This is a genomic window from Anaerolineae bacterium (assembly GCA_013178015.1).
Lineage (GTDB): Bacteria > Chloroflexota > Anaerolineae > DRVO01 > DRVO01 > Ch71.
In genome coordinates this window covers 1-57,016 of sequence record JABLXR010000022.1, presented here as the reverse complement: position 1 = coordinate 57,016, position 57,016 = coordinate 1, and the positions used below count along the sequence as shown (strand labels likewise).

Here is a 57,016-nt window from a genome sequence, read left to right as displayed (position 1 = left end):
CAGGGGATAGCTGGGCGGGCGCGGCGCCGGCTGCTGGCGCTCGGGGTGGCGGGATCCGCCACGCTGCTCTGCTCTCCTAGTGCTCATCCCCGCCTCCCGTGGGGAGCTCGGACTCGGCAAAGCGCTTGAGCCACTCCGCCAGGGCCATGGCCTCGGCCGTGGCTCGGCGGTAGTCCTCACTGCTGGCCGTGTTCACCACCCACTGGAGTAGGTTCTGATCTTCGGCTTCGAGCTGCTCCATCACCCAGGCCGAGATATCCTGCAGGAGTTGGACGTGCCCGGCGCTCTTCGGCTGGCCGTTCTCATATCCCTTGGCTCGCAGGAAAGCCAGAGTCTGACCCAGGCCGTTGGTCTGCAGCCTCGCAGGCAGGTCGCGCGCCAGATTGCCGTAGTCCTTGGCGACCCTGTCCTGCTGCTCCTTGGCTTTCTTGACGCAGTCCCAGGCCCGCTTGGCTCGCTCTTGTTCCAGGCTGCGCTGGCGGCTCTTCATCGTCCACCTCCGACAGTCAGGCGTAGGGCCACCCAGCCCTGACCGGTCGTCTCATCTCCCCCCAGCTGCGTGTGCGTCAACTCGCACTCCTCCAGCTTGCCCAGAACCTCCTCGGCGCTGAGCTTGCTCTCCGGCTGCCGGGAGGCCGTAGCCAGTATGGGAGCGTAGAGCAGGGTGTCTGGCGGCAGGCTCTCCACCGTCCACAAGGCGCCGGCTCCTCTCTCGCCTGCGACGGTCTTCGTTTCGGGACTGAGCCTGATGTGGGTCTGCACCTCGGTGGCGTGCTGGGCAAAGTCGCGGAAAGCATCGTCGGAGAGAATGGCGAGCTTCCTGGGCAGCTCTCTCTTCCAGTAATCGTAACCCTCGTCGGGCAGGGCAGTCTTCGCCAGCCAGCCGCCGAGGGCTGCGACCTCGGGGCGGTTGCGAGGGGTGAAGGAGTAGTCCTCCAGCACCACCCTCTTGCCGGCGAGCAGGGCGTTGCCGCCGACCCAGACCTCATCGGCTTGCGGGCCTTCCTCGGGCAGCGAGTCCGGCAGGCCGAGCCCGGCCAGTTCCGCCTGGCGGGCGAATCGCGCCAGGACGTCGGCGCAGGTAGTCCAGGCGAACACTCCACTCAGAGAGCGGACCGGGAAGAGCAGCAAGCGGGCGTCTCCTGGGGATAGGGCGCCGGCGTAGTTCTCCCCAGCGCTGCCGGCACGCCCGAACAGGGCGAGCACCACAGGGTGTTGATCGGGGTCTTCGCTTCCGTCTGCATAGTGCTCTCGCACCAGGGCCCGGAGGCGCCCCTTGAGGCTACTGGCCTGGACCATGGGGTACCCGGTGACTCGCTCGCGCTGGATGGGAAGGTCTACCCCGCCCAGCCCGCTGCCGGTGCCCGCGTGCAGGGGCGTCTCGACGTAGATGAACAGCATGCGCTTGCCTTCGTACATGGCTAGTCCCTCCATTCCACGACGATGACCTGACCGAACCCGATCTCGCCGCCCCACTCCGTGACGGCCTGGTTGATTAGCTCCGATCGGAGCTGTGCTGATCCCGCAGTGGTGAAGTAGTACACGCTGCCGGCCGGCACGAAGCGCCGACTGGCCTTCTGCCTGCCGGCGACCCAGTCGAAGCCGCCGATGGTCTGGTAGCCCTTTAGGGCTACTGCCTCCAGCGTCACGGGGCCATCGAAGAAGGTGGCCCAGTCCTTCGGTCGCCACCCCCGGCTGAAGTACGAGGGGGTGGCGAAGTAGAGCCGGAACCGCTGAGGCAAGGGGCGGGAGAGGTCCAGGCCCGGCCATTGGGGAGCGCTCACCTGCCAGAACTGGGCCGCCCTGCCCTCGCCTCCGATGCGCATGTGCCCCGCAGCGGGCCAGTCCCGATAGCCCTGCACTTCCACCCACAGCCCCACGTCTTTCCGCGGGCGGACGAACTCGGCCTGATAAAGCCTCTCGGGCACGGTACCCCCGGTGCCCTGGTCACGCTCGATGCCCAGGCGGGACTCACGCTGGAAGAGACATCCGTCCTCCAGCGCCACGGCGCTACCGCCGCGGAGGACGCTCATCAGGTCCTTCTCTGCCAGCCACCGGCCCCAGCCCTCCTTCTCTGCCTCCTCTCGGGGGAAGAGAAGGAGGGGCAGCTCGTCGCCGATGCTGGTTACCACGTCGTCGGGCGGTGGGGCTGGGTCCACCGGCTGGGTGGCATTGCCGTCCTTCTGCACTTGCACGTCGGCGGGTACGGGGTAGTAGCGCTCGACGCGGTCGCCATCTCGCCGGGCCACAATCGGCCCGCGCAGCCGGAGAGGACCGTAGTCCTCGGAGGTGCCTACGGCGGCGGCGATGGCGGCTGGGTCCTGCAGGTCTATTCTTTTGAGCACCAGCTCATGCGAGCGGATGGCGCCCTGGATGACGGTGGGGTGAGGCGGGAAGAGACTCTGAGCTCGATGGTCGGAGCCCGCATTGAAGGGCTTCCCATCTCGGAAGAGCCATATGTCGGTGGGTTCAAGAAACAAATGCATCTGAGCCCCCTTCTGCTCCGGCGAGGAAGCGCGCGATGATGAGCCACTGTGCCAACCCCTCGACCGTCTCGGTCAACGCCTCAGCCCACCGGCCGAGTGCTTCGGTCAGTGCGTTGGCCTGCTGGCCTGAGAGCGCCTCGGCGCGGCGCCCTACCAGGCGCCTGAGCTCGGCCCGCAGCATGTCGTTAGCGTCAGGTATGGCGTAGGCAAGTTGCCAGATGTCGTAGGGGAGCCGAGCGGAGAGCTTCCTAGCGGCGAGGTACTGGGTGACTTGGTCCAGGTTGGCGATCACCGAGCACCACGGACCGCGGGCGGTGATGGCTTCGCCCCCGCGGCGCATAAGGGTGACGCATACGGCGTCTTTCCCCGGAATGTCCTTAGCCAGGTTCTGGGCTTGGTGTGCCTGTTCCAGCGCGGCGTCCAGCGGCGATAGGTGGTGGGCGATGGCGATGCCGGCGGAGGCAGTGGCTGCGGTGACCCGATGGAACTCCTGCGCCAGTTCATGGGCGAATGGGAGGGCGGAGGAAGCCGGTGCTAGGGCGAGGACGTCGTCACCGCCGTTGTAGACCAGGCTAACGGAGTGCAACGCCGCGACCTTCTGCACCACGTCGGCGAAGTCCGAGAGCTTCTGGCCGAACTGACAATGGGCCTCCTGAGGATTGCCCTCTTCGAGCAGCTTGGATATGTGCTCTCCCACGGAATCGCCGTCGAGGGCGACAACGGCGTAGTAGGGCGAGGGGGGAAAGCCGACCGTCCGGTGTAGCTTCTTCAGTGCCTGGAGCGGCGGCCCCAGGGCGGCCGTCTCGATGCCGGAGCGATAGCTGGCCTGCAGGCGCTCGGGGGTGAGGGTCTCCTGGAAGAGGAGGTCGCCATCATAGGGCCAGTCTGGGTCGGTCCTGGGTTCGTGCAGCCAGCGGCCGAGAAAGGTGCCTAGATCCTGTCGGTATGCCTGCAGCTGGGCTGGTGCCTGCTCGCGGGCGGCGTCGAGGAAGGGTTGGGAGGCGATGCTGCTGGTAGAGAGGAAGGAATCCCGGTGGGGCCAGAAGCGCTTGACGGTGCCGATGGCGTCCAGCCGCTCGCGGCCGAACGGCCGCAGCAGGGCGCCGGTCACTCGGGGCAGGTTGCTTACCTGGCGCCAGTAGTCGCTGGCTCTCTCCCCCTGACGGTGTAGGGCCTCGCGCTGGCCGCTAAGGCTGTCTTTGGTGCCCCACTCCTCCGCGGGGAGGAAGAGCCGGCTTCGCTTGGCGGCGTCCAGGGCGCGGCTGGCCTGCTGGTAGGCCCCCTTGTAGCCATCCGGCCCTATCCTGGCGGCGGCCCAGAAGCACTGCCAAAGGTAGCGGGGCGCGGTTTGCCGCCGCCATATGGATTGCCAGCCTGGGTCGTCGTGGCCTGGGAGACCATGGGCCAGCGCGTTGCCGCCGGCAGCGGCGACGATCTGGCTCCAGCGCCGGTGGAGGGCGTCCTCGGCGGCCCGTCCAAGGTCTGCAGCCCGTTCTCTCGGGACGACGGCGACGAGCTTGTTGGGTGTGTCCGACTGCTCGCCGCCACCAGCGCGGGCCGGGTAGACGATGGTACTGCCGGCACAGGCGATGGCCTCAAGGGCAGCCCGCGCCAGTTCGGCCAGTATGCGGCTTCCGGCGTACAGGTCCGCGGTGCGCCGGGCCTGGGAGATGAAGCTCTGGATGGGGCTGAAGGTGAAGATGAGGACTGCATGGCTCATGTTGGTCACTCCTCTTGCCCTGCGTGGCGGATGGAGAAGTTGGCCTTGAGAAAGCCCTCCACGCGATCATAGTCCGCCCTGGAGAACCGGGACGGCAGTATGATGAAGAGGAGCCCATAGGTCCGGCCCGTCGCTATCGGCCGCACCCAGAGAGGTGAAGCCTGGCGCGGACTGATCCCCCCGAAGGCCGGGTTCCTGGGCACCTTAGACATGAACTGGCGCACGGCATCCATGGCCGAATGGGCGCGTACGTCGTAGACGCGCACGGTCGTCGCCCCGCCCAAGCAGGGAAACTGAGCCGGCCCGGCGGGAGAACGGACGACGGCCATGCTCTGGTCTCGGGCCAGGAATCGGGCGGCGGCCACCGCACCCTCGATGGCCTCCTTGACTCGCCGACGCCAGCCGGAGATGGAGTCCGGCGATGGTGGAACCAGCTCCGGGGCAGTGGAGCGCACAGCGCGCAGGGTGCCGTACCCTCGCCGGGAGCGAAGACCAACGCCACCGCACGTGAGCATTAGGTTGAGAGCGGCGCAGCCGGCTTTCCAGGTCGCACCTGAGCCTAGCTCGGGCGGCTGCTCCAGCACGAGGTCAAACGTCTGATCTGGGCCGAAGGCGCGGCGCTGCCCGCCCTCCCGGGAATGGCCGTTCTGCTTGTGGGGCAGGATGGGATACCGGTCGGCCTCAAGGTTGCCAGTCAAGCGGACGGAGATGGGGGAGGCAGCTACAGTGCTCCCGAACACGCGGCTTTCTAGCAGGCGCAGGGCATCTAGGTCGCCATCGCCCAGGACACCTCCGAGCGCCGCTCGCAGCCAGTACCGCATGGCGCCGCGGAAGGCGGGCGGACGCAACTCGGGCGGCTCCTGTGGATCAGCTCCGCCGAGGAATAGCGGGGTTACCGTCTCTAGGGTGAGCTTCAGTTCGGGCACGTTCACCTCCATTGCGCCAGAGGCGCTGGGGGGCGAGTCGGGCTCCGGGCCGCGGATGGCCAAAGGCGCCCGCTGAGGGCCTGCGGCCGGGGTGTGGGTTACAGGTGGCCGCTTCTAGAGCTTCTCGCCCGGCGCTCTGTCGCTTCCCTGTCATGTATCCTTCTCATCCTAGCTCGGCGCCGCGAACTGGCCCGGGCACCGAGCTACAGAGACCCGAAACTTGGACGCCCGAGGGAGCACTCCAGCTAACCACTCCCCACTCCCCACTCCCCACTCACCACGCCCTCCGCACCGCAAACCACCCATCCCCCTTGACCGCGTTCTTCCCCGCGTGCAGCAGCGTCCCCCACACTAGCCAGGGGGTGAAGGGCTCCCAGTCGTCGGCCTCGTAGGTTACCCGGCCCACCAGCCCGCCGATCTCCTGGCCCCGGCCCAGCCGACCGCTGTACCCCCGCAGGTCCACCCAACGGGTCCTGTCCTCGACCAGGCGCACTGCCCGGGCCCGATCGCGCAGGTCGCCGATGTCGTAGGGGACCGGGCCGCCGCCGAAGTTCTCGGCCAGGCTCTTGAACCGCTCCAGCAGCCGCTGGATGAGGGGCCGGAACTGGGGCTCTTTCACCAGCCGGCCCCGGTCCACCAGCCGGAGGGGGGTGAGGAGCTGGAGGGTGAGGGGCCCCATGGTGGGCAGATGCGCCGCCGCCTGCTCGACGTCCTCGTGGGTGACGGGGAGGGAGGGCACCTGCACCACCTTGTCCCCCTCGCGCAGGACGGGGGCGGTGTGGCCTCGGAGGGGGTGGACGGCGTCTATGCGGATCACCTGGGCGGTGCCGCGGCGCCAGTGTCCGTCGCTATCCTCGCGCCTTTGGCCCAGACCCTCGTGGGCGAGCCGGTCCAGGGCCAGGACGACGTAGGGGAAGAGCTGGCCCGCCTCGCCCACGAGGAGGAGGTCGAAGGCGAGTTCCTCGTCGGGGAGGTAGTCGGCCTTGGGCCCGAGGGGTGGGTTGATGACGTAGGGTCGGGGGGCGTCTCGGCCGAAGGTGCCGCGCTCGTCGAGGGTGGAGACGAGGCGCATGACGGGGCAGACGGTGCTGACGGGGCACTGGGAGCAGTGGGGGGCGGCCTTGTTGGCGCAGAAGCCGGACCACTGGGCGTGGGGGTGGTCGTAGCCGCGGATGGCGGCGAAGAGGGCCCCGCGGATGGCGGAGCCCTTGTGCTGGTTGAAGTGGATGGGGGTGAGGGCTCGGCAGGTGATGTGGAGTTGGTGGGTGGTGAGCATGGGGCATGCCTCACGTACAGCAAGTAGCCTACTCAGGTCAGCAATCGCCCGGATCGTCCTCACTCGAGCTACCCGATCCCTCGAATAGCAGGCCGAGCTCAGAGTTGTAGGGAACGTGCACCACAGGTGGAGTGTCGCCATCGCGAGGGGTTGCCAGGGATAACCCGCGCAAGGCGCAATAGCGCCGCCAGGAGATGGGCACCAGCAGCTCGTTGGCCCTGATAGGCTCCGAGTCCTGAAGGGAGAAGAAGTCGTCGTGCAGGTCGGCAGGAAGCACCTCGATGCTGTCGAAGGCCCGGTAGAAGAGATCCTCCAGAGCCGGGTCGGCATCGAAGGGGCGCATGGCGGTCACGCAGGTAGCGGAGAACTCGCCGGCCGAGTGCTCGTACTCCTCCTCCCAGGCGACTGCCGCCGCGCCAGCGTATGCTTCATCAAGCCAGTCGCCGACCGCACTTTCATCCACCTCCCGGCCGTTGACCTTCTCCAGAACCCGCAGGCCGCTGCCCACCAGCTCTTCGGAGTAGATGCCTTGACCGTCGGCAGGCTCGCGGAAGATGTGCACCGGCGCCAGGTCGCCGTGCCTTCCCCTGCGGTTCACCCGGCCGAGGCGCTGAACCAGAGCTTCCAGAGGCGCGGGGTCCGAGTAGACGGTATCGAAATCAACATCGAGGCTGACCTCGACTACCTGGGTGGCCACCAGCACTACTGGCCGCCTGCTGGTGCTAGCCAGGCCGGCGCTCTCCCGAACCAACGCCTCCTTGGCCAGTCGGTCCTTGAGGTGAAACCGCCCGTGCAGCAGCTCCACGTGCGACCCCTCGTGCGTGAGGAGCCTGCGCAAGAGGCCGTAGACCTCCTGGGCCCGGCGGACCACGTTGCAGACCACCAGTACCGACTTGCCGGCCCGGGCGTCGGCCGCGATCCGCTGCAGGTTGCCAGCTGTAAGCACCTCCCCATCCAGCAGGTGAAGGCGGTGACGCCGGAAGCGCTCGTATGCGGCCGCGTCGGCAACGATCTCGGTGGGGGCGTCCAGTGCCTTCTTCAGCCGCTCCCGGACGAGGGTGGGCAGAGTGGCGCTCATGACGAAGAAGCTGGCGCCGTAGTTCTCCCGCAGGTAGGCCACCGTCTCGAGAATCATGGCCAACCGGGCGGGCTCGTAGGCGTGTATCTCATCAAAGATGAACACAGCACCGTGGTAGTCGCTCAGCTGGGCCTCGTAGCCCTTTAGGCGGTACATGGCCTTGAGTATCTGGTACGGGCTGAGCACTCGCACCGGGGGGTAGTTGAGCCGGGCCAAGTCGCGGGCGCGTCGGGCGTTCCTTGCCGTCTCTCGGGGGTCATCGCCTTCCTCAAGGAGCATGCGATACAGGGAGAGCAGACTGCGCCCGTGCTGCAACCCGACGTCGGCTGGGCCGAACGTGCTATCCAGGCGCAGCTTCATGGCATTCATGCTCGCCTGATAGGGCAGAGTGTAGAACAGGCGGCTGGGGCTGCCGTCCGACTTACCCTGGGCGGCGGCCCACAGTAGGCCCGCCTCCGTCTTGCCGCTGCCGGTAGGCGCGATCAGCACGGCCGAGCCTGGGGTCTCGCTGCTGGCTACCTGGTGTGCATCGAGGTTGGCCCACGTCAGACCTCGACTTGCCAGCACTCGATCGGCGTCGAACCGGGGTCGAGGCAGGGGCCCGGCATGGGCGGAGGCGCTGTGGTCGGCGTTGATGATGTGTCCTCGGAGCGCCAGGGCCGCAGTGACCTCTCTCGCGGCGGCGCCCTGGCGCAGTTGCCTGACGAAGCGCTGATACACCCGGAGCCAGTGATGAACCCGCTGCACTCCGCTTTGTCGCACCAGTGCTAACGCCTGGCTGGCGTCGCCGTACATTGGGGGACAGGACACACCTAGACGATCGAAGCCCAGATCGTTGACCCAGCGTTGGCTGCAGGATTGCAGCCAACGCCATAGGCCGCGGACGTCCTCGTCCGGCAGGTCAGCCACCGCAGCCAGCAGCTGATCTTCTTCCGGGTCCTCGGGTGGGTCGTAGAGCTCAGCCAGTTCGCTGGCATCCTTGTGGTGGGAAGCGACCGCGGCCACTAGCCAGGGTTGCTCTGACTGGCTGAACCCCAGCACGACCCAATCGAGGAATGCCAGCGATAGCACTTCGTGACGGTGTTCCCACCGTCCCTGGTTGCGCAGCACCTCCTGGAACTTGGCGGCGACCTTGCCGAAGTCGTGCAGGAAGGCCCCCCAAAACAGGACACGCCAGAGGCATTCGAGGCCCAAGGATCCGGGCAGACCCGGCCTGAGCCGAGCAAAGTCGGCCAGCCGCTCCAGGGTCTCCCAGGTGTGCTGGGCCAGCGTCTCGCCCTGGGTGCCGCCTCTGGGCGGGCTCTTGGCCCAGACGTGGTCGAGCCAACTGGGCCACGCCTCAGGTGGCATGGGCTTCCTCCAGGAAGCCGTGGAAGGCCAGGCCCAGGTGGGCACCGTCGTCCTCTTCCGACGCGGGGTCTACCCAATACAGCCGTTGCTGTTCCTGAGCGAAGCGCCGTCCTTCCTCATTGGGAAGCCTCACCCTATCCGTGACTACCAGGTACTGCTGGAAGTGAGGACGTCGGTTGTGGGCGTAGTCGAGGAAGCGGGGCATCAGAACAGCCAGCCCGCGCTGGACCTCGATGGCCATTTCGTGGGGAAGGATGGTGTTCTCGAAGTAGGCGCACTCTGCCTGCTCGAGCTCGACCACCTCGATGCTGGTGTAAGTGAAGAGGTCTTGCGAACGCCCCAGGGCCACGGCATAGCGGGGGCTGCGGAAGGCGCTCTCCCACTCCGGTCGGTTCACGTACAGGGTGAGCCGGGGCCGGAAGAACATGTCCCGCTCGAAAGGATTGACGTTGCCTTCCAGCACCTTCGGGTAGTCGGTTCCTTTCAGCTTGCCGGTTGACGCACTGAGCACGATGACGTGCTCGATGTCCCTGACCGTGCCGTCGTGGTGGAAGTGGTAGGCGAAGCGTACCCCTTCTGGGTCGAACCACTCCCCCAGAGCGCTACTGATGTGGCCGTAGATTGTGGCCGGCGGCGGCATCAGGAACGTGGGATGGACCTGCAGCATAAAGAGGGGGTAGCGGAAGGAGGTGGTGAGCCCTTCCGCCACTACCTTGAGTACCCGCATGTTCCACCTCCCAGGAGGCACTGGGCGCCCGGCTCAGTCGAGCCAGTGAGGATTGCCCTTCAGGTCCGAGATGAGTGCCTGGTAGGCCTCCCGCGGGTGGCTTATCTGGATTCTGCTGCCCTCGGGGGTCTGGGCGAAGGCCTCCAGCTTGGCTCGCTCGTCATCCAGGTACCCCTTGACCCAGCCTACGTACACGTCCGACAGGATGTCGTCGGCGAACACGGTCAGGGCTTCCCTGAGAGCATCGAGCTTCAGTTCGGGCAGCCGGCGGGAGTTGGCGCCGATGACGTGTCCGAAGACGTGGTTGCCGCCCTTGGTGACGGCCATGACTACCAGAGCTGGGGCTACGTCCGTGTAGTGAAGAGTCTGCTTGGCCCCCCCTTCCAGATGCGCCAGACCCTCGAAGAGGGCCACGACCCGTCGCAGGCGTTCCTTGCGGGGGAGGCGGTAGCATTTCACAGAGTCGAGCCGCTCGAGCCCCGCTTCCTGTGCCTGGCGGAGTCGTTCCTCGTCGAGGTTCAGGTACCCGGTTCGGTCAGCATAGGAGAAGGTCCCACAGGCGCGCAGATCCAGGGAGTAGAGCCCCTTCAGAGTGGTGCGATAGAACTGGTGCTCGTGAGGTACCGGGTCACCCTCCTGCCGAGACATAGTGCCAAAGTCTTCTGTGATACTCACCGGCGCGATGGAGACGAGGGTGCTCACCCGGAAGGGCGACACGCGAGTCACGGTTTCGGTGGTGGGCGTTTCATCCGCCCGGGAAGTGTCGGCTTCCCGCTTCTCGCGGGCCGAAGCGCGCTTCGAAGGAGCCCGCATGTAGCCGAAGAGGTCATCATCCCACCACTTGATGGGGTTGGCGTCGGTGTAGGCGACTTTCTCCTCGCGGTAGACAGGTGCTGCCTGCCAGCCCAGGTGTGCGCTCTCCAGGGTCCGCCTCAGCCAGTAGCGGAACGCCTGGGCTGACACGTAGGGATAGGCGCCATCGCCAGCGCGGATCATCTTCACACCGACCGTGTTGTCGGTACGGGCTCCCGGAATGCTGCCCAAGTTGTTGAGGGCGGAAGCGGGAGCGTCTATCAGCATCAATCCGGTAACGAACGCCATCGTGAGCCTCCTCTCTGTTCTGTGTGCTGTCCTCTACCGCTCGGTGGCCTCAGCCTCAGTCGTGAGTTCGGTGAGTGTCTCGCGGTTCTGTCCCAGCCAGCCGGCCTCATATAGGCGCTCGACCATGCGGATCAGAACCAGGTCCCGAGCCAGTCGCCAGTCGGCCTGGGCGAGCTCGTCCCCCTCTTCGAAGACCTGGATGTACGGCTCTAGAGTGACCAAGGGCGGGTGACCCCGCCTAACACTCTGCAGGTTGGCTTTCACCAACAGGTTCCTGAAGTAAGGATATCTCTGCTCGGTGAAGAAGCCGCGGAAGAAACCTCTGTCGTTCTCGGAACTGATGTACTCCGCCAGTCTGTCGCCAAGAGCGCGAATCTGCTCGATCCTCTCCTTGTCCACGTTCATTATCCTCCTCAAGAAGCGCTCAGTGATGTCCCAGGAGACCATGCCGGCCTCTTCTGCCAGCGAATACTCCCCCCGCGGGTCCTGCGCGCGCCCTCGCGCATACTGCGCTGCCTCGCGCAGGAGGTAGGTGCGTACGAAGAACCGGGCGTTATCCGGAAGTCCGAAGAGGTCCTCGTACAGGTAGTTTCGGCCCGGCTCGAAGTCCTCACCGGCACCGCGCCCGGGCCTCTCCCACGCTCGGTTCACGATCGTCTGCCACTTGCCTCGGTACTTAGCGGTGAACATCTCCGCTAGAAAGCTGACGACCTGCGAGGGCAGATGGTACATACTCAGGTCCGCGCCCTGACCGGAGTTGGTCAGATGGTAGGCGGTGATGGAGAAAGGCTCCTCCGAGGCGACGGCCTCGCGCTGCATCCGCTGCGCGTTGAGCAGGGTGGCGATGAGCAGCGTGCGATAGGAGAGCCGCGGCTCCGGCATCTTGGTACTGCCCTCGGCCTGGGCCAGCTGAATGAGCCGACGGTTCTCCTCTAGGAAAGAGGCGGCGAAGTGGTAGATGATCTCCTCATTGTCCGAGTGCACGGCGAGCAGACGGCCGCCCACCTTGGCGGAACCGAGAGGAAGCGCTTGCAGCGCCAGCATGGCTGTTCCCGAGACCGGGACGCCGGCGTCGCCGTAGGGATGGAAGTTGATTACGCCTTCGCCGGTCAGCAGGGGGATGTGCTGGCGGAAGGCACGACCGGGCGGGACGTCGTCCCTGTCCTTGAAGATGACTGCTGCTGCCGGTTCCCCAGTGAAGATGCAGGTCTCGTCGTCCAGAGGAAGTGCGCCATAGGCCCCGAGAACGCTCTGGGCGTATGCGTGGCGACGCTCCGGCGTCTTCTCGAATGCCGGCTGGGTGAAGCCGGAGTTGGGGAAGGCCACGGTCAGGAACGACTTGAGCGGCTGACGCACATACTCGCGAGCCATGTAGGTCGCGATCGCCTCCAGGTCCGACTCTACCAGGTCGGCGGGATCCCTCTTGCCCGCGAACGCGGTGATCGTGGCGACCCCTACGTCATACAAAGGATGGCCAGTGTACCTCAGCACGGCTTGCCTCCAAGTAGCGATGCAGCATGTCCTCAGCGACCGAGCATCAGTTCAGCACCAATTGGTGGAATGGCGGTGCTGTGCTAGAATCGAGTTGCAGTTGGAAGCCATGGGGTCCGAAGAGGTCCTCACAGAAGCCCTGTACCCTGGGCAGGCATGAATGGGGCAGCAGCCAAGCTCTCCTCGTGGGGTCCCAGATGGCTTCCGGGAAGCCCTGTCGAAAGCGATCCAGAATGAAGTCGAATTTATGCCACTCGCCGATTCTCTCGAAGCGGATGGCGAGGGAGGTTGTACTGAGAAGGACACGACCGTAGCCCATCTTGACCTCCGGTAGGGAGTGCCCACGCCTAGTCTCGTGGTCGGGCCAATCATAGCACACTCTCCGCTGTCCGTCAAGAGAGCATTTCGATCCGCGCCAGGATACTGAAAAACGCCTAGTCTAGTGGTCGGATACAGGACCGGGAATCGATCCGCTTCGAGGATGCTGTCGCCGCCAATCTCGACCACTCCCGCTACTCCTAGCGCGTACGCGAGCCATCTGCTTCGACGCCCCCGGTTCCAGGGCAAGCGCATGCCTCTGGGGAGCGCCTGCGCAGACTGCATCGTGTACGAAGGATGGCCAGTGTACCTCAGCACCTCGATCCACCTCCTTGCCCGGCGCGTGCCTATTCAGATGAGCGTGAAAGGACGCCGCAACTATAGGCCACCTCCCGCGGATTTTCAATCCCCCTAAGGTATTACCCGGGTACTGATTGCACATGCTTACCGCATCTGCGACGCGGCCCGGTGTTCCTCTGCCACCCGCTCCCGCAGCCAGGCCGGCTCCAGCACCTGCACGTCCCGCCCGTACCACAGCAGCCAACGCACGAACTCCGGCGTCACCCCCACCTCGAACCGGACTTCGTACCGGCCGTCGTCCCGCACCTCCACCTGCTGAGAGGGGTGCCACTCGTCCTCGGCCACCCACCTCCCCGCCTCCGGTGAGAACTCCAGCCGCACCCTCTCCGGCTCCCCCGCCGCCCCCCACATTAGCCCCCAAGCGGCTCCCGCCATCCCCTGCACGCTGAAATCGTCCGGTACCCGATACCGGTCCGGCAGGAGCTCGGCCTCTACGATCCGGTCCGCCTTGAAGGTCCGTACCTCATTCCGGAGCTCGCAGTAGGCCAGCAGGTACCAGGACCGGTTCTTGGGGAAGAGGCAGTAGGGCCGAACCACCCGGTCCTGTACTTCGCCCTCCCGGCTGGCGCTGGCGTAGGCCAGGCGCACCTTGCGCCGAGCGGCCAGGGCCCGGTGCAGCGCCAGCAGCCAGGCCTCCAGGGCGTTGTCGGTGCACCCATCGGGCGGGGCCGATAGCTCCCGGAGCAGGGGGCGGAACTCGGGCGGGAACACCGACTCCAGCCGGCCGATGGCGGAACCCAGCTCGGCCGAGTCCACCCCGAACTCGCGCCCGGCTTGGGCGGCCAGCAGCAGCGATAGGGCCTCGGAAAGGCTGTAGTGGACTACGGGAAGCCGGGGCACTTCCTTCAGGTAATAGCCCTGCCGCCGGCGCCTCAGGTCCAGGTTCAGCCGGTAGCGGATCACGTCCAGGTCGCGCTGGATCTGCCGCTCCCCCACCTCGTACTTCTCCGCCAGGGCCCGGCGAGTCCAGTGCTCCGGTGCGGCGCTGATGTGTTGCAGCATGTCCAGCACTCGCGCCATGCGCCTGGTCTCCGGCACTCTTCCCTTGCCGGGCAAGCGTTCGCTCGACATGGCTTCACCCCCCTGCCATTAGCTTAGCACGGTAACGGGACCCATGTGGGTCGCGTTATTCCGGGCGTTCGATAGGCATCCGGGATTCTAAGTCGGGGCGGGGCCCGGCTGCCTAGGCCAGGGTTACGAGCGCCGAGGCCGGCCCGGCGCCCTCTTGGGTTCGGGAGTGGTGTGGGGTGGGGCATGGCGAGGCTGTTGGGGTCGGGCGGGTAGGGCCTACCAGGGCCGGCGGTCGGGCATAGGGACGGGCTGTTCCAGGCCGTCCACGGGGATGTGGCGGCCGTTGATCCAGTGGGCCCGGGGGGAGGCGAGGAAGGCGATCACATCGGCCACCTCCTCGGGCCTCCCCAGCCGGCCCATGGGGAACCCATCCCGGATGTAGGCGGCGAACTGGTCCGGCTTCTCCCGGCGCACCCGGTCCCAGCCGCCTCCCTCGAAGAGGATGGAGCCCGGGGAGACGGTGTTGACGCGGATGTTGTCGTGGACCAGCTCGAGCGCGAGGCGCTCGGTGAGGAAGATGGTGGCAGCCTTGGAGGCGCCGTACTGGCCCGTACCGGCCAGTTGTGGCTCCCAGCCCGAAATGGAGGCCACGTTGACGATGGCGCCGCCCCCTCGGGCCCGCAGGTGAGGCACCACCAGCCGGATCAGGCGCACGACCTGGAAGGTGTTGGCCTCGAAGACGAGACGCCACTCCTCGTCGGTGGAGTGCATCAGGTCGCCCCCCCGGTTGAAGCCGACGTTGTTCACCAGGATGTCCACGCCTCCCAGGCGGGAAGCGCACTCCTCCACGAATGCCTCCGCCTGTTCCCGGCGCAGCACGTCGGCCTGAACGGCGACGACCCGAGCGCCCCTTTCGAGCAGGTCCCGTTCCGCCTGGCGCAGGTCTTCCTGGCCGCGGGCACAGATGCCCAGGTGACAGCCCTCATCGGCCAGGGCGCGGGCGGTGCTCAGGCCGATGCCGCGGCTGGCGCCGGTGACGAGGGCGATCTTGCCGTGCAGATGCAGGTCCATCTCGATCCTCTTGAGGGTGGATGGGCGAGCCCTAGCGGGTCAGCGCAGGGGCCACCTCCGCGGGCTGCTTGCCGCCCGTCAGGCTAGCGGCCAGGGCCAGGACGACCACCACCAGAAGCAGAGAGACAGTGACGGTTATTGACCGGGTGGCTGCCTGCCTGACGGCGATGCCGGAGAAGGCCCACACGATGACCAGGTTGTAGGCGATGTCGCGACGGGTGACGCTGTTAGCGGCCGCCAGGGCGGCGGCCACGGCGAGCATGATGATGGTCCACGCCTGCTGGCTGATACCGAATCCACCCCAACCGAGGTCGTACAGGACCACGGCTACGTTAGCGACGGTGGCCACGGTGATCCAGCCGAGGTAGAGGCTGAAGGGCACGTGGACGGCCCAGAACTCACGGCGGTTGACGACGCGGCGGCCGACGTTCAGGCGCAGGTAGATGGCGATGAGCGAGCCCAGCAGCACCAGCATGACCAGGAGGCTGAGCGGGAGCACCTCGTAATGCCAGAGGAAGATCCAGATGGCGTTAGCCAGCCCCGAGACGACGTAGAACCAACCGATGCGGTCGAGGAGCGAGTCCTCTGCCTCCCGGCGGCCGGGCATGGCCTGGTAGACGCTGAAGGCGATCAGTCCCAGGTAGATGAGGCCCCAGATGGAGAAGATGTAGCCGGCGGGAGTGAACAGGACGGGATAGCGGTCGGAGATCTCGCCGGTGGTCTGGTTGTTGATAGGTAGAGCGTTGGCGAGGGCGTTGACGACGATGACGACGAGGGTAGTGACGACGTTGGCGACCTGACGGATCTGCTGACGGTCCATGGTTCCTCCAGAGCGGGCGCGAGCGCGATATCTCGTTAGTGGTGCGGCGAACGTGCCCCATGGCGGACGCGGGGGAAAACCACCGGTGCCCGCTGTATGATAGGGGCGACGACGGCAGGGCTCAAGCCGGTATGGGAATACGGGCCGATCACTCCGTCCGCACTCGGCAGACCGCGTCCGGCCTGGGCAGGCAGGGTCGCTTGCCCCCACGCCTGCGGTTGCAGGCTGGGGCCGATGGGGCATGATGGGGACGCGACTGGGTGGTGACGTGACGACAAAGGGGGACAGAGCATGAAGCTGAGCGACTGGCCGGCCTATCCGCATCAGGTGGACGCGTTGGTTCGGCGTTGGAGGGAAGCGCACCCGGGGCTCATCTCGGTGGAGGCCCTGCCTCAGTACACCCGGCACCGGGTCTACGCCCTCACGGTGAGCGACGGGCCGGATGACCAGCAGGACAAGCGGGGGCTGATCTGCGCCGTGCCCCACGCCCACGAGCCCGCCGCGACCGTGGGCATACTGGACTTTGTGAACGAGCTCCTGACCGGCCAACACCTGGACCGCCGCCCGAGCGAGCTGGACCGGGAGCGCATCCTGCGGCGCTGTCTGCTGACCTTCATACCGGACGCCAATCCGGGGGGCAGGGCCCGCTCGCCGCAGCCCTACTGGGATGGCCGCAGCCTATCCAACAACGACTTCCTGGATGTGGCCTTCGGGATAGACGCTCGCACCGAGGGGAGGTTCAAGCGAGTGGCCCGCTGGAGTATGCTGGAGGACGTGCCGGCCCGGCTGGGGATCGTGTACGAGCAGGTGAGCGAGCACGAATACGTGGAGCCCAACCGGGACGAGGGCTCGTCGCTGGTGCGCCTGAGCCGGGCCATGCAGGCCAGACACCGCTACCACTGCCAGGTGCACCTGCACCAGACCGAGTTCGACTGGCAGGGGAAGGACCCGACCAATTGCATGGCCATCCTCCCCGCGCTGCAGGACGAGTTGCCCGAAGGGCTGCAGCGGCAGAACCTGGCCCTGGCGGGGCGGATGATCGAGGCTTGGCGGGAGGTAGGAGGGCACCCGTTGCCGGAGCCGCGCCCGTTCGGGTACGGGGAGCCGGCCCGGGGCTGGTTCGTGCGCTGCTGGGGCGAGGTGCAGCGGAGGATGCCGGACGTGCTGGTGGAGGTGCAGAACAACAACCGCAACACGGCGCCCGTGCAGCAGATGGCTCTCTGCTCGGCGGGCATCCGGGCGGCGGTGGGGTGGTTGGTGGTGGGGGCGGAGGAGCGGTGACCACGACCTGGGGGGAAACGGTGAAGGCGGAAGTAGAGCTGCCCACGAGCCCGGGCGAGGTCCAGGAGCTGCTCAGGCCCGCGTTGGTCCGCGTCTCCGGCCTCTCCATAGCGGCATCGTACGGTTGGTTCTTGTGGGGTCTGGTGGCGGGCGACAAGGATGCCAACTGGTGGATGGCGGCGCCCAGTGTAATGGCGGGGCTGTCGTCGGCGTTGGCGCTGGTACTGGCCCGGCAGTACCGGATCGCCGTCGGCATCGTCGTCGGCGGGCTCAGCGCGGCGGCTCTGGTGGACGCCGTGGTGGGGGGCGGGCTGGTGGGACACTGGCTGGCGCTAACCACCATACTCGCGGCCGGCGTACTGGCGGGGCCGGTGATGACTCTGGTGCTAGGGACTGCCGTGGCGATCCTGGCCGCGGTGCTGGTGCCCTGGCCCGGGTCATGGCCTCTCCTCCGATCGGCGTTCACGGGGGTAGTCCTGGTCTGGGCGGTGGGAGGGAGCCTGTTCGAGGCTCTGCGCCGGGCCGAAAGAGGTGAAATGCGGGCCTGGCGGCATGCGGAAGAGGCGATGCGCCGTCGGGGCGACCTGCAGCGGACGTCCAAGGCCCTTCGTGACATGTACGCCCTCCTGGAGCGCACCAACCGGGAGCTGGAGATCGCCCGGCGGGAGGCGGAGGAGGCCAGGGAGATTAAGGCGCGTTTCGCCGCCAGCATCAGCCACGAACTGCGCACGCCTCTCAATGTGATACTGGGCTTCAGCCGGATCATGTACCGCTCGCCCCGCGTGTACGGGGACGTGAACTGGACTCCGGAACTGCGGGCGGACGTGCGCCAGATCTACAACGCCAGCCGGCACCTCCTGGACATGATTGACGACATCCTCGACCTGGCGCGGATCGAAGCCCAGCGGCTGCCCCTGAAGCTGGAGCGAGTGGACCTGGCCCAGCTGATCCACGAGGCCGCCGACACGGCCAGGGGCCTGCTGCGCGACTCAGAAGTCGCCCTGGTGGTGGACGTGCCTCCGGAAGTCCCGGAGATGATGCTAGACGGCACCAGGATCCGGCAGGTGCTCCTGAACCTACTGAGCAACGCCATTCGCTTCACCGATTCCGGGCAGATCGTGGTTTCGGTTCGGGTGGATGACAGCCAGGTGCACGTGGCTGTCGCCGATACTGGCGTGGGCATCGCCCCCGGGGACCTGGCGACCGTTTTCGACGAGTTCTCCCAGGCCGGCAGCGATGTCACCGCCGGGCGGGGCGGCGCTGGGCTGGGGCTGGCCGTGTGCAAGCAGTTCGTGCAGCTACACGGAGGGAGGATCAGGGCAGAGAGCCAGCCGGGCCGAGGCAGCAGGTTCGAGTTCAGCCTACCGCGGGCGCAGGCACGGGGCGGACGGGCCCGCCTGGCTTACTACGCCCCCGAGGGGTGGTCGCCGCCGCTGCCGGAGGACTCCGCGGGGGACTGTGTCGTCGTCCTCAGCTCCCACGAGTCCGCGGGCAGGGTGGTAGCCCGAGGAGTGGCGGATTGCCGGGTGTTGCCTCTCTCGGATCTGAGGGCGCTGCCGGCGCTGGTGGAGGCTGAGCACCCCCTGGGGGTGGTGATCCTGAGAGATCCGCTGGCGGGCGGGGAGGGTCCCTCAGCTGAGGACATCTGGGCGGTCACCGGCCGCCCCGATCTGGGTGTGGTCGAGTGTGAGGTGCCACTGGAGGAGGCCGCTCGACGCTCCCTGGGGGTAGATGTCTATCTGACCAAGCCAGTACAGCCGGAGGAGGTGGCAGAGGCCATCAGGCGGGTGAGACCGGGCGCCGCCAGGCTGCTGGTGGTAGACGACGATGCCAGCTTCCTGGCTCTGCTGGAGAGGATGCTCAAGCTGACCCTGCCTGAGGCTGACGTCCGGACATGCGAGGACGGGAGCGATGCGCTCCGGTTGGCCCGCGAGCAAGAGTTCGACCTGGTGATCCTGGATCTGGCCATGCCGCAGCTAGGGGGAGTGGCGTTCTTGCAGAAGGTTAGGGAGGAGAGGCTGCTCGCAGACGCGGGCTTCATCGTCACTACCGGGGCGCCCTACGTGGAAGAGCTGGCAGCGGCGTACCCCACCAGGATGTACTTTGCCCGCAAGGCGCCGCCGCGGAGCGACCGGTGGCTTGGGTGCATTACTGCCGTCCTGGCGGCCGTTCCCCCGGACTACTCCATCCCAGCGCCTGCGCCAGCGCTTCCAGCAACTGCTCGCCCGTGATGGGCTTCTTCAGGTAGGTCTGGGCCCCCAGGCCGGCGGCCAGCCCCGGCTCCCTCAACACCGAGCACACTATCACCGGCGTCTGCCTCAGAGTAGGCCGAGAGCGCAGCGCCTGCAGAAACTCCCAGCCATCGGTCCCCCGCATCATGACGTCCAGGACGATGACGTCGGGCACGAACTGCTGCAGGGCCGCCTCGGCTTCGTCCGCCGAGGCGGCCATGTGCAGGAGGAAGCGCCCGGGCGAGAGGTAGCGTTCGTAGAGCTGGCGCATGCCCTCGTTGTCGTCCACCACCAGGATGCGGGCGTCTCTCTCCGCGCCCAGCTCGATCCAGACGCCAGGACAGCCGGCCTGGTCACCTGGCAGAAGGGCGGCATTCCCTCCCTGCGCCGACAGCAGCGCTCGACACTCGGCGAGGCCGCTATCGAGCGAATCCACCTCCGACCGCGCGATTGGGGGTCGGCAGCGTATCTCAAGCCCGAGGATGCCGGCCCGTTCGGCGGGCTTGAGGCTCAGGGCCCGGGGAGCGCTCTCGGGGCAGCATTGGAGCAGCGCACCAAGGCAGGATATGACAGCTTCTCTGGTCAGGGTGCGATCGCAGAGGGCCGCGTAAGCGTGCTCGTCCGGATAGAGCCGCAGCTCCACCTGGTAGCGCTCGGCAAGGGCCATCGCAGGCGCCTGAAGGGCTCGCAGGAGCTCCGCCAGGGGCACGCGCTCGAGCTCGACCCCTAGGGCGGCCACCTCGGCCAGGACGGCGCTCTGCTGCCCGGCCTGGTCGCCGGGTGGTGGCTCCGTGGGACTGGCTTTGCCCCTGCGGTCCCAGAGGAGGATGGCCAGGGCCTGAACGGATCTGCGGATGTCGCGGCGGCACTGGCGGGGGCCGATGTGGAGGCGCCGGGCGACGTCCGGCATCGGGAAGCCGTCCACGTAGCGGTAGGTGAGGGCCAGGTAGGGACGCCGGTCCAGCCCGGTGTCGGTGGAGCCGCGGGGCGGCTCCATGCTGTCAATGGCGTCCAGGAGAATCTCCCGCAGTCCCTGGCCCGGCTCGGCTCCCTCGGGCATGAGGTCAGCCAAGACCAGGTTGAGCCGGTGCCCCAGGAGGTAGGCAGGATCGTTAAGGTGGTTGAGGGCATCGCGGATGAGCTCGGTGAACCACGCAGGCGGTTGGATCGGGCTGTAAGGATCGGAGATACTCATGACGGGGCCATTCTGGCGGCTTGTCCGAGTTCTGTCCATTCCATGTCCGCGCGGACCGTTGAAGCGGACGTCACTGCCACAGTAGCATAGGATATCGTGTGGACGCCAGGGACATCCATCCGTGACCGTCGTAGTGCGCCGTCGTCACCCTAAGGGGAGGAGGCAGACATGAGCCGCAGAAAGCTGAGCAGACGTCGGCTGCTCAAAGCGTTCGCTACTGGATCAGCAGGGCTGGTGACGGGTTCGTTCCTCTCATCATGCGCTGCCACGCCCGCTCCCGGGGCCACCCAGGCGCCGGCCGCGGAGGCCACGGCGCCGGCGAAGGTGGAGCAGAAGTTCACCCTTCAGGTAATGGAGAAGTTCTTCCCTGAGTATCTCGACTGGGCGGCAGACAATCTTGAGCCGCAATGGCGGGAGAGTTTCCCCGGCGGCAGCGTGGAGTACATTCCTGTCGACTGGAACACCCTGGAAGAGCAGTTGCTCACCTCCAAGGCGGCAGGGGCCATGCCTGACCTGTTCCGCATGGGTGCCCAGTGGGTGCCCGTTGTGGCTGACAACGAGCTAGCACTGCCTCTAGACGATAGGCTCGCCGATTGGCCCGATACATCGGACTTCTTCCCATCCTGTATCCAGTCGGTAACCTGGCGGGGAAAGGTCTGGGGAATGCCTGACATCACCGCTCCCCGCGACAACTCCTACCGCAAGGATCTTAGCGACGAGTCCGGCGTCGTGATTCCGGATGACTGGACCTGGGACGACTACATCGACGCCGCCGCGAAGCTGACCATTCGCGAAGACGGCAAGATGGTGCGCATGGGGGCGACCACCGGCACCAGCTTCTTCGAATGGCTTGGTGTGCTGTGGAGTGGTGGCGGCCGCCTGTTCAGCAATGGGAAGGCCGCTTTCAACAGCGATGCCGGCATCTGGGCCCTCAACTGGATGAGGGACCGCAACAACGCTGTCGCTCCCGAGGGCACTGCGCCTCTGTCCGAGTCTCCCATACCGTACGTGGCCACCGGCCAGGTAGTGATCAACTACTACCAGGCCAGCTGGTCGGCGGCGCAACTGAAGAAGTATGCTCCAGACAAGCTGGAGTACCTCACCCTCCCTCTGCCGCCGCTGAAGGAAAAGCGGATCGTGTGCTCTCTGACAGACTGGCTGGCCATCTCCATCACCTCCAAGGTTCCCGATGCTGCCTGGGAGTTCCTGAAGCTGCATTGCTCGGTTGAGTCACTGCTGGTGTATGTTGGGAGCTCGGGGGACTTGCCGCCCAGGAAGTCGGCGGTAGGTCAGTCGGAGTACATGAACATGCCGATCGTGAAGCAGGTGGCGGACGAGATGGACACCTATGGGCACGACTCTGTCAAGATGCCCTCCTCAGAGCGGTTCATCAAACCTGTCCTCACGCCGATGATCGAAGCGGTCTCGCTGCACATAAAGACGGCGGAAGAAGCCGCGGCTGAGGCTGAGGTGGAGATCAACAGGCTTCTCGAGGAGTATCCGGAGTGGCCCGACACAGAGCCGTAGGCGCTCTGCAGTAAGTTGGCTCGTAGAGATAGCCCTCCGCGGGCAGTCGGCGGTGATGCCCGCGGAGGGGCTCAACTGACCAGGCCGTAGAGGAGGGACATGCGGCAGCGACGTATGTGGGGATATGTCATGGTCTCCCCGTGGGCGATCGGATTCCTGCTGTTCACGTTGGGGCCGATGATAGCCTCATTGTACTTCAGTGTAACTAACTATAGCGTGCTCAAGCCACCCTCCTTCGTGGGACTGGACAACTACCGGGAGCTGTTTCTGGAGGACGCCCGACACGGGACAGCCCTCTACAACACCGTCTACTACACCGCCTTCCAGGTACCTCTGTCCCTTCTGCTTGCCCTGTCAGTGGCCATACTGCTCAATCAAGGCCTGCCTGGCGAGAACATCTTCCGCACTATTTACTACCTTCCCTCAGTAGTCTCTGGCGTAGCAATGGCCATGCTCTGGCTGTGGTTGCTGGACCCGAACGTAGGGATGGTGAACGTGGTCCTAGAGTGGATGGGTATCAAGGGGCCACTCTGGCTGCAGAGCCCGCAGTGGTCCAAGCCCGGCCTGATCCTGATGAGCATGTGGCGCATTGGTGGTTCCATGGTGATCTTCCTGGCTGGCCTGCAGGGCGTGCCGCAGGAGCTGTACGACGCCGCTATGGCGGATGGCGCCACTTGGTGGCACAAGATCCGTCATGTCACCCTGCCTCTCATCACCCCCACGATATTCTTCACCCTGATCATGGGCATCATCGGTTCCTTCCAGGTCTTCACCAACTCCTACATCATGACAGAAGGGGGGCCCGTCAACTCGACCCTGTTCTACGTCCTGTATCTCTACTGGAACGCCTTCAGCTTCCTCCGCATGGGCTATGCCTCCGCGATGGCGTGGGTGTTGTTCGTGATCATACTGGTGCTTACAGGGCTTCAGTTCTGGGCTGCTCGTCGGTGGGTGTACTACGAGACCCCGACCCCTGTGGCAGGGAAGGCCTGAGTGTTGCCAATGGTGTCCGCCCCGGAGGCACACAGGACTCGGCAATCATACATGCAACGATGGGAGCAGCCATGTCAGCGGTAGGTACTCGGATCACTAGCAGAAGCACCGCGGCTTGGCGTCGCATGGACAGGATGCGACGGGCGCTCATCGTGGGTCGCGTAATATTGCTGTATCTCATCATGGCGGTGGTGGGCATCACCTTCCTCTTCCCGTTCCTCTGGATGGTGTCTACATCGCTCAAGGTGCCCGAGCAAGTGTTTGCCCAGCCGCCGATCTGGATCCCCAATCCGATCGATTTCGACAACTACGTTGAGGCCGTCACCGCGGTGCCGACGGCCCGCTACTTCGTAAACACGCTCATCATCACCATCATTCCTATGGCGGCCACAGTGCTCTCCTCGTCGGTGGTGGCCTTTGCCTTCTCACGGTTGGACTGGCGCGGCCGGACCGTGGCGTTCGGCGTACTTCTCTCTACCATGATGCTGCCCGGGCACGTCACCATGATTCCCCTCTTCGTCGCCTTCCACAAGTTGGGATGGGTCAATACTTTCAAGCCCCTCATTGTGCCGGCCTTCTTTGGCAGCGCCTTCTACATCTTCCTGCTGCGGCAGTTCTTCATGGGCATCCCCAGGGAGATGGACGAGGCAGCGATCATGGACGGCGCGAATCCACCGGTCATCTGGTGGCGCGTCATCATGCCTCTGTCTGGGCCAGTGCTCGCCGCCATCTCCGTCTTCTCCTTCATAGATGGCTGGAATGCCTTCATGGAGCCTCTCATCTACCTTAAGAGCGCCAACAAGTGGCCGCTGGCTCTAGGTCTGATTGCCTTCCGGCGCATACACACTACCTTGTGGGAAGAGATCATGGCCTATTCCTTGCTGGTCATGGCACCCTGCCTGATCGTCTTCTTCTTCTCCCAGCGCTACTTCATCCAGGGCATAACTCTCTCTGGTCTCAAGGGATGATGCTTGCGCGTCAGGCAGTGCGGACCAAGATGGCGCCGCAGGTGCCACCGCTTCGCAGCGCAGACCGCGATCCCTAGGTCACAATGAGGATTCCGGCATGCCCACCGACGTGAGCTTCTTTCTGGACGATGTCGCCCCCTATGCAGCTGGCCTGAAGGATGGTTCCGGACGTCCTTTGCCCGTGGACGGTGAGGCTCTGAGGAACTTCCTGGATTACGTCAGGGAGACCAAGATCGCGGGCGCAGTCTCCGTCATCCCCGGGATGTTCGGGCTCCTATCGCGCTCGACCGACCCACACGAACGGGGTTTCGCCGCGGTGCTACCCGAATTGGTGCGCTACCCAGTGGATCCTCACATGGAGATCATGACTCACGACCGGCTCTTCGACTTCGGTCTAGGGACTGTGCGAGAGGATGGCCCCACCGAGATGGAGTGGCTGGACGACCACTCCATCAGCGTGGACGAGTACCGCGACTACTTCCGCGGGACCATCGCCGCCAGACGTGACCTGGGAGTAACCTACGCAGGCATGACCACGCCCGGTACGCACCCGAACATGAACCCAAACGTGTGGCAGGCCCTGCTGGATGTGGTGGAAGAAGGTGGGTTCGGGCGGGAGGCCGTCGCGGTGTTCGCCGTGGTAGAGCCAGAGCTCCCTCAGAGTGCGGCTCGTTTGATGGCCAGTCGTGGCCGGTACCGCGTGTTCGACCTTCCCTCCGCAACCCAGGACTTCCTGGCCCGCTGGGTGAACTCCCCCGAGTTGATCGAAGTGGACTACTACCTGACGCCGGAGGGCGAGGGCCGACTGGCGGACCTGATCCGCTCTGGGTCGCCCACCGCGGTGATGCACATGCACTGGCAGGGGGTCAACCCGCAACATGGGGTGGGGTGGCGCCCCTTCCAACAGGTGATCGAGCGGCTGAACTCCGTCTACTCAGACCGGATCCGCTGGCGTCGGCCTAGCGAGATCGTGGCCGATGCCGGCTAGCACGGCACTGTAGAGTCTGTTCCACTGGAGGCACAATCATGCGCGTCTACATCATGACCGACCTGGAAGGCGTCGCCGGAGTGCTCAACCATGGCGACTGGTGCTCTCCCTCCTCCCGCTACAACGATCTGGCTAAGGAGCTGCTCACGCGCGAGGTCAACGCCGCCATCGAAGGGCTTCTGTCTGGAGGTGCGACGGAGATCATGGTTGCGGACGGCCACGGGTCCGGGGGGATCAACCCGGTGCTGCTGGACCCGCGCGCCGAGTTGATGCGCGGCTGGCCCACCGAGTGGCCTCTGCTGCTGGACGAGACGTACGATGCGGTAGCCTTCGTGGGGCAGCACGCCAAGGCGGGCACGGAGTACGCTCATCTCGCGCACACTCAGAATATGAGGTATGTGGACCTGAGCATCAACGGCGTCTCCATTGGAGAGCTGGGCCAGTTCTCCATGTGCGCCAGCGAGCTGGGAGTACCGGTCATCTTCGCCTCGGGCGACCGGGCCCTGTGCGCGGAAGCGGCGGCGCTGCTGCCGGGAGTGGAGACAGTGGAGGTGAAACGGGGAACCACTCCTGGCCGCGGGGACGAGCTGGACGCGGAAAACTACTCCAAGCGCAACACCAGCGCCATCCACCTGCATCCGGAGCGAGCTAGAGCAGCCATCCGGGCCGGTGCTGAGCGGGCCGCCCGGCGCTTGGCCTCGGGCGAACGGTTCGGGATCATCGCTCTCGCTGCGCCCTTCGAGTTGGTGGTGCGGCTGCGGGCCAGAGGAGATGAGCCGCCCGCGATCGCTCGGAATCAGCACCCGTCGAGCGTGGCTGAGGTCATGAGCATGCCCTACGATCTACAGCCGATGTCCGCTCCCAACGGGAAGTGAGTGGACATCGGTTAGGGGTGAGTGGCGTGCAATCCATCTCCGCTGTGCACTATCCACTCCCCACTCACCACTACCCAAACCTTCCGGTGACGTAGTCCTCGGTGCGCTTGTCGGTGGGGCGGGTGAAGAGGCGGGCGCCCGGCCCGGTCTCGACCAGCTCGCCCATGAGGAGGAAGGCAGCATGATCGGCGATGCGGGCCGCCTGCTGTACGCTGTGGGGGACTATGACGATGGTGTAGTCCTGCTTCAGGGTGTGCAGCGATTCCTCCACTTTGGCGGTGCTGATGGGGTCCAGACCGGAGGTGGGCTCGTCCAGGAGGATGACCTCTGGTTCCAGGGCCAGCACTCGGGCCAGGGAGAGGCGCTGTTGCTGGCCGCCCGACAGGGCTAGAGCGGGGTCGTGGAGGCGATCCCCGACCTCATCCCAGAGGGCGGCCTGCCTGAGGGCCCTCTCGGCGATCTCCATCAGGCGCGAGCCCCGAACTCCGCTGAGGCGGGGGCCGTAGGTGACGTTATCCAGGATGCTCATAGGCAGGGGCAGAGGCACGGCGAAGACCATCCCCACCCGGCGACGCAGGGCGGTCACGTCGGTGCCGGGAGCGTAGATGTTCTGCCCATCCAGCAGGATCTCGCCCCGCATGTGGGTGTCTTCTACCATGTCGTTAAGCCGGTTGAGCAGCCGCAGCAGCGTCGTCTTGCCTCCGCCGGCGGGGCCAAACAGCGTGGTCACGGCATTGGGGGCAATGTCCAGGCTCACGTTGTTCAGAGCAACCTTGTCGCCGTAGCGATAGGTGAGGTCGCGTATGTGGAACTTGGGCGCAATAGCCATCAGCGACGGGCGCGGCGGTGCATGAGGTACATCAGAGAGCGGTTGATGACGACGTTGATGAAGAGGATGGACAGGAGCAGGACGGCGCCGGTTCCCCAGGCAGTAGCGTCCGAGATGCCCTCGCGGGCCAAGATGTAGAAGTGGACGGCCATGCTACGGGCGGGGGAGAAGATGCTGGTGGGGAGATGGAGGGCTGCCCCAGCGGTGAGGATCACGGCCGCCGTCTCCCCCACGGTGCGGCCCAGGCCAAGGACCACGCCGGTGACGATGCCGGGCAGGGCGCTGGGGAGGACCACGGTGGTGACCATCTGCCAGCGGGTGGCGCCCAGAGAGAGGCTCACCTCGCGGTAGGCGCGGGGCACGGTGAGGATGGCCTCCTCCGAAGTGCGCACGATGGTGGGTAGGATCATGATGGCCAAGGTCAGGGCGCCCGACAGCACGGACCAGCCGAAGCCCAGGTAGATAACGAAGAAGACGAAGCCGAAGAGGCCGAAGATGATGGAGGGTACGCCGGCCAGAGCTTCAGTGCCGAAACGGATGACGCGGGTGAGAGTGCCCTCGCGCGTGTATTCGGTCAGGTATATGGCGGTGGCCACGCCGACGGGCATGGCAATCAACACGGAGAGGAAGGAGAGGGCCACGGTGCTGACGATCATGGGGCCGATTCCGCCGGTCCGGCCCATGCTGGTGGGGGTCCCGGTGAGGAAGTCCCAGGATACCTGGGGCAGGCCCTGCCAGAGGACGTAGGCGATGATGAAGATGAGCACCGCCAAGGTCGCCAGGGCTGAAAGCCACACCACGCCGGCAGCCAGTGCGCCACTCCGGCGCGGGCCCAGGGCTCGGCGAGCGCGCGCCCTCAAAACCTGGGCGTAAGGCTGGGCGGAGCCGTGTGCCCGCCACTGCCTAAGCACGGATGGTTCTCCGGCGGAAGGTGGTCGCCACCAGATTGAGCAGCATGATAAGGAAGAAGAGCACGATGCCGGTGGCGAAGAGCGCCTGGCGGTGGGCACCGCTGGCGTAGGCCATCTCCAGGCCAATGTTGCTGGTCAGGGTGGTGGCGGCGTCCAGGGGAGAGGTGGGCAGCTGGAGCGAGTTGCCCACCACCATGATGACCGCCATGGTCTCGCCTACGGCGCGACCCATGCCCAGCACCACGCTGGCGACGATCCCTGAGCGGGCGGCAGGCAACACCACCCTCCACAGGGATTGCCAGTGAGTCGCGCCCAGCGCCAGCGCTCCATCGCGGTAGAGCTGAGGGACGGCGCGGATGGCGTCCTCGGAGATGGCGATGATGTTGGGCAGGATCATCACCCCCAGCACCAGAGCCCCGGCGAGCACGCTCAGGCCTGGGCCGCCCAGGTTCTCCCGTATTAGGGGGACCAGGATCTTCAGCCCGATGAAGCCGTAGATGACTGATGGTATACCTGCCAGAAGCTGAATGGCGGGACGCAGGAGCTCGGCCAGGATGGGAGGGGCGTAGTCGGTGGTGAAGATAGCCACAGCAAGGCCAAGAGGGACTCCCACCAGGAGCGCCCCCCCTGTGACCCAGAGGGAGCCCAGGATCATGGCCAAAATGCCGAACTGACCGCGGGTTGGGGCCCACACCCGATCGGTAAGGAAGCGAACCAGGCCGAACTCGACCAGCACGGGCAGGCCCTCGCGAAGAATGAAGACGGTGATGACCGTGAGCGACAGCACGGCCGTGAGAGCGAAGGCGAGGAGGAGGTACTGCACCAGCTTCTCTTTCAGCAAAGCCTACTCCTCCACCGGTATGAGCCCCTCTCCGCTCAGGATGCCCTGGGCGGGAGGGGACAGGCAGTAGTCAACGAACTTGCGGGCCGGTGGGCTCAGCTCGCCTCGCCAAACGAACAGAAAGGGCCGCACAAGCGCGTACTCGCCCTCGATGGCGGCACGCGTGGTCGGCTGAACGCCATCGAGAGCGACGGGCTTGACGAAAGTGCCCACGATTCCCAGGGACATGTATCCGATGGCGGCTGGGTCACTGTTCACGATGACGCGGACTGCTCCGTTCGAGTCTTGCCGAAGGGCTCGGTCGCTGATGCGAGAGTCCTGCATGAGGAGCTCCTCGAAGGCACCACGGGTCCCAGAACCTTCCTCGCGGGTGATGAGGGTGATGGGCCGCTCCGGGCCGCCCAATTGGCTCCAGGTGGTGATCTCACCGCTGAATATCTGCCGTACCTGCTCCGAGGTTAGGGAGGAGATGGGGTTGTCCTGATGCACCACCACAGCGATAGCGTCGTAGGCGATAGGCTGGTAAGAGAGGCCCTCTGCCAACTCGGCCTCTCTAAGGGCCCGTGAGGACATGCCGATTTCAGCGGTGCCGGAGAGAGCGGCTTCGATGCCGGCGGTGGAACCGCCTCCTTGGATGTTGATGACGGGCTCGCTGGGATGCTCGCGGGCGTACTCCTCGGCCAGTAGCTCGGCGAACGGCTGCACTGAGGTGGAGCCGGCCAGGACGATACCGCCGGCGGTGCCCCCAGAGGAGGGCACGCAGGCGCCCAGCGACGTTGCCAGTGCACACCACAGGAAGGCCAGGATGACTAGCCTCCTGGCAGGCCGTAGATGCAAACCTGTCTGCCTCCGTAGACTGCGTCGCCGGTGGGGTGAAGCCGCCGTTCATTATAGCCGACCTGCACCGGCAAGCAATCCTTAGTGAAGCTAAGATCAGGACGGTTCCGGCGATCAGCCCAGCCGGCCGGTGACGTAGTCGTTGGTGCGCTGGGACTGGGGATTAGTGAAGACGCGCGAGGTGGGGCCGTACTCCACCATCTCTCCCAGCCATATGAGGGCGGTCCAATCGGAGACACGGGCGGCCTGCTGCATGTTGTGGGTCACGATGACGATGGTGTACTCGCTCTTGAGCCGCCCCATGACCTCCTCTAGCTTCAAGGTGGCGATAGGATCGAGGGCAGAGGCGGGCTCGTCCATCAGGATGACTTCCGGATGAGTGGCGAGCACCCGGGCCAGACAAAGACGCTGCTGCTGCCCTGGGGAGAGGGCAAGGGCGGAGCCATGGAGGTTGTCCTTCAGTTCGTCCCAGAGGAAGGCATCCTCCAGACAGCTCTGCACGATCTCATCCAGGTCAGCCTCGAGGTCCAGCCCGAGGACACGAGGGCCAAAGGCGACGTTGTCGTATACCGATTGGGGGAACGGATTGGGCCGCTGAAAGACCATACCCACGCGTTTGCGTAGCTGAACTACGTCCACGCCGGGAGCATAGATGTCCTCGCCATCCAGCAGGACATGGCCTTCGACCCGAGCACCCGGGATGGTGTCGTTCATGCGGTTAAGGCAGCGGAGCAGGGTGGATTTGCCACACCCGGAGGGCCCGATGAGGGCGGTGATCTCGTGCTCGCGCACGGGCATGGTGATGTCTCTCAGCACCATCTGGGAGCCGTAGTAGAAGTGCAGGTGCTCGATACGGATCTTGTCTCGGCGTTCCACTGACCCCCCAACCGGGTGATTGTACCAGAGGTGGGGTGGGGCCACCAAAGTAAGACTAAGGATCGGGCGGACGAGTGTGATCATCCGGCAGTCGCACGCAGGGGTCTCCTCACCGGCTTTCGCGGCAGGCTCTTCGGCCGGCTACCAGGGCAAAGCGCCACCATCCTGGGGGGTTCCAGCCTCCTCCTGAGGAAGGTGCCCCAGGCGCGGCAGGGACCTAGGGGGAACGGCGCGCGTGGGAGCTGGCAGTCCTCGAAGGAAGGTGTTCCTGCGGTGCAGTCGGGGCTGGCTCGCCTTGCGGACGCTCGGGGCGACAGCAAGGGAGCCTGAGGCCAATTCGGGAGCGAGGCAGCATTGCATCTCGGGGGCCGCCACGGGTGACAACCAAGGAGGCTGTTGGCGGCGGGTCGGTGGAGGGGGGCACCGCACGGATGGGACGGGCGGGAGGGCACCGACGGTCCACGTCATCTGGCCGACGCGCAGGGCGGCGTCCAGTGGTTGCGGGCCCCGGCCGGGCTCTGTCTTCGGCCGTGGGTCCGGGCTTAAGCTGAAGGGTCGTGGGCCTGAGGATGCAGAAGCCGGCTGAGCTCTATGGCCGGGCGGCCCAGGCGGGGCACCACCAGAATCAGCCGGCCCTCAAGCTGGGAGGCCTCCACAGGCGGATCGAGTGCTTCGTTGTTGTCTCCCCGGGTGAGAAAGACGGGATGGCCGGAGGAGGCCCGGACTTCCACCACCCGGTGCAGCACCCACGAAGAGCCCAGGCGGAAGCGGATGACGTCGCCCACCTGTACCTGCTCTGGGCGGATGGCCTGGGTGATGGCTATGTCTCCGGGATGGATAGTGGGGCTCATGCTCGATCCACTGATGAGGGAGGGGCGGAAGCCCAGGAGACCGGTGTTGAACCACAGGAGGAAGAGAGCCACCAGGGCGATGGTGAGCCAGCCGCCGGACAGGGAGAGTGCCCGAGGGGCGAGGGGGCTGGACCGCTGGCGGCGGGGCGAATGGGCCCCCGCCGCGGCGAGCAGCGCCAGGAGAGGAGCGATGGTGCCGACGAACGCGGTTACCGGCCAGGCGGGATTGGGGAGGAGGGGGGAAGCCCACTCGAAGGCGGCCAGAATGGCGCGGTAGGCCAGGGCGGGCACCGGGCCTGCCGAGCAGGCCAGATAGGTTGCCAACAGGCTCTCCGAGGCGGCGGGCAGGAGCACGCGACCGGTCAGGCGAAAGGCGGAGCCGGGTTCGATCAGGCCGGCCCGGAATCCCGGCGGCAGGGAGGCCAACCAGAGGACCAGCCAGACGGAAGCGAGGCAGAGTAGACGCGCGTCGCGCGGCGTGCGTGGCCCGGCAGCAGGGCTTGCCAGTAAGCGCCACCGGGTCAGTTCCAGGGCCAGAAGGTGCGAGCCTAGGTAGGTGAAGTTGAGCGCCAGGGCGGGCAGGCTTTGGGCATAGGGAGAAGGGCCAAAGCCGAAGAGGAGGCCCGAGAGCAGCAAGAGCGAGACTTGGAAGGCTCCCCCGAGAAGGGCGAGAAGGAGATGCCGGGGATCGGTTCGAGGGAGGGGTGGACCGGCCAGGGCGGCGGCGGCCGCCAGCCCTAGCCAGAGCACGGGCTGGAACACGTACAGGCTGAACTCAGGTGGAAGCAGGGTGAGCGCCCGCCACTGAATGAGGGCGAACACGATCCCAAGGCCGGAAACCAGTATGAGTCGGTCCGTGGCCAGTGAGGAGGTCGTGCCGCGGGCAGATCCTGGTTGAGGGAGCGGGGCGGCGGTCACATCAGCGGCCTAGATAGCGGGTAACACGCCGGGGGCATGGGGTTCAGCCCCGGCCGTTCATCATGGGTCACTCAGCACCTATCACGTGTCACTTGTCACGTATCATTTAGTACGTCTTGTTCCACTGGTAGGCGGTGAACCGTCCTTCGAAGGAGTAGGCGGTGCTTTCGGTGGCGGAGGAGCCGACGGCAATGTAGACGCGGCAAGTGGGGTAGGCGTCCTCGCCGGTGGATCGCTGGCCCGGCCGGAGGAGGAGGTCCTCGGTCCAGCAGTCCACCAGGCTCACGGACACATCCTCGCCGGGGTGCTGGACGTTGGCGGTGGCGGGAGGCTGCACCTTGATGGGAATGGAACCGGCATTGGCCACGCCCAGTTCTACGTAGCACCGGTAGCCGGGATAGGCGTTGATGATCTCCATGTGAAGACGGTCTGGCCCGTTGTCGCCCGGGTTACCGCGCAGGGGGCCGGCCCCCAGGGTGGCGCGACAGAGAGCCACGTCACGGCTCTCCGCCTCCAGGTCGTCATTGACGCCGTTGTTGACGTACCGGCCCTCATCTACCTCGCCCAGGATGACCACTGCCTCGACCTCGCCCGTGTTGACGGTCCCGCTGACCTCGAGGGTGTCTGTCCACAGCGCGTAGGCCACGCCCATCAAGGCCAGGGCGACCACGATTACCAGGCCTAGTATGCCTGCGGGAAGGAACCTGCTGCCTGCCACCCCACGCTCCCTAACACGATGTAAGCCCGCGCCCATGGTCGGTCGCCGCTCTAGCGCCGGCGCCCGCCCCGCAGAGCCCCGCACGGCGGCCCTCGCGGGGCGGGCAGACGGACCGACGATGTGCAGCGATGTGGTCGGTGACGGAGGAGCGACGCGAGCAGGACGCACCTGGATGGGCCTGGTAGGGAGACGCCGTCGCAGGCGGATGCTAGGGAAGGTGACGACCGCCCGTCAACCACCGCTTGGTGCCCGACGGGCGGGGCCTGACAGCGAGCGGCTCCCTCCCCGCCCCCTACGCTCCGATTCGTGACGCGATTCTGTTGGTCCGGTCCGTCTTGCGGGGCCTCGGTGGACGTTCGGTACTGGCGAATGCGACTTCGGCGATGGACCGAATCGGAGAGCGACGGGGGTGCAGAGTCCACCGAGGTCCGCACTCGTACCAGATGCGAGTTCGGTGCCAGAACTACCGGAGACCCTGTGAGCCGAGGGACTCCCGCCCGCCCGGCGCTCACCAGTCCAGGTGCCGAATGGAGGACGTGGGGCTGTCGGTGCGGCAGACGATGCCGCCGGCGTAAGGCTGGAGGCGGCAAGACTGGCCGCCCAGGCTGACGATCTGCTCAGGACCGAGGGGCGCTCCCAGGTGGTGAGCGCGCGCGTACCGGGCCAGGTCTCCATGCATGACGCCGGGCTGCCCGAGGGCGGCCCAGGCCAGAGCGCGCCACCCAGCCTCCGGGTCCGAGGGGAGGGGGGAGTAATAGTGGGCCAGAATGTCGCTCGCCTTAAGGCCCCTCTCGGCCAGGGCTCGAGCCCCGTGCTGGCAGAGGCCCAGCCCGTGCCCCTGTCGCGGGCCTGGGGCCGGACAGGGGACGCCACGGAGGTAGGGGAGGGGGCCATCGTCGGTGTGGCCGCCGCAATTGGCGCTGTACATGGTACACATGGGCTCCCCTTCCCAGAGCAGGACCAGACCGGTGGTGGCTCGGACGGCTTCGTCGGAGCGGGGGTGGCGCCGGGCGGGGTTCCAGACCTGGCAGTGCGGTCCACTACAGAGGTGGGCTTCGGGATGGCGCGGGTGCAGGACGCTGTGGAGGGCGTAGGTGCGGGCGGCGATGGCCTGGGCCATGAGGGCCTCGAGGGGCCAGGAGGCCGGCATCTCGGCGGGCACTACGCCGCAGAGGTACTCCTCCAGCTCGAGTTCGCGCACGGCGGCGCCTTCGAGGATGAGGACGGGGTCGGCGGTAGAGCGATGATGCAGCATGGCAACCCCCTGTGTCAGTTCGCGATGTCTCTTCCGAGTGTAAAGGCAGGAGTGGCGGCGGGTCATGCGGCGGCAAAGCGGAAGCCGGTGTCGGGTTTGGAGGTTGTGGAGGGGGAGACGCGGAGACGGGGAGACGCGGAGAGGAGGAGAGGGGGAGACGGGGAGACGCGGAGAGGGGGAGAGGGGGAGACGGGGAGACACGGAGAGGGCGAGACAGGGTGAGGGAGAGAGGGGGTGAGGGAGAGACAAGGAGACAGGAAGAAGCTGATGAGCCCCACGTCTCCCCATCTCCCCCTCTCCCCATCTCCGTGTCTCCCCGTCTTTGTGAGAAAGCGGACAGGTGAATCCGTTTTGGCGGGGCGGCGGGAGGGGGCGGATTGGGTGCTAGGATTAGAACAAATGTTCTAATGACGGCGGAGGAGCGATGGAGAGGCGGGCTTGCCGGGCAAAGACCCGGGAAGGTAGGCGGTGTCGCAATCCGGCTCTGCCCGGCTCCCCCTATTGTGCCGTTCACGCCCAGGGAGCTCGGCGGCCGACCATTCTGGATGGGGTGCTGCCGGAGGAGGAGATAGAGCGCCTGGAAGGGTTGATGACCGACCCGAGGGTAGACGACGCCATGATGGTGTTAGCCTACGCCCTGCGCCAGGCAGTGGCGGAGGGAGCGGACGCCAAGGAGGTGATACGGGCGTGCGACTCCTACGTCAAGGCGCTGATGGCCCGGCACAAGATCTCGGGCCAGGCGGCGGAATCGCTGGAGCAGGCCATCGAGGCGGCGCTGGACGCGATAGCGGTGGAGTTGGGGATAGAGTTGTGAGGGGGTGGGCATGGGCCTGGAGAGGAAGGTAGCGCGGCTGATTTCGGCCCGGCCGGCGGCGGCCTCAGTGGCCAACGACCGGCCGGCCTGCGCCTTCGGCTACGTGGTGGACGAGCGGCTGGACGCAATCAGGAACGAGTTGGCGGAGCTGCGCACCATGACCCGCTGGCTGTTCTTCCTGGTGTTCTCGACCTTCGTGAGCGTGATCGTGCAGGGGTTGTGGTAGAGGGAACGCTGATCAGCGCTGATGCTGCGCTGATTTACGCTGATCCTTTACTTGTTCTCTTTCGATTAGCGGGAATCTGCGTCTCATCAGCGGCATCAGCGTTCCATTCAGCTATGTCTTCAAGAAGGTATTCATCTAGGCCGTCTGACAGGGTAACTTCCCAGGCTCGACGTTCCTTTAGCAGAGCCTCGTAGGCTTGCCGGTTCTCCCTCAGGGCGGCGTAGGCAGCGTTGGTTTGGGCCAGTACAGCGTAGGCACTTTCACTGATGTGCTTGGTGGTAGTCACTGGCTCGCTCCTTAACCCACTGCCCTGTAGATGATACGGGAGTCGGAGGTGCTGGCAAGCCTGATAGGAATGGAACGCTGATAACGCTGATCAGCGTTCCATCGTGGGGGCAGGGTTGGAGAGGCGGTTGGAGCGGGGGGTACGGCAGCTGTTGGGGGACCCGGCGCTGTTCTCCCGCTACGTGATCGGGCGGGAGTTGCGGCCCTATCAGTTGGAGGTTGTGCGGGCGGTATTGCGGTCGGTCTGGGAGAAGCGGGGGCTGACCTTCACGGTGATGCTGGCCCGCCAGATGGGCAAGAACGAGCTCTCGGCGCACCTGGAGTGCTACCTGCTGAATCTGTTCTGCCGCCGGGGTGGGACGCTGATCAAGGCGGCGCCCACCTTTCGGCCGCAGGCGGTGGCTCTCGCGCCTGCGGCTGCGGGAGGTGCTGGATAACTCCTGGAACCGGCGGGCCTACCGGCTGCGGGGTGGCTACACCTTCGAGCTGGGTCGAGCGCGGCTGATGCTGCTCTCGGGGGCGCCGGAGGCCAATGTAGTGGGGGCCACGGCCAACGTGCTGCTGGAGATAGACGAAGCCCAGGACTTCTCCCCGGAAAAGTACGACCGGGACTTCCGCCCCATGGGCGCTACGGCCAACGTGACCACGGTCCTCTACGGCACGGCCTGGACCCAAGACGGACTGCTGGAGCGGGAGAAGCGACGCAACCTGGAACTGGAGCGACAGGACGGCATCCGCCGTCACTTCCAGTACGACTGGCGGGAGCTGGCGGCCATCTCCCAGGAGTACGGGGCCTACGTGAAGGGGGAGAGGGAGCGCCTGGGGGCGCAGCACCCGCTGTTTCGCACCCAGTACGAGCTGGAGGTGCTGCACGACGAGGGGAAGCTGCTCTCGGCGGAGCAGCGGGTCCAGTTGCAGGGGAAGCACGAACGGCAGGTGAGGCCGGTGCTGGGCGAGCGGTACGTGGCCGGGGTGGATTTGGCCGGGGCAGCGTTGGTTTCGAGCGCGGAGACCGCACCCCTACGTGATGCGGGGAGGCGGCGGCAGGAGCCGGGGCGGGACAGCACGGTGGTGACTATTGCGAGGTTACAGGTTACAGGGGACAGAGAACAGGGGTTCCCCTCTGACCTACTCCCTATACCCTGTAACCCATTCCCTATAACCTGCCTCGAGGTAGTGCAGCACTACTGGTGGACGGGGCGGCCGCAGGTGGAGGTCTACGCTCAACTGCTGGACCTGCTGCGCACCTGGGACGTGCGCCGGGTGGCGGTGGACGCCACGGGGATGGGCGCCGGCATGTCAGACTTTCTGGAGACGGCCCTGGGGGAGCGGGTGGAGAAGGTGGTCTTCACCCAGGGGAGCAAGAGCCGGCTGGGCTATGACTTGCTGGCGGCTATCAACCGGGGTGGGCTGAAGGTCTACCGGGCCGACGGCTCGCCGGAGCACGCCGAGTTCTGGCGACAGATGGGAGCAGCCCGGGCCGACCTGCGGGCCAACCGGACGCTAAACTTCTACGTGCCCGAGGCGGAGGGCCACGACGACTTCGTGATGTCGCTGGCGCTGTGCCTGCGGGCGGCGGGAGAGACGAGCGTGGCCCCGGCGGGGACGGTCCTGGCGGCGGGGGACGTGTTGGACGAGGAGTGGGGGTGACGGGGAGACGCGGAGAGGGGGAGACGGGGTGACGGGGAGACACGGAGACACGGAGACACGGGGCTCATTGGCTTCCTCTTGTCTCCCCCTCTCCCCCTCTCCCCCTCTCCGCGTCTCCGTGTCTATCTGGAGGTTCACGTGGAGTGGTTGGAGGGGTTCTTCGCCGATGGGCGGGTGAGCACGATTTTGGGGTTGATTCTGCTGGACGTGGCGTTGGCGGTAGCGGTGGCGGTGCGGCGGGGGGAGTTCGAGGCCCGGAGGCTGGCGGACTTCTTCCGCACCATGGTGGTGCCCTACCTGATTGGCTACATGGGGGTGTATGGGGCGGCCTACTTCCTGGACGAGCGCTACCTGGGCCCCTTCGCCGAGGCGCTGGGAAGCGGGTTCGCCTGGGCGGCCTGGCTGGCGCTGGTGGCCAACCTGGCGGCGGACATCCTGGAGCACGCTCGGGCACTGGGATATGGGGACATCTAACCGCAGAGATGGCAGAGACCGCTGAGAAGACGCAGAGAAAGGAAGAGACTAGAGAGAGGAAAGGTATTGAGTTGTGGGGGCAGGCCGGAACAGAGGTGTCCATTGGCTCACGGCCTGTATCTTTCTTCCTTGTTCCTTTCTTATTTTCCTGTTTTTCTCTGCGATCTCGGCGGTCTCGGCGGTGAATTCCGGAGAAGCAACGATGCGGCAGTGGTTGGCGGAGAGGTTGTTCGGCGCGTACATCGAGCAGCGGGTGAGCCAGGCGGTGAAGGAGGTGGACGAGCGCTGGTGGCAGCAGGTGGGCCTGCGGCCGGAGGACCGCCCCTGGTACCAAACGCGGGGCGACCTGGCGGAGGCGCTGGAGGCCTGGCGCACCAACCCGCTGGCGCGGCGGATCGTGTCGCTGACCACGGATTACGTGGTGGGCGAGGGAATCAGATTGAGGTGTGATGACGAGGGAGCGCAGGAGTTTCTGGACCGGTTCTGGGCCCATCCGCAGAACCGGATGGCCATGCGGCTGGGCTCCCTGTGCGATGAGCTGACTCGGTCGGGGGAGCTATTCCTCCTGCTCTCCCGCAACCCGGCGGACGGGATGAGCTACGTGCGCTCGATCCCGGCGGTGCACGTCACCCAGGTGGTGACGGACGAGGAGGACGGGGAGCGGGAGCTGTGGTATCGGCAGGATGGGCTTTCCTTGGCGGGCGAACACAAGGTTCGCCCCTACGGGGTGAGGGTGGGTCAGGGGAGGTTGTGGCCGTCGCCGGCGGGAGCGCCGGAGGCGGACCAGGTGATGGTGCACTACGCGGTGAACCGGCCGGTGGGCTGCACCCGGGGTGAGGGGGACCTGGTGCCCATTCTGCCCTGGCTGCGGCGATATCGGGACTGGCTGGAGGACCGGGTGCGGGTGAACCGGTTCCGCAATGCTTTCTTGTGGAAGGTGACGCTGCAGGGGGCGAGCCAGAGCGAGCTGCGGCGGCGGAGGTCGGAGTTGATGCGGCCGCCTCCCCCGGGGTCGGTGATCGTCACCAACGAGGGGGAGCGGTGGGAGACGGTGAACCCGCAGGTGCAGGCGCAGGAGGCGGAGAGCGACGGCAAGGCTCTCCGCCTCATCGTGGCCGCGGGGGCAGGGGTGCCGCTGCACTTCCTCTCTGAGGGAGAGAGCGCTACCCGGGCCACGGCGGCGGAGATGGGCGACCCCACCTTCCGGCATTACCGTCAGCGGCAGCAGTTCTTCTGCCAGATGCTGGAGGACCTGGGACGGACGGTGCTGGAGCGGGCGGCGCTGGTGGGCAAGGGGCCGCTGGCAGGCAGAGGGCCGGACGGCCCGCCAGTGCGGATCGTGGCGGAGGCGGGAGATATCACTCGGGAGGATAACCTGCGGCTGGCCCAGGCGGCGCGGGAGATCTCCCAGGCACTGGCGGTGATGGCGGAGCACGGCTGGGTGGACGAGGAGTCGGCCCGGCGGTGGGCATACCGGTTCGCAGGGGAGAGGGATTAGCCACAGAGGCACGGAGACGCAGAGGGTGCAGATGAGCAGGCTGTATAAGCCGGCAAGGGCGATAGAGGTGGAGACCGATGGGGAAGGATACCCGGTGGCTTTGCGCTGGAGGGGGGCTACCTACCGGGGAGAGGGGCGCAACCATTGGCGGGTACACACGGAGTGGTGGGACCGGGAAGTCTGGCGGGACTACTACCTGTGGGAGAGCGGGAGTCTGCTCTGCGAGGTGTATCGCGACCGGCTGAGCGGCGAGTGGTACATGCACCGGGTGTACGACTGAGGCAGGGGACAGGTCATAGGGAATAGGGGATAGGTTATAGGGATGTGCATCCAGCGACCCTGCCCTATTCCCTATAACCTGTAACCTATTCCCTTCTCTGTGTCTCCGTGGCTCTGTGGCCTTACTGGTTGGAGGAAAGATGGTGGTAATGGAGTTGCAGGAGCAGGCGGTGGCGGTGCGGACGTCTCTGGGAGCAGTGCTGCCGGACCAGGTGCGGCCGCGCACGTTCGAGGTGATATGCATACGGGCGGGGGCGGCTAACGGGCTGGTGTACGCGGCCTCGGTGTTGCGCCGGTCGGTGGAGGAGGGGTTGTGGGAGGGTGTGACCGTCTTCGCCAACCACGCCGGCCCTCTGGACCACGGTCGTCCCGGAGGGCGGGCCATCGAGGACGTAGTGGGAGTGTTGACGGACGTGCGCTGGACGGGGCAGGCGGTCATTGGCCGTCTGGCCTGTCACGGGCCCAAGGCGGACCTGGTGATCCGGCTGGCGGAGGAGGTGCTGGCAGCTCAGGAGCAGGGCGAGATGGGGCCCAACATCGGCCTCTCGGCCGACCTGTACGTGGAGCGGCGCCCGGGGGCCCGAGAGGTAGCTCGCATCGTCAAGGTGAACAGCCTGGACGTAGTGTACAACCCGGCGGCAGGCGGGGCCTTCCTGCGCGCGCTGAATGCCGGGCGAGGAGGATTGATGGAAGAGGTCGTGGCGGAAGTGACGACGGAAGAGGACCTGGAAGAGGAAGGGACACAGGTGGGCCTGGCGTTGGAGAAGTCGCGGGAAGTGCTGGCGGTCCAGTGCTCCTACCTGCTGGAGACAGCGCTGCGAGGGTCGGACCTACCGCAGCCGATGAAAGATGAGGTGCGAGCTCAGTTCGCCGGGCGGGTCTTCCGGCCGGAGGAGCTGCAGCGCAGCTTGCAGGCCAAGCAGGAGACCTGGGCCAGGCTGGTGGAGGGGCAGGTAGTGCGCGGCGTGGGCGGTCGTCTCTCCATGCGGGATGAGATGGACCGGGTGCGGCTGGCGGCGCAGAGGCTGTTCGGGTTACCGGTGCCGGAGGATGCCACGTCCATACCGCGGCTGTCGGGCATACGGGAGCTGTACCTGTTGCTGACGGGGGACGAAGGATTCCACGGGAGGGCTTACCCCGAGCGGGCTCAACTGGCCAACGTCAGCACCAGCACCATGACTGAGGTCACGGCGGATGTACTCAACAAGGTGATGTTGCAGGCCTACAACCGGCGCGAGCGCTGGTGGGAGCCCATCGTGGCCAACCGGGACCTGGAGCGCTTTCAGGACATGAAGATGATCCGGGTGCAGGGGTTCTCTTCGCTCTCCACGGTGGCGGAGGGCAATGCCTACACCGAGAAGACCTGGGGTGACTTGCAGGAGACGGCGGAGATCGTCAAGAAGGGCAACTACGTCGGCGTCACCCTGGAGATGATCATGGCGGACGACGTGGAGGCCGTACGGGCCATCCCCCAGCTTCTGGGTTCGGCTGCGTGGAACACGGTGTCGGACGCGGTGGCGGCGGTGTTCACCGCCAATGGGGGTGTGGGGCCGCTGATGGCAGATGGAGAGCCGCTGTTCGACGCCACCCGCGCCAACTTGGGAGCGGAGGCGCTAGACTTCGCCAGTTTCGACGCTGGCCAGGTAGCGGTGATGTCGCAGACGGAACCGGGCAGCTCGCGCAAGCTAGGAGTCCCGGCGCGGTACCTGCTAGTACCGGTGCAGTTGCGCTCGACGGGCATGGTGATCCGCAACAGCGTCAACAAGCCGGGAGTGGGGGATAACGACGTCAACCCCTGGTACGATGATTTCGAGGTGATCGTGGTGCCGGCCTGGTCGGACCCGAACGACTGGGCGTTAGCCACGGACCCGAGCGTGGCCGAGCACGTGGTTCTGGGATGGTTGCAGGGCCGCCGCGAGCCGGAGATCTTCGCCGCGGCGGACGACATGGTGGGTTCGATGTTCACCAACGATGAGTTGCGGGTGAAGGTGCGCTTCTTCATCTGCTGCGGTGTGGCCGACTATCGAGGGCTGTACAAGGCGAACGTGACGTAGGAGTAGATAGTGGAGGGTAGGTAGTGCATGGCGGCGGCTGGTGGGAGGCTCATTCCCTGCTGGCCACAAGCCTCCATGCACTATCCACCGTCCAGGACTTCGCGGATGGCCTGGGTGAGGGTGGCGGCAGTGTAGGGCTTGGGGAGGATCTTGTACCCGTTGTCCTCGATGCCGCGGGCGGCCATGGTCTCGTTGGGGTAGCCGGAGGTGAGCAGCACCTTCAGTGAGGGGATGCGCTTCTTGATGATCTGAGCCAGTTCCAGCCCGTTCATCTCCGGCATTACGACGTCGCTGAAGAGAAGCACCGGGGGTTGGGGGAGCGTCTCCAGGATTGCCAGCGCCTCCTTGGGGCTGCTGGCGATGACGGTTCGGTAGCCCTGCCTATGGAGCAATCGCTCGGTCAAGCTCCGTACCACCTCGTCGTCTTCCACCACCAGGATGATCTCGTCTCCCGATGCCACATCTTCCTGCTGATCCTGCGGTGGGGATGCAGCTGTAAGTTCGTCGGTTAGGGGCAGGGCTACGTAGAAAGCGGAGCCCTGGTCGGGAAAGGTCTCGAGCCAGATGTGCCCCTGGTGGTCTCTGGTGATGCGTTGGACTATGGCCAGGCCCAGCCCGGTGCCGTGATCTCGTTTGGTAGTGAAGAAGGGCTCGAAGGCTCGCGCCTGAACCTCGGGTGGCATCCCTTTGCCGGTGTCGTGGACACTGATGAGCAGGTAACGCGGGTTGCCGGGAGAGGGCTTCAGGTCGGGGACGTGCTGGGCGCCACAATGCGCGCCATTCGGAGACCGACTGAAAGTTGCCGGGAGAGGGCTTCAGGTCGGGGACGTGCTGGAGCAGATCGCTCTCGCCGATCGTGGTTGTCCTGATAGCCAGGGTGCCTCCGCCGGGCATGGCATCGCGAGCGTTGAGGGCCAAGTTCAGGAGGATCTGCTCGATCTGCACTCGGTCTGCCAGCACTGTGGCGGTCTCGGCGTTGAGGTCCAGGTTCACGGTTATGTCCTCGCCGACCAGGCGATGGAGCAGGCTGTTGAAGGTGGCGATGAGCTCGTTGCAGTCCAGGTAGTGTTTCTCCGGCTCTCTGCTGCGGCTGAGGAAGAGCAACTGGCGGGTGATGAGGGACGCCTTCTCGGCGGCCGTCCGCACTTCGGACAGGTCGTCGTGCAGCGGCTCTCCGGCCGGCACCTGAGCCAGGGCCAGGTCCACCCCTGCCAATATGGAGGTGAGAATGTTATTGAAGTCGTGGGCTATGCCCCCGGCCAGCTGGCCAACCGCTTCCAGCTTCTGGGCCTGCCGTAAGGCTTCTTCCAGTTGGCGCCTTTCGGTCATGTCGAACCCGAGGCCGACCAGCCCGATGACGTCGCCGGTGGGGTTGTGCAGGGGCACCTTGATCATGCGGACCTGCAGACGCCGCCCCCCGATCTCAGTCTGTTGCTCGACTTCCACCGATTCTCCGGCGGAGAGGACCAGGTCGTCCTGTCGCTTCAGCTCTTCGGCGAAACCGGGGGAGAAGAAGTCGCTACAGGTCTTGCCCACCAGGGCCGACTCGGACACGCCCAGTAGCTTGGCCATCTGGCGGTTGGCGGTGACGTAGCGTCCCTCGGCGTCTTTGAAGAACACGCAGGCAGGCAGGTGATCGAGGATGAGCTGCAGTTCGTCGGCGCGCTGTCTCTCGTTGCGCTCGGCGGCCAGGCGTTGCTCCAGCGCCTCGGTGAAGGTGTCGGTGACAAGCTGGACTTCGCGATAGCGGGGAGCGGGTGGGTCCCAGCGGCCGGTGTGTATGAACTGAGAAACGGCGTCAGACAGGCTAAGGAAGGGGCGCACGGCTAGCCTGTAAGTAGTGGCGAGACTGCCGGCCACGGCCAGCAGGATGAAGGCCACGCTGAGCACGGTGCCTACGCGCCAGCGGGAGAGCTCGGTCTCCGCCATGGGCATGTAGACGTCATACTTCAGGGCGGCTCCGGGAGGTCCGATGTAGCGGTGGAGGGGAAGGAAGCTGGATTCGACCGACTTCTGGGCCCCCGCCTCAGCGTAGTTGAGCCGCAGGGCCAGGTTGGTGCTGGCGGGGGGCGAGTGAAGGGCCACGTTGTAGACGCCGGTGGCGCGACCCAGGTAGGCCAGGTCCTCGGGACTGATCTGGCGGGCGAAGACCAGGAAGCCGGCGTAGTGGCCGAGGCGTTCCTTGTCCCCACTGGAGACTATGCGGGAGGCGGCCAGCCAGTAGAGAGCGTTCTCCTCCGGCCGGTAGAGCATGACTTCGTCCGCGGGTCGCTCGAGCAGACTCCGGGTCAAGTGCTGGAGCGCGGAATTGACGATCTCCTCGGGCCAAGTCTCCAGGACACCGGTACGGTGTACCTGGTGGCCCTCCCGGGTCAGGACGGCGACTCCGCTCACGTCCCTGTTCCTCACCAGCCAATCCAGGTTGTGAACTGCCCAGTCCTGGTCCGGGTGGCGCACGAAGGTCACGGTCTCGTCCCAGACGGCGTACTGCTTCACCTGGTGAGCCAGGCTCTGACGCAGGTGGCCGTCGAGGACGGCTTCAAGGGCGGCATCTTTCTGCTGGGCCCAGATGCGTGTCATGTAGTTGAGAGTGCTGGTAGTGGCGAGGTAGAAGGCGATCACCGCTGCTGCCGCCGCGACGAAGAAGGCGGCACCGGTCAGGATGACGCGGTGGTGAGCGAACGGCTTCTTTGCCCCTGGTGTAGCCATGCCATTGTCCGTCTGGTGCGGGTCTGCGCACCGGCGCAGTAACAGATGCTGTCCGGGCCGTCGGTCCGGGCCCAGCCCCCCTCCGAAAAGACTCGGCCCAGGAGGAACGGTTCTTTATAGGAAAATGGTACCGAGGTACTAGGCGATACGAAGGGGAGAGGTGGTACCGGTGGGTGGAGGAAGGCGCCTTGGGGAGGTGAAGGTGGTCGAGGCGGACAAAGGGCCAAAGTGGGGAATGGTGCGGGCGGTGGTGCGCGGGTTCGACGGCCAGACTCACACGGCCACGGTGCAGCCGGTGGGTTCGATCTCGACCTACCTCCAGGCAGTGCCGGTGAGCCTGGAGGTGACGGCGCTGGAGGTGGGCGACCGGGTGTTGGTGATGATGCTGGACGAACACAACGCCGGGGATGCGGTGGTGGTGTGTAGGTACTGAGGAGACGCGGAGAGGGGGAGAGGGGGAGAGGGGGAGCCAACCTGTCTCCGTGTCTCCCTGTCTCCCCATCTCCGCGTCTCCCCCTCTCCCCCCTCGGGGTCACACGGGAGGTTGCGTTGGCTGACGACATAGGTGGCTATCGGGCGGCGTTGATGGATTTGCTGAAGGACCGGGCTGGGTCATCGTGGACGGAGGAGGAGTTGGATGCGGCCCTGAGCCTAGCGCTGGCGGACGTATCGCAGCGGCTGCCGCTGAGCTTGAGCGGTGACGTCACTCTTGACCTGGGCGGGCGGGAGGTGCCCCTGGCTTCTCTGGCGGGGCTGTTGTGGGTAGAGGAGGTGTGGTGGCCCTACGAGGGAGGATCGTATCCGCCCAATGTGGTGCCTTTCGAGGTTAGGGATGGGGTGGCCCATCTGTATACGGTGGTGGAGCCGGCGCCGGGCGACATGGTGCACGTGCTCTACGCCGGGGAGCATACCATCTCTGGGCTGGAGGGGGCGTCGGAGACGACGGTGCCCCGGGAGTGGCTCAGCCTGCTGGTGACGGGGGCGGCGGGGTACGCGGCTCTGGCCAAGGCGGCCTCCATGGCGCGGGAGTACTCCTGGCCCTCGGGCGCGGCTCGGATGATGAGCGACTGGGGGCAGTCCATGTTGGCCCTGTTCCGGGCGCGGCTGAAGGCGTTGCGCCCGGCATCAGCGCCGGCGTGGGTGAGTTGGGGATAGGGCAGGGGATAGGTTATAGGGGATAGGGGATAGGTTACAGGGGATAGGGGGCATATCTCCAGCGAGAGCTCTACTCCCCACGGTCCTATCCCCTGGAACCTGTACTGGCGGAGCGTACTCAGGGAAGCTGGTAGCGGGCATCCTCAAGCTCTCGTAGCTCCGCTCTCAGGCCCTCGAGTAGCTTGGCTTCGCCGGCCCACTCCTCAGGGAAAGGGCCGACGGCTCCCGAGGAGTTCGCGCGCCCACGCGCGAAAGGGCTCCAGTGGGAGACGTGGGGTGGGGGCGCGGAGTCCTCAGGGGAAGGAGCGAACAACCCTCGAGGAGTTCGCGCGCCCACGCGCGAGGAGATCTATGGCAGCAGGCGTCCCTGTCTGGGTGGCGCTACGCCTCAGGGGGGCGGACTCCTCAAGGGAGACCTGAGGCCGCCAGATTGCCGTCGGCTCGCCCCCTCAGGCGGTCGAGGGGCCGGCCTTGCAGCCTCCAGTTCCGGGGTTCTCGGGGTCGGGATCGCGGCTTACGAGTCTTCCCCCGATTGTGAGCTCTTGCCAGAAGCAGATCACAGGGGATAGGGAACGAGAAGCAAGAGCTGCCTCCCTATCCCCTGTAACCTATAGCCTACAACCTACCCCGCGTTCCGCAGCACCAGGGGAGTATAGACGACGATGCCGGAGGCAGAGCCGCCCCAGAAGCCTCCCTGGAGGGTGTAGGGGTCGCCGGTCATGACTTGAGCGTCGGGCTGGCCGATGGTGCCGGAGAGGGCATAGGGACCACCGGAGGTGGTGCCGCCGCCTCCGTCGAAGGTGTGCCAGGTGAGGTCGTAGGGGCCACCGGTCTGGGCCAGGGCCGCGCCGCCGACCAGGAGCAGGGCGAGCAGGACGACCGTTCCGAGGTAGAGGCTCTTGTGGGCGCGAGGTCTTGGGCTCTGTGGCATGGCACGCCTCCTCTAGTCGTGTTCCAGGGTCAGGCGGGCGCCGCCGATCTGCACCCAGGAACCACTGCCAGCAAAGCCACACTGGATGGCGAGGTAGACGATGCCGCGCTGGTCGCTGAGGACGTTGTTTGTCGTCAGGTCCCAATGCTGCACGCACTGCGCCCCCGGGCAGACCCGGTCTGTGTCGTCGCGAAAGATTTCATCGCCTGCTCCCACCCCGTTCTGCCTGCGCATGGCGACTATGGTAATGCCGGTGAGGTCATCTGAGGTGGAGAAGTACAAGCGGAGCCCGGTCATGGTGACGTTCTGACCGTACAACTGGCCGGGAATGGTGACCGGCAGCACGACGGTCTTGTTATGAACCCAATCAGTGCCTCCGTACACGTAATAGCCACCGTAATAGTCGTAGAGGAAACGGGTGGTGTCGTTCGTGTCTGCCTTTTGCAGGGAGTTGCCGCTGATCCAGAGGTAGGACTTGGCAGTGCTCTGGATGACGCCGGTACCAGAGGCTCTGATTGCCACGCCTCCGGTAGCACTGTACCCTTGCACACCCACGGGGCCGACGCCGCTGACGCCAATGCTATGGGTGCTCTGACCGTAGACGCCGGCAGCGTTGACACTATTGCCCCACACACCAACGGGGGCCATTCCAGTGCCGGTGTTGGTGGCAGCAAACATGGGCTCCGCGTTGACTGTGCCGGTCAGTCTGGCTCCGGGCCTCAACCCGAGGGCGTAGGGGGCGGCATTGAGGGCCGTCAGCGGCGACAGTGCCGTGTAGGGGTCGCTGCTGGCGCCGGGGCGCACCCCTACCTGCAGCCAGAGGGCCTGGCCATTGAAGTGGCTTCCTCCAAAGTCGAGGGAGACAGTGAAGTTGCCGTTGGTCACGGCCAGATCGTCCACGGTGATCGTGCTGCCCCTTTGGGTGGCGGTGCTCGGGTCACTGCCATCGTAGAGCTTGAACTCGAAGTCGTAGGTGCCGTTGGCGGGCGCGTTGTCGTCGAGGAGGCGGCCCTGGTAGGTGAAGGCGGTACCGAGGGCGGCCTGGGCGGAAAGGTCCGGCTCATCAGCTACGGCCGGCGAGGCGCAGAGGAGGACAGCAAGAAGCAGCCAGAGAGCCAGATGCATCATGGTTCGAGTCTTCACGTTACGCCTCCTGTGGAGAATGAAGGCCGGTAGGGAGCGTGCCGGTCTCCCTGGGCTATGTTCATCTCTCTCCTAGCTGTGTCCCAGCCGCACCCGCACACCGGTGAACTCGATCCTGCCGCCGGAGGGGATGTTGCAGTAGATGCGCACCGCCAGTTGCCCGTCGTCGGCTGCCAGGACGTTGTCGCTGGTGATGTCGAGGGTAACCGGTGGGCACCACGACCCGGCCGGTTCGCAGATGTAGGCTCCCTCCACGCTGGCTATAACGCGGTAGGTGCCATCCATCTTAGCCCGGTAGACTTCCACTCGAGTGGGAGTGCTGCCCGCGCCCGTGGGCTTGAAAGTGAAGGAGACTTCCTCCACCCGCACCGGCTGAGCATAGAGGATGGCGGGCAGGGTCACGGGGAAGACGATCTGCTTGTCACCAGCGCCTGAGGACACCAGGGAGACGTCTCCCTGGCCCCAGTACTGCAAGGTGGCATTGACGCTGGCGGCGTGGAGCACGGCCAGGTTGCCGGGCACGAAGACGTAGGACTTGGCGCTGCTCTTGATGCGCCCATTCCCGGCGGCCATGATGGCGGCGCCACTGCCGCTGCTGGCCCCGTAGACGCCATAGCCGCCATTGCTCTGACCCAGAATTGCCGTGCCGGAGTCGCTGCTGGCAACGGTGAGCCCACTGCCGGTGCCGATCATGGTGGTGCCGAAGCGCAAGCCCAGGGCATAAGGAGTGGCGGTGAGAGGGGTGCGAGGGGTAAGGATGGTGTAGGAACCGTCGCTGGACCCGGGGCGGACGCCCACCTGGAGCCAGACAAGCGGTCCCGTAAAGGGGTTAGATCCGAAGTCGAGTATGCTCGTAAAGACGCCGTTGCTCACGGCTACGTCCTCTACCGTGACGGAGGTCATCCATTCACTTCCTCCGGTAGAGGCATCGAAGAGCCTGAACTCGAAGTCGTAGCCGCCATTGGCCGGGCTGCCGCCGTCCAGCAGATGGCCCTGGTAGGTGAAGGCAACAGGGACCGGCGCTTGGGCGGTTAGGGACGGCTCTTCGGCTGCGGCGGTTGGCGTGAGGGAAAGAAAAGCGACCAGCAGTCCAAGGGCAAGGAATCTCAGGATACTCTTGTGTGTCATTTGATCCTCCTGATGGAAGGGCGAGAGCGTCTCACCTACCCCGCGTTCCGCAGCACCAGGGGAGTGTAGACGACGATGCCGGAGGCGGAGCCGCCCCAGAAGCCTCCCTGGAGGGTGTAAGGGCCGCCGGTCATGACTTGGGCGTCGGGTTGGCCGATGGTGCCGGAGAGGGCATAGGGACCACCGGAGGTGGTGCCGCCGCCTCCGTCGAAGGTGTGCCAGGTGAGGTCGTAGGGGCCGCCGGTCTGGGCCAGGGCCGCGCCGCCGGCGATGGCCAGGATCACGATCACTAGGAAGACGGCGATGTAGCATAGCCCCTTGTGGGCGTGGAAACGGGCACGAGACCCTATGCTACGGGATATGACACGGGCTGCGAGGATGAAGCGCTTGCTCATAGCAGCAACCTCCTATGGCGGACAGGCGACGGCAAAGGGTGTATAGCCCTCGTCGTAGACCATGGCGCAGACCACCGAGCCCGGGCCAACATTGTGTACTGGGCCGCCAGCAAGCTGTGAAGCCCCCACGCGCGATTGGAAAGCGGCATCGTTGTAGATGGTGTTGTCAGTGCCGAGCACCTGTGAGTGGTTCACCGTTACCCCATAGCTGCCGACGCTGCCCAGATTGTAGATGCCAACGTCTATTGCCGCCGCCGGGCCAGAGGCGCTGATGCCGCTTTGGCTGATGATGCAGCTGGCGCTCTCGTTGGTTACGCCGGCATTGCCGACTGAGCCATCGGCAGCGAAGATGACCGTATCGACCATGACAACTCCCCCAACAGAGTTGCGATTCTGCACGCCAATAGCAGCATTACCGCCAGAGGCGTATATGGTGACGTCCCTGAGACCAAGCAGCGAATTGTCACTGCTCCTTATACCAGTGTTGCCAGTGGTTCCTCCTGAGGCGCGCAGGGTCACGTGAGTGAGGGCAAGGGTAGCTGTCTTGTTCACGAGGGCGATGGCGTAGGTGTCCCCACCGGTGTTCTCCACCGTCAGCAGGCGCAGCTCGGCGTTGCTCGCTCCGATGACGGTGCCGGAGTCAAGGGAGCTGCTGCCGCCGGCGGTGATCTTAGTCGCCAGTTCGCCCGCACCCTCAATGTCCACGTACTGCTTCATGGTAACATTCTCGTTGTAGACACCGGGCGCCACCCAGACGAGATAATGGTTCATGGCGCTGGCGCCGGTGATGCTGTCCAGGGCTGCCTGGATGGTGCTAAAGTCGCCGCCGCGCTTGGCCACGACAACAACGTTTGCATAGGGGCTGCCGGCGGTATTGAGGGCGAAAAGAGCATAAGGAGCAGCGGTCAGGGCGGTGAGCGGAGAGAGAGCAGTGTAACTGCCGCTGCTACTGCCCGGGCGCACACCTGTCTGCAGCCAGAGGGCTCGGCCATTGAAGGGAGCGCTGCCGAAGTCGAGGGCAGTGGTGAAGAGACCGCCGCTCACCGCCTGGTCGTTCACCGCAAAGGTGCTGCCGACCTGGGTAGCGGTGCTCGGGTCACTGCCATCGTAGAGCTTGAACTCGAAGTCGTAGCTGCCGTTGGCGGGAGCGTTGTCGTCGAGGAGGCGGCCCTGGTAGGTGAAGGCGCTGCCGAGAGCAGCTTGAGCGGAGAGGTCGGGGGGTTCTTCGGCCAGTGCCGGCCCGACGCAGAGAAGGGCGACCAACAGGGGAAGGGCGAGGAGCTTAACTGCACTCTTGCGCGCCATGTGACCCTCCTTGGGCCAGAGGAATGGGGACATGCCCCGCTTGCGGCCACAAAGTCTATTCGGTTGTTCAGGCAGCAGTGGCTGGAGCATAGAGTTGATGAGCGGAGCCGTCAAGGATGCGGCGGAGGGCCAAGTTGCCGGTGGGGGCTGGGTACAGTTAGTACAGGACTTCGGGGTGGAAGGTCATCGTTCCATTCGCCGATCCCAGGTCTGCCGCCCTTCGACCCAGGCGTCAACCTGGTGACGAGGTAGCCTCAGGATGAGCTGCCAGAAGCGGAGTTGGCGGGGACTGAGACCGCCGCCGCGATGCTCCTCCAGCCAGCGGCGGATGGCGCCGTCGCCGGCGAGGGAGCGCAGCCAGGTAATGGCGTCCCAGTTGCCGGCGGCCAGGTTGCGGCCGATGATGAGGTCTTGGTCCTCCTCCCAACTCAGAGCCTCGAAGTCATAGTCCCAGAAGAGCTCTCGCAGGTGGGAGGGAAGTTCTGCAGTTGTAGTGGATGCAGGGCTCATGCTCGTCGCTCGGGTCCGGCAAGCGATTGGTGGGTGACCGTATGGTAGTACTCCGAAGGCCTGGAGGGGACCTGACCTTCGGCCCGTCTTCACTCTGCTCAAGGAGAGCGCTTCCCTCCTCTCTGAGTGCGAGTCTATAATGAGCGCATCGGAGTGGAAGATGGCGGCGACGCGTACAGGCGAAAGGCGGCTTTCCGACCCCGACCTTCAGAGGCTGGTGGATCTGCTGCGGCGCTACGACCCGGAGCGGATCATTCTCTTCGGATCGCGGGCGCGGGGCGAGGCCGACGAGTATAGCGACTACGATGTGATCGTCATCAAGCGCACCGAGATTCCTTTCCTGGAGAGGCTGCGCGAGATGGTGCCCTATCTGGTGGAATTCGGTCGTCCGGCTGAGATACTGGTGTACACGCCGGAGGAATTCGAACGCATGCGTGAGGTCGGTCTGGGTTGGGTGGTGCAGCGAGAAGGGGCGGTTCTATATGAACGTCCGCCAGACTGAAGCACGACGCTGGTTCAGCCAGGCCCGCGCGGACCTCGCCGTCGTGCACACTCTTGTAGGCGCCGGACATTACGCCGCCGCCTGTTTCCATGCCCAGCAGGCTGCGGAGAAGGCGCTCAAGGCAGTCTTGTTCAGCCAGGGGAGTCGAGTGATCTGGGGTCACTCGGTCGCCGAATTGGCGAAGCAGTGCAGTGTCCATGAACCCTCCTTCGCCGATCTGGCTGCAGAGGCGGCCCAGTTGGACCAATTCTACATTCCCACCCGCTATCCACACGGGTTACCCTCTCCGGCTGTACCAAGTGAGACGTACACCGCTGCTCAGGCGGAGATGGCCTCCGCCTCGGTGGAACGCATCATTGACCTGGCGGAGACATTCCTGCGCCGCCAGGGGGTGATATAGGCATCCTAGCCGCAGAAAACGCCGAGACCGCCGCAGACACCCCGGCCACGTGGCCGGGGTGTCTGCGGTGCCGCCACGTGCGACACTCGGCATGGCGTCAGCGGCACTTCCGTGCTTGTTCGTGGCTCCAGGGAGGATCAGTTGCTCGCACTATCGCCTACGTTGCTCTCGGCCCAGAAGAGTCGGTCGGCGCGGCCGTACGTACGGGTGACGGTGGACGACCGACACGTGGGAGTGGGCCGGCTGCGCCCGCAGGACGTGTACTCCGGCCCGGAGGAAGACGGCCCCTGTGCCCTAGCCTGCGGCACGGGCACCGGCGCGCCTGGCGACGGCTACGTGCTGCGGGCCCGGGTGGAGGAGAGCGGCAACCTCTACCTGTGCCGGACGCAGGTCGGGGCGGCGTCGGGCTGGGATGCCTGGACGCTGATGGCCTCGGCGGTGGACCCACAGGCGCAGGTGGCCTTGGCGGCCGCCACTGGCCGGGCCTACCTCCTGTACGTGGGCGGGTCGGGAGGCACGCTGTTGTGCCGCCGCAGCCAGGACGGCGGGCTCACCTGGTCGGCGCCGGAGATCGTCTACCAGGCTGACGCGGGTTGTCGCCTCACCTCGGTAGCGGCGGTGTGCCCCACGGCGCACGACTGCATCTGTCTCGTCGCTGACGACGGCCAGACGCAGGATCCCGACGACCTGGTGTACGTGGCCTGGTTGCGGGAGGGGCAGTGGCAAGGGGCGGCCTGGCCTCGGGATGCGGGAGACGGCGCCGCCGGGCTGGCGGCGGTGAGCGTCGGCGGGGACGAGAGCTACAGCAGCGTGCACTTCGTCCTCTGCGGCGCCTTCGAGGACACCACCCGACCGGCAGTGCGCCTCTATCACCTGCAGTTGACGGCGGAGGGCCTGCGGCTGTGGACCTACCGGGGAGCGGTGCTGGTGGGCGATGCCCCCGCCTTCACCTGGTCCCAGCCAGCCCTGGTGGCGGCCCCGGGGGACCGTCCTCGATTGTTCCTGGTGCAGAACACCGGCCAGGGCAGCCGGCTGGGGCATCTCTTCCTGCTGCGCCTGGGGCTGACGGGGCCGGTGTCAGCGGGAGACTTCGTGCCCCTGGAAGCGGAGACGGCCGGCGGGCCGGGCGCGGCCTCCTGGGGGGAAGAGATCTACTTCGGCTCCGCCTCGCGGGTGTGGAAGGCGGCGGTGTACGGCGGCGGGCCGGATCAGTGGGTGGACGTCTCGGGGGATGTGGCCCGCTATCGCGCCCATAGCGCACGACGAGGCGAGGGCCGGCTAGAGCTGACGCTGGACGGCGACGGCTCGCCGTCGGTCCTCCGGCCTGGGGGACAGGTGTGCCTGCGGGAGGGATACGTCACCGCCGAGGGATCGGAGTGGGTGTGCCGGGCTCCGTACTGGGTAGAGGAGGTGGTGCGCCGGTGGGGCAGGCGGCCGGAGGTAGTGCTGCGCTGCTACGATGGCTGGGGCAAGCTCTGGCGCAGCCCGGCCGACCGGGCCTACGAGTGGCAGACTTCGCCTGCCAACGTGCTGGCGGAGGCGCTGGAGCGGTTCGGGTTCGTCTACGGCGACGACGGCTCTTCCACGCTCTACTGCTCCGGTACACCGCCGCGCTTCTCTCTGGGCGTGGGGCAGCCCTGGGGCGGGCTGGTGGAGCGGGTGCTGGACTACTGCGGCTGTGAGCTGCGCTTCTCGACCGACCCGGAAGAGGAGGAGACTTGGCCCTCGGTACGGGCGTGGGTGTTCACCCCGGAAGATCAGGTCTGCTACTCCTATCTGGACGACCATCCCCTGCTGGAGAGCGCCCTGAGCGAGAGGGAACCGGAGGGCACCTGGGTGCAGGTGTTCGGCGAGGAAGCCTACGGCGAAGCACTGGACCTGGAAGCCATTGCGGAGGCGGGCTTGGCCTCGGTGCGCAAGGTGGTAGACGCGAGGATCAATCCCGGCACCGACGTCACCGCGGCCGGGGCGGCGGAGTTCGCCCTCCGCCGGCAGCGGTGGGCATGGCAGGGCGAGTGGCTGCTGGCCCGGCCCAACGTGGGTCAGGAGCTCATGGACGTGGTGAGCGTGGGAGCATCGGTCCGGCGAGTGCTGGAGATAGAGACCCACTTCGATCGTCGGAAGGGCGTGTACGAACAGAGGTTGCTGGTGGGAGGGAAGTGATACGTGATACGTGATGCGTGATGCGTGATACGTGACTGGGAACGGTGTGACCTCGGGAGTCACGGGTCACGTATCACGCGTCATGTATCACGTATCACGGATCATATGCGAGGAAACATGAGACAACATCGAGTGCTTTGCCTATATGTGCCTCAGTTTCGCGTTCTGGTCGAGAGGGTACGGCGGCCGGAGTTGACCCCGGTGCCGGTGGTGATCTACGACGGCGGCAGACGGCCGGTGGTGGTGGAGGGCTGCGGGCGGGCAGCCGAGGCGGGCGTGCGGGAGGGCATGCTACTCTCGCGGGCGCTGTCGCTCTGCCCCCAGGCGGTGCCGGTGCCGGCGGACGAGGACCACTACCGGCAGTGGCACCGCGAGAGCCTGGCGCCCCTGTTGCGCCTGACGCCGGAGGTGGCTTCGCCCTCCCTGGGCCTAGCTTTCATGGGAGTGCGAGGTCTGGATCGGCTCGTGGGCGACGAGAGGACGCTGGCGCGTTTGGTGCTGCAAGAGTGGAGGAGGGCCGCCCCAGGCACCTCGCCGGAGGGGGACGGTGAAGCTCTGCTCCAGGAGAGAGGATGCGATCGACTGGCGGCACGGGTGGGAATCGCCGGGGGGCAATTCGCTGCCGCCATGGCGGCCCGGCACGGCGGCAGGCGTATATGCATCGTGGTGCCGGGGAAAGAGATGGCCTTCCTTGCTCCCTTGCCTCTGGACGTACTGCCGGCGCCGGACTCGGATTGGCGGGAAATGCTGCGGCGGTTGAGGTTGCTGGGCCTACACACCCTGGGCGACGTGGCCGGGCTGGGGCGGGTGGCCATGCAGGCGCAGTTCGGCCTGCCTGGGCTGGAGGCCTGGCGGCTGGCCACGAACGACGTGAGCCGGACTCGCGGCTGGAGCCTCTTCGGAGGGGTGGAGATTTACCGCTCCTCCCTTCTGCTGCCGGAGGTGGAAGCCGGGAGGCAGTTCGACCCCGCGCTCGTGTCTTGTTCAGACCTGGAGACGGCGCTGGGCCGGCTGGCGGAGGAGGTGGCGGGCCGACTGCGCCGGGAAGGATGGTCTTGCGTGTCCCTGCGGGTGATGTGGCAGGTGGAGTCAGGGGAAAAGGAGAGCCGGGAGGTGACGCTGAAAGAGCCGACGGCGCTGGCGCCAGCAATGGCCGACGTGGCCCGGCGGTGCCTGGAGGGAATCATCGGTGGGCCGGTGGTGGAGTTGGGGCTGCGGGCCGAGGCCCTGGCGCCCCAGATGGGCAAGCAACTGACGCTGTTCCAGAAGCGCAAGGCCCGCCAGAGGCTGGTTCAGGTGGCGGCCGAGCTGCAGAAGCGGTTGGGCAAGGCGGCGCTCCTTCGGGTGCAACCGCTGGGGTCGAGCTATCTGGAGGAGCGGACGTACGCTTTCGCGCCGGACCTGTAGGGCCCCCCGAGGACATGCAGGTCCTCTCCAGACACCTAGGGTTCCGGCACCTCCTCTAGCTTCGGCGTGTCACCCTGGATGGTGCTCCACAATTCATCCAAGCGAGTGGCGGGCCGAAGTGCTCGCAACACGTCTACCAGTGTCGCCGCATCACCCGGCATAGAGGGGCCTCGCGCAACCTAGAATGTCCTAGCGCCGGAAGGGGTTCGCGCTACGCTCGATGGCGCGGCGGATGACCGGATCCACGCGCCTACCCAGCCGAGCCGACAGCTCCAGTTCTGTCTCCCCCGGGAGGTGCACCCATCGCCGCACACCCGCACAGGGGCTCTGGCCGGTAGCCTCACGGTTCTACAGGGAGAGGGTGCACTTGTCGGCAGGAGATGGAGTCCCCAGGAAGTGGGAGTCTAGGCGTGGGCGGGCGGACTCCCTCCCGCGATCGGCGAGCAGAGTAGGTGGCAGCGCCCGTAGGCCTGTGCTCCGGTCACCCTTTCCCTTTCGGGCCACATCTGGTATGAATGAGCGTCCCCCAACGTGGACGCGTCCCTGGTGTGTCTGCAGACTCCAACCGGGCTTCAGCTTCCCAGGCGGCAAGGCCGATTGGTGCTCCCCACGGACGAGGCCGCGAGGAGGGGGCCCGTGCAGCAGCTAGCCCGACGGAGTCCTGCCTATGAACCAGGCCCTCCTGGCCGGCGCCATATTCCTCCTCACCTATGCCGTCATCGTGAACGAGAGGGTGCCGCGCGCTCTCTCGGCGGTACTGGGTGCCGTTCTCATGATCCTAGCCGGGATCGTGGACCAGGAACACGCCTTCGACGCGGTGGACTGGAATGTGATCTTCCTGCTGGCCGGCATGATGGCCATCGCCAACGTACTGAGAGAGACCGGCGTATTCCAATGGGTGGGCGTGCAGGCAGTGAAGCTGGGCAAGGGCGACCCCTTCCGCATCATGGCGGTGCTCACGCTGGTCACCGGCCTGGCGTCGGCGGTGTTGGACAACGTCACCATAGTGGTACTGGTGGCTCCAGTGACCTTGCTGGTGGCCGCCAACCTGCGCATGAACCCTCTGCCTTTTCTCATGGTAGAAATCCTGGCTTCCAACATCGGAGGCACCGCTACCATGATCGGCGATCCTCCCAACATTCTCATAGCCAGCGCCGCCGATATAGACTTCGTCACCTTCGCCGCCAACCTGGCGCCCATATCGTTCTCCATCCTGCTGCTCTTGGTGGGCCTGGCGGGTCTGCTCTTCCGTCGTGAATTGAGGGCCGGCCGGGCGCAGGCTCTCGACGTGGAGGCTCTAGACACTTCGGCCCTCATCACCGACCGGCCTCTGTTGGCCAAGGCGGTGGTGGTACTGGTCGGTGTCCTGGGAGGCTTCCTGGTGCACGGTGCGGTGGGGCTGGAACCGGCCACCATTGCTGTTGCCGGGGCGACGGTGCTGCTGATCTGGGGCCGGGCCAATCCTCACGACATCATGCGCGACATCGAGTGGACGACCCTAGCCTTCTTCGTAGGCCTGTTCATCCTAGTGGAGGCGGTAGTTCGGGTGGGGATCATAGGGGCTGTGGGCCGGGCCGCCGTCCGTCTTACCGGCGGTAGCCTTCCTCTCACTTCCATGATCCTCCTCTGGCTCTCGGCCTTCGTCTCTGGGATGGTGGACAACATCCCCTACACGGCCACCATGATCCCCATAGTCCGTAGCCTGGCCCAGTCCATGCCTGCCCGGCCGCTCTGGTGGTCGTTGGCGCTGGGGGCCTGTCTGGGCGGGAACACAACTCTCGTGGGAGCATCGGCGAACCTGGTGGTAGCCAGCCTGGCGGAGCGGAGCGGCTATCCCATCAGCTTTGGGCGCTTCCTCCGGTACGGGGTCAGCACCACCGTCATGTCCCTCCTTCTTGCTAGTGCTTACCTCTGGCTGCGCTACCTGTAGGGGACGGCGCCCTCTCTTCCCCTTGCCTCCGTCCGATGGACAGGGCCTCTTCCACGTAGGGCTTTCTCAAAGTCGGGGAGGTGAGCGGAGCAAGGGGTGAGCCGGAGGGGATGCGAAGCGAGCCTCACTTGGTTATTGTAAAGCTGAGAAGCAAGCACTAACCAAGGAGGCTCAAGGTGCAGTATAGCACACTCTCCTCTGATCAGATGACAGCGGTGGGTCCGGTGGT

General features: G+C 65.9%; 54 protein-coding genes and 2 pseudogenes (1 of these 56 cut by a window edge). 22 read left to right on the top strand and 34 right to left on the bottom strand.

Translation table 11 applies throughout. From position 1 onward, the window contains the following. The 15 genes from cmr6 to HPY83_10045 form a co-directional block, all read right to left on the bottom strand. Window positions 1–87, bottom strand: the start of a protein-coding gene (gene cmr6 / locus HPY83_10115; GenBank protein NPV08298.1) for a type III-B CRISPR module RAMP protein Cmr6. 882 nt of this gene lie to the left of the window's left edge; the window shows 87 of its 969 coding nt (coding positions 1–87); it begins with the start codon at window positions 85–87; its stop codon lies beyond the left edge, outside the window. Beyond that, window positions 77–490, bottom strand: coding sequence for a type III-B CRISPR module-associated protein Cmr5 (cmr5, locus tag HPY83_10110; GenBank protein NPV08297.1), 414 nt, complete (start codon window positions 488–490; stop codon window positions 77–79). Before cmr5 ends, cmr6 begins: the two co-directional genes overlap by 11 nt. Further along, complete coding sequence (cmr4, locus tag HPY83_10105; protein NPV08296.1) at window positions 487–1,419, bottom strand: type III-B CRISPR module RAMP protein Cmr4; 933 nt, start codon at window positions 1,417–1,419, stop codon at window positions 487–489. The genes cmr5 and cmr4 overlap by 4 nt, the downstream gene beginning before the upstream one ends. Window positions 1,420–1,421: 2 nt before the next feature. Next, window positions 1,422–2,486, bottom strand: a complete 1,065-nt coding sequence (gene cmr3 / locus HPY83_10100) for a type III-B CRISPR module-associated protein Cmr3 (GenBank protein ID NPV08295.1) — start codon at window positions 2,484–2,486, stop codon at window positions 1,422–1,424. Continuing rightward, window positions 2,470–4,206, bottom strand: a complete 1,737-nt coding sequence (gene cas10, locus HPY83_10095) for a type III-B CRISPR-associated protein Cas10/Cmr2 (GenBank protein NPV08294.1) — start codon at window positions 4,204–4,206, stop codon at window positions 2,470–2,472. The genes cmr3 and cas10 overlap by 17 nt, the downstream gene beginning before the upstream one ends. 5 nt (window positions 4,207–4,211) lie before the next feature. Continuing rightward, window positions 4,212–5,132, bottom strand: a complete 921-nt coding sequence (gene cmr1 / locus HPY83_10090) for a type III-B CRISPR module RAMP protein Cmr1 (protein ID NPV08293.1) — start codon at window positions 5,130–5,132, stop codon at window positions 4,212–4,214. 274 nt (window positions 5,133–5,406) lie between these two features. Further along, the gene (gene cas6 / locus HPY83_10085; protein NPV08292.1) at window positions 5,407–6,408 is read right to left on the bottom strand and encodes a CRISPR system precrRNA processing endoribonuclease RAMP protein Cas6; all 1,002 of its coding nucleotides are present in this window, start codon (window positions 6,406–6,408) and stop codon (window positions 5,407–5,409) included. Window positions 6,409–6,445: 37 nt separating this feature from the next. After that, window positions 6,446–8,836 (bottom strand): CRISPR-associated helicase Cas3', encoded by a 2,391-nt coding sequence (gene cas3, locus HPY83_10080; GenBank protein ID NPV08291.1) that lies wholly within the window; start codon window positions 8,834–8,836, stop codon window positions 6,446–6,448. After that, entirely contained in the window at window positions 8,826–9,563 is a 738-nt protein-coding gene (cas5, locus tag HPY83_10075; GenBank protein NPV08290.1) for a CRISPR-associated protein Cas5, read from the bottom strand. Before cas5 ends, cas3 begins: the two co-directional genes overlap by 11 nt. Before the next feature lie 33 nt (window positions 9,564–9,596). Next, entirely contained in the window at window positions 9,597–10,664 is a 1,068-nt protein-coding gene (gene cas7i / locus HPY83_10070) for a type I-B CRISPR-associated protein Cas7/Cst2/DevR (protein NPV08289.1), read from the bottom strand. 33 nt (window positions 10,665–10,697) lie between these two features. Next, the gene (gene cas8a1 / locus HPY83_10065) at window positions 10,698–12,155 is read right to left on the bottom strand and encodes a type I-B CRISPR-associated protein Cas8b1/Cst1 (protein NPV08288.1); all 1,458 of its coding nucleotides are present in this window, start codon (window positions 12,153–12,155) and stop codon (window positions 10,698–10,700) included. A gap of 46 nt (window positions 12,156–12,201) precedes the next feature. Next, entirely contained in the window at window positions 12,202–12,474 is a 273-nt protein-coding gene (locus HPY83_10060) for a hypothetical protein (protein NPV08287.1), read from the bottom strand. A gap of 443 nt (window positions 12,475–12,917) precedes the next feature. Further along, the gene (locus tag HPY83_10055) at window positions 12,918–13,904 is read right to left on the bottom strand and encodes a WYL domain-containing protein (GenBank protein ID NPV08286.1); all 987 of its coding nucleotides are present in this window, start codon (window positions 13,902–13,904) and stop codon (window positions 12,918–12,920) included. 216 nt (window positions 13,905–14,120) lie between these two features. After that, window positions 14,121–14,915, bottom strand: coding sequence for an SDR family oxidoreductase (locus tag HPY83_10050; protein NPV08285.1), 795 nt, complete (start codon window positions 14,913–14,915; stop codon window positions 14,121–14,123). Window positions 14,916–14,946: 31 nt separating this feature from the next. After that, window positions 14,947–15,735, bottom strand: a complete 789-nt coding sequence (locus HPY83_10045; protein NPV08284.1) for a tryptophan-rich sensory protein — start codon at window positions 15,733–15,735, stop codon at window positions 14,947–14,949. Window positions 15,736–16,026: 291 nt separating this feature from the next. On the opposite strand from HPY83_10045, the gene HPY83_10040 reads away from it, so the two are divergent. After that, window positions 16,027–17,016 carry a hypothetical protein gene (locus tag HPY83_10040; protein NPV08283.1) on the top strand — a complete coding sequence of 330 codons (990 nt, stop codon included), beginning with the start codon at window positions 16,027–16,029 and terminating at the stop codon, window positions 17,014–17,016. Beyond that, window positions 17,013–19,247 (top strand): hybrid sensor histidine kinase/response regulator, encoded by a 2,235-nt coding sequence (locus tag HPY83_10035; GenBank protein ID NPV08282.1) that lies wholly within the window; start codon window positions 17,013–17,015, stop codon window positions 19,245–19,247. Before HPY83_10040 ends, HPY83_10035 begins: the two co-directional genes overlap by 4 nt. Here HPY83_10035 and HPY83_10030 read toward each other — a convergent pair. After that, window positions 19,165–20,442: a response regulator gene (locus tag HPY83_10030; protein ID NPV08281.1), complete on the bottom strand. Its 1,278-nt coding sequence runs from the start codon at window positions 20,440–20,442 to the stop codon at window positions 19,165–19,167. The two genes, HPY83_10035 and HPY83_10030, sit on opposite strands and share 83 nt — an antisense overlap. Window positions 20,443–20,610: 168 nt before the next feature. Between HPY83_10030 and HPY83_10025 the strand changes: the two genes are divergently transcribed. The 5 genes from HPY83_10025 to HPY83_10005 all read left to right on the top strand — a co-directional run bounded on the left by HPY83_10025 (window position 20,611) and on the right by HPY83_10005 (window position 25,793). Next, window positions 20,611–21,969 carry a sugar ABC transporter substrate-binding protein gene (locus HPY83_10025; protein NPV08280.1) on the top strand — a complete coding sequence of 453 codons (1,359 nt, stop codon included), beginning with the start codon at window positions 20,611–20,613 and terminating at the stop codon, window positions 21,967–21,969. Window positions 21,970–22,068: 99 nt separating this feature from the next. After that, on the top strand, window positions 22,069–22,962 hold the full coding sequence (locus HPY83_10020) for a sugar ABC transporter permease (GenBank protein ID NPV08279.1): 894 nt from the start codon (window positions 22,069–22,071) through the stop codon (window positions 22,960–22,962). Window positions 22,963–23,096: 134 nt separating this feature from the next. Continuing rightward, window positions 23,097–23,930, top strand: a complete 834-nt coding sequence (locus tag HPY83_10015; protein ID NPV08278.1) for a carbohydrate ABC transporter permease — start codon at window positions 23,097–23,099, stop codon at window positions 23,928–23,930. A gap of 97 nt (window positions 23,931–24,027) precedes the next feature. Beyond that, entirely contained in the window at window positions 24,028–24,918 is an 891-nt protein-coding gene (locus tag HPY83_10010; GenBank protein NPV08277.1) for a hypothetical protein, read from the top strand. 38 nt (window positions 24,919–24,956) lie between these two features. After that, window positions 24,957–25,793: a hypothetical protein gene (locus HPY83_10005; protein ID NPV08276.1), complete on the top strand. Its 837-nt coding sequence runs from the start codon at window positions 24,957–24,959 to the stop codon at window positions 25,791–25,793. Window positions 25,794–25,863: 70 nt separating this feature from the next. Here HPY83_10005 and HPY83_10000 read toward each other — a convergent pair whose 3' ends face one another. The 8 genes from HPY83_10000 to HPY83_09965 all read right to left on the bottom strand — a co-directional run bounded on the left by HPY83_10000 (window position 25,864) and on the right by HPY83_09965 (window position 33,895). Continuing rightward, entirely contained in the window at window positions 25,864–26,622 is a 759-nt protein-coding gene (locus HPY83_10000) for a phosphate ABC transporter ATP-binding protein (GenBank protein ID NPV08275.1), read from the bottom strand. Next, window positions 26,622–27,482 carry a phosphate ABC transporter permease PstA gene (gene pstA / locus HPY83_09995; protein ID NPV08274.1) on the bottom strand — a complete coding sequence of 287 codons (861 nt, stop codon included), beginning with the start codon at window positions 27,480–27,482 and terminating at the stop codon, window positions 26,622–26,624. The genes HPY83_10000 and pstA overlap by 1 nt, the downstream gene beginning before the upstream one ends. 43 nt (window positions 27,483–27,525) lie before the next feature. Beyond that, a complete protein-coding gene (pstC, locus tag HPY83_09990) occupies window positions 27,526–28,374 on the bottom strand; it encodes a phosphate ABC transporter permease subunit PstC (protein ID NPV08273.1) in 849 nt (282 codons plus the stop codon). 3 nt (window positions 28,375–28,377) lie between these two features. Beyond that, on the bottom strand, window positions 28,378–29,211 hold the full coding sequence (locus tag HPY83_09985; GenBank protein ID NPV08272.1) for a phosphate ABC transporter substrate-binding protein: 834 nt from the start codon (window positions 29,209–29,211) through the stop codon (window positions 28,378–28,380). A 114-nt stretch (window positions 29,212–29,325) separates the two neighbouring features. Continuing rightward, entirely contained in the window at window positions 29,326–30,171 is an 846-nt protein-coding gene (gene pstB, locus HPY83_09980) for a phosphate ABC transporter ATP-binding protein (protein NPV08271.1), read from the bottom strand. Window positions 30,172–30,629: 458 nt separating this feature from the next. Continuing rightward, window positions 30,630–31,760 carry a signal peptidase I gene (locus HPY83_09975; GenBank protein NPV08270.1) on the bottom strand — a complete coding sequence of 377 codons (1,131 nt, stop codon included), beginning with the start codon at window positions 31,758–31,760 and terminating at the stop codon, window positions 30,630–30,632. 202 nt (window positions 31,761–31,962) lie between these two features. Next, on the bottom strand, window positions 31,963–32,574 hold the full coding sequence (locus tag HPY83_09970) for a hypothetical protein (protein ID NPV08269.1): 612 nt from the start codon (window positions 32,572–32,574) through the stop codon (window positions 31,963–31,965). A gap of 508 nt (window positions 32,575–33,082) precedes the next feature. Continuing rightward, window positions 33,083–33,895: a SpoIID/LytB domain-containing protein gene (locus tag HPY83_09965; protein NPV08268.1), complete on the bottom strand. Its 813-nt coding sequence runs from the start codon at window positions 33,893–33,895 to the stop codon at window positions 33,083–33,085. 358 nt (window positions 33,896–34,253) lie between these two features. On the opposite strand from HPY83_09965, the gene HPY83_09960 reads away from it, so the two are divergent. Together HPY83_09960 and HPY83_09955 are read left to right on the top strand one after the other, a co-directional pair. Beyond that, a complete protein-coding gene (locus HPY83_09960; protein NPV08267.1) occupies window positions 34,254–34,643 on the top strand; it encodes a hypothetical protein in 390 nt (129 codons plus the stop codon). 10 nt (window positions 34,644–34,653) lie between these two features. Further along, a complete protein-coding gene (locus HPY83_09955) occupies window positions 34,654–34,869 on the top strand; it encodes a hypothetical protein (GenBank protein ID NPV08266.1) in 216 nt (71 codons plus the stop codon). Between the two features lie 34 nt (window positions 34,870–34,903). Here HPY83_09955 and HPY83_09950 read toward each other — a convergent pair whose 3' ends face one another. Then, window positions 34,904–35,155 (bottom strand): hypothetical protein, encoded by a 252-nt coding sequence (locus tag HPY83_09950; protein NPV08265.1) that lies wholly within the window; start codon window positions 35,153–35,155, stop codon window positions 34,904–34,906. Window positions 35,156–35,282: 127 nt separating this feature from the next. Between HPY83_09950 and HPY83_09945 the strand changes: the two genes are divergently transcribed. From HPY83_09945 to HPY83_09920, 6 genes are all read left to right on the top strand, one after another. Beyond that, a complete protein-coding gene (locus HPY83_09945) occupies window positions 35,283–35,591 on the top strand; it encodes a hypothetical protein (GenBank protein ID NPV08264.1) in 309 nt (102 codons plus the stop codon). After that, window positions 35,581–36,804 carry a hypothetical protein gene (locus HPY83_09940; protein ID NPV08263.1) on the top strand — a complete coding sequence of 408 codons (1,224 nt, stop codon included), beginning with the start codon at window positions 35,581–35,583 and terminating at the stop codon, window positions 36,802–36,804. Before HPY83_09945 ends, HPY83_09940 begins: the two co-directional genes overlap by 11 nt. 138 nt (window positions 36,805–36,942) lie before the next feature. Then, the gene (locus HPY83_09935; protein NPV08262.1) at window positions 36,943–37,278 is read left to right on the top strand and encodes a hypothetical protein; all 336 of its coding nucleotides are present in this window, start codon (window positions 36,943–36,945) and stop codon (window positions 37,276–37,278) included. A 202-nt stretch (window positions 37,279–37,480) separates the two neighbouring features. Then, window positions 37,481–38,776: a hypothetical protein gene (locus HPY83_09930; GenBank protein ID NPV08261.1), complete on the top strand. Its 1,296-nt coding sequence runs from the start codon at window positions 37,481–37,483 to the stop codon at window positions 38,774–38,776. A 31-nt stretch (window positions 38,777–38,807) separates the two neighbouring features. Beyond that, window positions 38,808–39,056, top strand: coding sequence for a hypothetical protein (locus HPY83_09925; protein NPV08260.1), 249 nt, complete (start codon window positions 38,808–38,810; stop codon window positions 39,054–39,056). A gap of 139 nt (window positions 39,057–39,195) precedes the next feature. After that, on the top strand, window positions 39,196–41,109 hold the full coding sequence (locus HPY83_09920) for a hypothetical protein (protein NPV08259.1): 1,914 nt from the start codon (window positions 39,196–39,198) through the stop codon (window positions 41,107–41,109). An 80-nt stretch (window positions 41,110–41,189) separates the two neighbouring features. On the opposite strand, the gene HPY83_09915 is transcribed toward HPY83_09920, so the two are convergent. From HPY83_09915 to HPY83_09905, 3 genes and pseudogenes are all read right to left on the bottom strand, one after another. After that, on the bottom strand, window positions 41,190–41,792 hold the full coding sequence (locus tag HPY83_09915) for a response regulator (GenBank protein ID NPV08258.1): 603 nt from the start codon (window positions 41,790–41,792) through the stop codon (window positions 41,190–41,192). Between the two features lie 613 nt (window positions 41,793–42,405). After that, window positions 42,406–43,044 (bottom strand): annotated as a pseudogene (locus HPY83_09910) (PAS domain-containing protein). A gap of 159 nt (window positions 43,045–43,203) precedes the next feature. Beyond that, window positions 43,204–43,818 (bottom strand): annotated as a pseudogene (locus HPY83_09905) (hypothetical protein). Between the two features lie 202 nt (window positions 43,819–44,020). Here HPY83_09905 and HPY83_09900 point away from each other — a divergent pair. Continuing rightward, window positions 44,021–44,251 carry a hypothetical protein gene (locus HPY83_09900; protein ID NPV08257.1) on the top strand — a complete coding sequence of 77 codons (231 nt, stop codon included), beginning with the start codon at window positions 44,021–44,023 and terminating at the stop codon, window positions 44,249–44,251. A gap of 116 nt (window positions 44,252–44,367) precedes the next feature. Then, window positions 44,368–44,973, top strand: a complete 606-nt coding sequence (locus HPY83_09895; protein NPV08256.1) for a hypothetical protein — start codon at window positions 44,368–44,370, stop codon at window positions 44,971–44,973. Between the two features lie 622 nt (window positions 44,974–45,595). On the opposite strand, the gene HPY83_09890 is transcribed toward HPY83_09895, so the two are convergent. From HPY83_09890 to HPY83_09865, 6 genes are all read right to left on the bottom strand, one after another. Continuing rightward, entirely contained in the window at window positions 45,596–45,904 is a 309-nt protein-coding gene (locus HPY83_09890) for a hypothetical protein (protein ID NPV08255.1), read from the bottom strand. 12 nt (window positions 45,905–45,916) lie between these two features. After that, a complete protein-coding gene (locus tag HPY83_09885) occupies window positions 45,917–47,047 on the bottom strand; it encodes a hypothetical protein (GenBank protein NPV08254.1) in 1,131 nt (376 codons plus the stop codon). A 72-nt stretch (window positions 47,048–47,119) separates the two neighbouring features. Continuing rightward, window positions 47,120–48,175 carry a hypothetical protein gene (locus HPY83_09880; protein ID NPV08253.1) on the bottom strand — a complete coding sequence of 352 codons (1,056 nt, stop codon included), beginning with the start codon at window positions 48,173–48,175 and terminating at the stop codon, window positions 47,120–47,122. Window positions 48,176–48,210: 35 nt separating this feature from the next. Continuing rightward, window positions 48,211–48,570 carry a hypothetical protein gene (locus HPY83_09875; protein ID NPV08252.1) on the bottom strand — a complete coding sequence of 120 codons (360 nt, stop codon included), beginning with the start codon at window positions 48,568–48,570 and terminating at the stop codon, window positions 48,211–48,213. A gap of 12 nt (window positions 48,571–48,582) precedes the next feature. After that, window positions 48,583–49,875, bottom strand: coding sequence for a hypothetical protein (locus HPY83_09870; GenBank protein NPV08251.1), 1,293 nt, complete (start codon window positions 49,873–49,875; stop codon window positions 48,583–48,585). 183 nt (window positions 49,876–50,058) lie between these two features. Continuing rightward, window positions 50,059–50,385 (bottom strand): hypothetical protein, encoded by a 327-nt coding sequence (locus HPY83_09865; GenBank protein NPV08250.1) that lies wholly within the window; start codon window positions 50,383–50,385, stop codon window positions 50,059–50,061. 139 nt (window positions 50,386–50,524) lie between these two features. Here HPY83_09865 and HPY83_09860 point away from each other — a divergent pair, with 139 nt between their 5' ends. The 5 genes from HPY83_09860 to HPY83_09840 all read left to right on the top strand — a co-directional run bounded on the left by HPY83_09860 (window position 50,525) and on the right by HPY83_09840 (window position 56,787). Beyond that, entirely contained in the window at window positions 50,525–50,887 is a 363-nt protein-coding gene (locus tag HPY83_09860; protein NPV08249.1) for a nucleotidyltransferase domain-containing protein, read from the top strand. Then, on the top strand, window positions 50,868–51,287 hold the full coding sequence (locus HPY83_09855; GenBank protein NPV08248.1) for a HEPN domain-containing protein: 420 nt from the start codon (window positions 50,868–50,870) through the stop codon (window positions 51,285–51,287). Before HPY83_09860 ends, HPY83_09855 begins: the two co-directional genes overlap by 20 nt. A gap of 141 nt (window positions 51,288–51,428) precedes the next feature. Beyond that, a complete protein-coding gene (locus tag HPY83_09850) occupies window positions 51,429–53,450 on the top strand; it encodes a hypothetical protein (protein ID NPV08247.1) in 2,022 nt (673 codons plus the stop codon). A 117-nt stretch (window positions 53,451–53,567) separates the two neighbouring features. Continuing rightward, window positions 53,568–54,857, top strand: a complete 1,290-nt coding sequence (locus tag HPY83_09845; protein ID NPV08246.1) for a hypothetical protein — start codon at window positions 53,568–53,570, stop codon at window positions 54,855–54,857. 667 nt (window positions 54,858–55,524) lie between these two features. Then, entirely contained in the window at window positions 55,525–56,787 is a 1,263-nt protein-coding gene (locus HPY83_09840; GenBank protein ID NPV08245.1) for an ArsB/NhaD family transporter, read from the top strand. Window positions 56,788–57,016: the final 229 nt, after the last annotated feature.

Bases quoted from the DNA above. Each gene is read 5' to 3' on its own strand.
- cmr5 (NPV08297.1), bottom strand. From the start codon at position 490: ATGAAGAGCCGCCAGCGCAGCCTGGAACAAGAGCGAGCCAAGCGGGCC.
- cmr4 (NPV08296.1), bottom strand. From the start codon at position 1,419: ATGTACGAAGGCAAGCGCATGCTGTTCATCTACGTCGAGACGCCCCTG.
- cmr3 (NPV08295.1), bottom strand. From the start codon at position 2,486: ATGCATTTGTTTCTTGAACCCACCGACATATGGCTCTTCCGAGATGGG.
- cas10 (NPV08294.1), bottom strand. From the start codon at position 4,206: ATGAGCCATGCAGTCCTCATCTTCACCTTCAGCCCCATCCAGAGCTTC.
- cas6 (NPV08292.1), bottom strand. From the start codon at position 6,408: ATGCTCACCACCCACCAACTCCACATCACCTGCCGAGCCCTCACCCCC.
- cas3 (NPV08291.1), bottom strand. From the start codon at position 8,836: ATGCCACCTGAGGCGTGGCCCAGTTGGCTCGACCACGTCTGGGCCAAG.
- cas5 (NPV08290.1), bottom strand. From the start codon at position 9,563: ATGCGGGTACTCAAGGTAGTGGCGGAAGGGCTCACCACCTCCTTCCGC.
- cas7i (NPV08289.1), bottom strand. From the start codon at position 10,664: ATGGCGTTCGTTACCGGATTGATGCTGATAGACGCTCCCGCTTCCGCC.
- HPY83_10060 (NPV08287.1), bottom strand. From the start codon at position 12,474: ATGGGCTACGGTCGTGTCCTTCTCAGTACAACCTCCCTCGCCATCCGC.
- HPY83_10055 (NPV08286.1), bottom strand. From the start codon at position 13,904: ATGTCGAGCGAACGCTTGCCCGGCAAGGGAAGAGTGCCGGAGACCAGG.
- HPY83_10050 (NPV08285.1), bottom strand. From the start codon at position 14,915: ATGGACCTGCATCTGCACGGCAAGATCGCCCTCGTCACCGGCGCCAGC.
- HPY83_10045 (NPV08284.1), bottom strand. From the start codon at position 15,735: ATGGACCGTCAGCAGATCCGTCAGGTCGCCAACGTCGTCACTACCCTC.
- HPY83_10040 (NPV08283.1), top strand. From the start codon at position 16,027: ATGAAGCTGAGCGACTGGCCGGCCTATCCGCATCAGGTGGACGCGTTG.
- HPY83_10030 (NPV08281.1), bottom strand. From the start codon at position 20,442: ATGAGTATCTCCGATCCTTACAGCCCGATCCAACCGCCTGCGTGGTTC.
- HPY83_10025 (NPV08280.1), top strand. From the start codon at position 20,611: ATGAGCCGCAGAAAGCTGAGCAGACGTCGGCTGCTCAAAGCGTTCGCT.
- HPY83_10020 (NPV08279.1), top strand. From the start codon at position 22,069: ATGCGGCAGCGACGTATGTGGGGATATGTCATGGTCTCCCCGTGGGCG.
- HPY83_10015 (NPV08278.1), top strand. From the start codon at position 23,097: ATGCGACGGGCGCTCATCGTGGGTCGCGTAATATTGCTGTATCTCATC.
- HPY83_10010 (NPV08277.1), top strand. From the start codon at position 24,028: ATGCCCACCGACGTGAGCTTCTTTCTGGACGATGTCGCCCCCTATGCA.
- HPY83_10005 (NPV08276.1), top strand. From the start codon at position 24,957: ATGCGCGTCTACATCATGACCGACCTGGAAGGCGTCGCCGGAGTGCTC.
- HPY83_10000 (NPV08275.1), bottom strand. From the start codon at position 26,622: ATGGCTATTGCGCCCAAGTTCCACATACGCGACCTCACCTATCGCTAC.
- pstB (NPV08271.1), bottom strand. From the start codon at position 30,171: ATGATCACACTCGTCCGCCCGATCCTTAGTCTTACTTTGGTGGCCCCA.
- HPY83_09965 (NPV08268.1), bottom strand. From the start codon at position 33,895: ATGACCCGCCGCCACTCCTGCCTTTACACTCGGAAGAGACATCGCGAA.
- HPY83_09960 (NPV08267.1), top strand. From the start codon at position 34,254: ATGGAGAGGCGGGCTTGCCGGGCAAAGACCCGGGAAGGTAGGCGGTGT.
- HPY83_09955 (NPV08266.1), top strand. From the start codon at position 34,654: ATGGGCCTGGAGAGGAAGGTAGCGCGGCTGATTTCGGCCCGGCCGGCG.
- HPY83_09930 (NPV08261.1), top strand. From the start codon at position 37,481: ATGCGGCAGTGGTTGGCGGAGAGGTTGTTCGGCGCGTACATCGAGCAG.
- HPY83_09925 (NPV08260.1), top strand. From the start codon at position 38,808: ATGAGCAGGCTGTATAAGCCGGCAAGGGCGATAGAGGTGGAGACCGAT.
- HPY83_09920 (NPV08259.1), top strand. From the start codon at position 39,196: ATGGTGGTAATGGAGTTGCAGGAGCAGGCGGTGGCGGTGCGGACGTCT.
- HPY83_09915 (NPV08258.1), bottom strand. From the start codon at position 41,792: ATGCCACCCGAGGTTCAGGCGCGAGCCTTCGAGCCCTTCTTCACTACC.
- HPY83_09890 (NPV08255.1), bottom strand. From the start codon at position 45,904: ATGCCACAGAGCCCAAGACCTCGCGCCCACAAGAGCCTCTACCTCGGA.
- HPY83_09880 (NPV08253.1), bottom strand. From the start codon at position 48,175: ATGACACACAAGAGTATCCTGAGATTCCTTGCCCTTGGACTGCTGGTC.
- HPY83_09875 (NPV08252.1), bottom strand. From the start codon at position 48,570: ATGAGCAAGCGCTTCATCCTCGCAGCCCGTGTCATATCCCGTAGCATA.
- HPY83_09870 (NPV08251.1), bottom strand. From the start codon at position 49,875: ATGGCGCGCAAGAGTGCAGTTAAGCTCCTCGCCCTTCCCCTGTTGGTC.
- HPY83_09865 (NPV08250.1), bottom strand. From the start codon at position 50,385: ATGAGCCCTGCATCCACTACAACTGCAGAACTTCCCTCCCACCTGCGA.
- HPY83_09860 (NPV08249.1), top strand. From the start codon at position 50,525: ATGAGCGCATCGGAGTGGAAGATGGCGGCGACGCGTACAGGCGAAAGG.
- HPY83_09855 (NPV08248.1), top strand. From the start codon at position 50,868: ATGAACGTCCGCCAGACTGAAGCACGACGCTGGTTCAGCCAGGCCCGC.
- HPY83_09845 (NPV08246.1), top strand. From the start codon at position 53,568: ATGAGACAACATCGAGTGCTTTGCCTATATGTGCCTCAGTTTCGCGTT.
- HPY83_09840 (NPV08245.1), top strand. From the start codon at position 55,525: ATGAACCAGGCCCTCCTGGCCGGCGCCATATTCCTCCTCACCTATGCC.